The organism is Bartonella sp. MU70NMGDW, from assembly GCF_042194085.1.
In the GTDB taxonomy this organism is placed as follows: domain Bacteria; phylum Pseudomonadota; class Alphaproteobacteria; order Rhizobiales; family Rhizobiaceae; genus Bartonella; species Bartonella grahamii.
Window position 1 is genome coordinate 1 of the sequence record NZ_JBHIMK010000003.1, and the last position, 54,879, is coordinate 54,879.

At 38.2% G+C, this 54,879-nt stretch carries 45 protein-coding genes, 2 other RNA genes and 1 pseudogene; 32 read left to right on the forward strand and 16 right to left on the reverse strand.

Annotation, left to right across the window (positions count from 1 at the left end; genetic code table 11):
- Window positions 1–1,749: 1,749 nt before the first annotated feature.
- Window positions 1,750–1,932 (forward strand): hypothetical protein, encoded by a 183-nt coding sequence (locus ACFIKE_RS00505; protein ID WP_015856659.1) that lies wholly within the window; start codon window positions 1,750–1,752, stop codon window positions 1,930–1,932.
- Here the strand turns inward: ACFIKE_RS00505 and ACFIKE_RS00510 are convergent.
- Window positions 1,856–2,170, reverse strand: a complete 315-nt coding sequence (locus ACFIKE_RS00510; protein WP_007347852.1) for a helix-turn-helix domain-containing protein — start codon at window positions 2,168–2,170, stop codon at window positions 1,856–1,858. The genes ACFIKE_RS00505 and ACFIKE_RS00510 overlap by 77 nt on opposite strands.
- 611 nt (window positions 2,171–2,781) lie before the next feature.
- Between ACFIKE_RS00510 and ACFIKE_RS00515 the strand changes: the two genes are divergently transcribed.
- From ACFIKE_RS00515 to ACFIKE_RS00530, 4 genes are all read left to right on the forward strand, one after another.
- Window positions 2,782–2,907: a hypothetical protein gene (locus tag ACFIKE_RS00515; protein WP_375626164.1), complete on the forward strand. Its 126-nt coding sequence runs from the start codon at window positions 2,782–2,784 to the stop codon at window positions 2,905–2,907.
- Window positions 2,908–2,928: 21 nt separating this feature from the next.
- Window positions 2,929–3,177: a hypothetical protein gene (locus tag ACFIKE_RS00520; RefSeq protein ID WP_375648143.1), complete on the forward strand. Its 249-nt coding sequence runs from the start codon at window positions 2,929–2,931 to the stop codon at window positions 3,175–3,177.
- 308 nt (window positions 3,178–3,485) lie between these two features.
- Window positions 3,486–3,797 carry a hypothetical protein gene (locus tag ACFIKE_RS00525; RefSeq protein WP_375626160.1) on the forward strand — a complete coding sequence of 104 codons (312 nt, stop codon included), beginning with the start codon at window positions 3,486–3,488 and terminating at the stop codon, window positions 3,795–3,797.
- A 52-nt stretch (window positions 3,798–3,849) separates the two neighbouring features.
- Window positions 3,850–4,032, forward strand: coding sequence for a hypothetical protein (locus ACFIKE_RS00530; RefSeq protein ID WP_375626159.1), 183 nt, complete (start codon window positions 3,850–3,852; stop codon window positions 4,030–4,032).
- Between the two features lie 507 nt (window positions 4,033–4,539).
- Here the strand turns inward: ACFIKE_RS00530 and ACFIKE_RS00535 are convergent.
- Both ACFIKE_RS00535 and ACFIKE_RS00540 read right to left on the reverse strand, forming a co-directional pair.
- Window positions 4,540–4,719 (reverse strand): YegP family protein, encoded by a 180-nt coding sequence (locus tag ACFIKE_RS00535; protein ID WP_375626157.1) that lies wholly within the window; start codon window positions 4,717–4,719, stop codon window positions 4,540–4,542.
- A gap of 390 nt (window positions 4,720–5,109) precedes the next feature.
- Complete coding sequence (locus ACFIKE_RS00540) at window positions 5,110–5,649, reverse strand: helix-turn-helix domain-containing protein (protein WP_375626155.1); 540 nt, start codon at window positions 5,647–5,649, stop codon at window positions 5,110–5,112.
- Window positions 5,650–5,995: 346 nt separating this feature from the next.
- On the opposite strand from ACFIKE_RS00540, the gene ACFIKE_RS00545 reads away from it, so the two are divergent.
- Window positions 5,996–7,048, forward strand: coding sequence for a DUF475 domain-containing protein (locus tag ACFIKE_RS00545; protein ID WP_375627044.1), 1,053 nt, complete (start codon window positions 5,996–5,998; stop codon window positions 7,046–7,048).
- Window positions 7,049–7,503: 455 nt separating this feature from the next.
- Here the strand turns inward: ACFIKE_RS00545 and pncA are convergent, their stop codons facing one another.
- Both pncA and ACFIKE_RS00555 read right to left on the reverse strand, forming a co-directional pair.
- Window positions 7,504–8,112, reverse strand: coding sequence for a bifunctional nicotinamidase/pyrazinamidase (gene pncA, locus ACFIKE_RS00550; protein ID WP_375627046.1), 609 nt, complete (start codon window positions 8,110–8,112; stop codon window positions 7,504–7,506).
- A 46-nt stretch (window positions 8,113–8,158) separates the two neighbouring features.
- Window positions 8,159–8,695, reverse strand: coding sequence for a hypothetical protein (locus ACFIKE_RS00555; protein WP_375648144.1), 537 nt, complete (start codon window positions 8,693–8,695; stop codon window positions 8,159–8,161).
- A 171-nt stretch (window positions 8,696–8,866) separates the two neighbouring features.
- On the opposite strand from ACFIKE_RS00555, the gene ettA reads away from it, so the two are divergent.
- From ettA to ligA, 24 genes are all read left to right on the forward strand, one after another.
- On the forward strand, window positions 8,867–10,516 hold the full coding sequence (gene ettA, locus ACFIKE_RS00560) for an energy-dependent translational throttle protein EttA (protein ID WP_375627050.1): 1,650 nt from the start codon (window positions 8,867–8,869) through the stop codon (window positions 10,514–10,516).
- Between the two features lie 672 nt (window positions 10,517–11,188).
- A complete protein-coding gene (locus tag ACFIKE_RS00565) occupies window positions 11,189–12,127 on the forward strand; it encodes an ArsR/SmtB family transcription factor (RefSeq protein ID WP_375627052.1) in 939 nt (312 codons plus the stop codon).
- 1,963 nt (window positions 12,128–14,090) lie between these two features.
- Window positions 14,091–14,468, forward strand: coding sequence for a hypothetical protein (locus ACFIKE_RS00570; protein WP_375627054.1), 378 nt, complete (start codon window positions 14,091–14,093; stop codon window positions 14,466–14,468).
- 1,319 nt (window positions 14,469–15,787) lie between these two features.
- The gene (locus tag ACFIKE_RS00575) at window positions 15,788–16,297 is read left to right on the forward strand and encodes a lytic transglycosylase domain-containing protein (RefSeq protein WP_375648145.1); all 510 of its coding nucleotides are present in this window, start codon (window positions 15,788–15,790) and stop codon (window positions 16,295–16,297) included.
- 83 nt (window positions 16,298–16,380) lie between these two features.
- Window positions 16,381–16,771: RNase P RNA component class A (gene rnpB / locus ACFIKE_RS00580), an RNA gene on the forward strand.
- Between the two features lie 264 nt (window positions 16,772–17,035).
- Window positions 17,036–18,034: a 16S rRNA (cytosine(1402)-N(4))-methyltransferase RsmH gene (gene rsmH, locus ACFIKE_RS00585; RefSeq protein WP_375648146.1), complete on the forward strand. Its 999-nt coding sequence runs from the start codon at window positions 17,036–17,038 to the stop codon at window positions 18,032–18,034.
- A complete protein-coding gene (locus tag ACFIKE_RS00590; RefSeq protein WP_375626139.1) occupies window positions 18,031–18,435 on the forward strand; it encodes a hypothetical protein in 405 nt (134 codons plus the stop codon). The genes rsmH and ACFIKE_RS00590 overlap by 4 nt, the downstream gene beginning before the upstream one ends.
- Window positions 18,435–20,177 carry a peptidoglycan D,D-transpeptidase FtsI family protein gene (locus ACFIKE_RS00595; RefSeq protein WP_375626137.1) on the forward strand — a complete coding sequence of 581 codons (1,743 nt, stop codon included), beginning with the start codon at window positions 18,435–18,437 and terminating at the stop codon, window positions 20,175–20,177. The genes ACFIKE_RS00590 and ACFIKE_RS00595 overlap by 1 nt, the downstream gene beginning before the upstream one ends.
- 23 nt (window positions 20,178–20,200) lie before the next feature.
- Window positions 20,201–21,652 carry a UDP-N-acetylmuramoyl-L-alanyl-D-glutamate--2,6-diaminopimelate ligase gene (locus ACFIKE_RS00600; RefSeq protein ID WP_375648147.1) on the forward strand — a complete coding sequence of 484 codons (1,452 nt, stop codon included), beginning with the start codon at window positions 20,201–20,203 and terminating at the stop codon, window positions 21,650–21,652.
- Window positions 21,649–23,070 (forward strand): UDP-N-acetylmuramoyl-tripeptide--D-alanyl-D-alanine ligase, encoded by a 1,422-nt coding sequence (gene murF, locus ACFIKE_RS00605; RefSeq protein WP_375648148.1) that lies wholly within the window; start codon window positions 21,649–21,651, stop codon window positions 23,068–23,070. The genes ACFIKE_RS00600 and murF overlap by 4 nt, the downstream gene beginning before the upstream one ends.
- 21 nt (window positions 23,071–23,091) lie before the next feature.
- Window positions 23,092–24,162 carry a phospho-N-acetylmuramoyl-pentapeptide-transferase gene (mraY, locus tag ACFIKE_RS00610; RefSeq protein ID WP_375626132.1) on the forward strand — a complete coding sequence of 357 codons (1,071 nt, stop codon included), beginning with the start codon at window positions 23,092–23,094 and terminating at the stop codon, window positions 24,160–24,162.
- 4 nt (window positions 24,163–24,166) lie between these two features.
- Window positions 24,167–25,561 (forward strand): UDP-N-acetylmuramoyl-L-alanine--D-glutamate ligase, encoded by a 1,395-nt coding sequence (murD, locus tag ACFIKE_RS00615; protein WP_375648149.1) that lies wholly within the window; start codon window positions 24,167–24,169, stop codon window positions 25,559–25,561.
- 143 nt (window positions 25,562–25,704) lie between these two features.
- Window positions 25,705–26,859, forward strand: coding sequence for an FtsW/RodA/SpoVE family cell cycle protein (locus tag ACFIKE_RS00620; RefSeq protein WP_375626128.1), 1,155 nt, complete (start codon window positions 25,705–25,707; stop codon window positions 26,857–26,859).
- Complete coding sequence (locus tag ACFIKE_RS00625; RefSeq protein ID WP_375648150.1) at window positions 26,852–27,988, forward strand: UDP-N-acetylglucosamine--N-acetylmuramyl-(pentapeptide) pyrophosphoryl-undecaprenol N-acetylglucosamine transferase; 1,137 nt, start codon at window positions 26,852–26,854, stop codon at window positions 27,986–27,988. Before ACFIKE_RS00620 ends, ACFIKE_RS00625 begins: the two co-directional genes overlap by 8 nt.
- A complete protein-coding gene (gene murC / locus ACFIKE_RS00630; protein ID WP_375648151.1) occupies window positions 27,972–29,399 on the forward strand; it encodes a UDP-N-acetylmuramate--L-alanine ligase in 1,428 nt (475 codons plus the stop codon). Before ACFIKE_RS00625 ends, murC begins: the two co-directional genes overlap by 17 nt.
- Complete coding sequence (gene murB / locus ACFIKE_RS00635; protein WP_375627073.1) at window positions 29,377–30,354, forward strand: UDP-N-acetylmuramate dehydrogenase; 978 nt, start codon at window positions 29,377–29,379, stop codon at window positions 30,352–30,354. The genes murC and murB overlap by 23 nt, the downstream gene beginning before the upstream one ends.
- A gap of 238 nt (window positions 30,355–30,592) precedes the next feature.
- A complete protein-coding gene (locus tag ACFIKE_RS00640) occupies window positions 30,593–31,513 on the forward strand; it encodes a D-alanine--D-alanine ligase (protein ID WP_375648152.1) in 921 nt (306 codons plus the stop codon).
- Window positions 31,501–32,412, forward strand: coding sequence for a cell division protein FtsQ/DivIB (locus ACFIKE_RS00645; protein ID WP_375648153.1), 912 nt, complete (start codon window positions 31,501–31,503; stop codon window positions 32,410–32,412). Before ACFIKE_RS00640 ends, ACFIKE_RS00645 begins: the two co-directional genes overlap by 13 nt.
- A complete protein-coding gene (gene ftsA, locus ACFIKE_RS00650; RefSeq protein WP_375648154.1) occupies window positions 32,409–33,710 on the forward strand; it encodes a cell division protein FtsA in 1,302 nt (433 codons plus the stop codon). Before ACFIKE_RS00645 ends, ftsA begins: the two co-directional genes overlap by 4 nt.
- A gap of 63 nt (window positions 33,711–33,773) precedes the next feature.
- On the forward strand, window positions 33,774–35,546 hold the full coding sequence (gene ftsZ, locus ACFIKE_RS00655) for a cell division protein FtsZ (protein ID WP_375627080.1): 1,773 nt from the start codon (window positions 33,774–33,776) through the stop codon (window positions 35,544–35,546).
- 213 nt (window positions 35,547–35,759) lie between these two features.
- Window positions 35,760–36,644 carry a UDP-3-O-acyl-N-acetylglucosamine deacetylase gene (lpxC, locus tag ACFIKE_RS00660; RefSeq protein WP_375648155.1) on the forward strand — a complete coding sequence of 295 codons (885 nt, stop codon included), beginning with the start codon at window positions 35,760–35,762 and terminating at the stop codon, window positions 36,642–36,644.
- A 158-nt stretch (window positions 36,645–36,802) separates the two neighbouring features.
- Window positions 36,803–37,696 (forward strand): outer membrane protein assembly factor BamD, encoded by an 894-nt coding sequence (locus tag ACFIKE_RS00665; protein ID WP_375619631.1) that lies wholly within the window; start codon window positions 36,803–36,805, stop codon window positions 37,694–37,696.
- A 6-nt stretch (window positions 37,697–37,702) separates the two neighbouring features.
- Window positions 37,703–39,364 carry a DNA repair protein RecN gene (recN, locus tag ACFIKE_RS00670; protein WP_375648156.1) on the forward strand — a complete coding sequence of 554 codons (1,662 nt, stop codon included), beginning with the start codon at window positions 37,703–37,705 and terminating at the stop codon, window positions 39,362–39,364.
- A gap of 113 nt (window positions 39,365–39,477) precedes the next feature.
- Window positions 39,478–41,637 carry an NAD-dependent DNA ligase LigA gene (gene ligA / locus ACFIKE_RS00675; RefSeq protein ID WP_375648157.1) on the forward strand — a complete coding sequence of 720 codons (2,160 nt, stop codon included), beginning with the start codon at window positions 39,478–39,480 and terminating at the stop codon, window positions 41,635–41,637.
- A gap of 604 nt (window positions 41,638–42,241) precedes the next feature.
- Here the strand turns inward: ligA and ACFIKE_RS00680 are convergent.
- The 3 genes from ACFIKE_RS00680 to ACFIKE_RS00690 are packed head-to-tail and all read right to left on the reverse strand — an operon-like array spanning window position 42,242 to window position 45,569.
- Window positions 42,242–44,068 carry an aminopeptidase P family protein gene (locus ACFIKE_RS00680; RefSeq protein WP_375648158.1) on the reverse strand — a complete coding sequence of 609 codons (1,827 nt, stop codon included), beginning with the start codon at window positions 44,066–44,068 and terminating at the stop codon, window positions 42,242–42,244.
- Window positions 44,069–44,090: 22 nt separating this feature from the next.
- Window positions 44,091–44,960: a 50S ribosomal protein L11 methyltransferase gene (locus ACFIKE_RS00685; RefSeq protein WP_375648159.1), complete on the reverse strand. Its 870-nt coding sequence runs from the start codon at window positions 44,958–44,960 to the stop codon at window positions 44,091–44,093.
- Between the two features lie 27 nt (window positions 44,961–44,987).
- Window positions 44,988–45,569, reverse strand: coding sequence for an SCO family protein (locus ACFIKE_RS00690; protein ID WP_375648160.1), 582 nt, complete (start codon window positions 45,567–45,569; stop codon window positions 44,988–44,990).
- 136 nt (window positions 45,570–45,705) lie between these two features.
- Here ACFIKE_RS00690 and ACFIKE_RS00695 point away from each other — a divergent pair, with 136 nt between their 5' ends.
- On the forward strand, window positions 45,706–46,296 hold the full coding sequence (locus tag ACFIKE_RS00695) for a DapH/DapD/GlmU-related protein (protein WP_375648161.1): 591 nt from the start codon (window positions 45,706–45,708) through the stop codon (window positions 46,294–46,296).
- A gap of 94 nt (window positions 46,297–46,390) precedes the next feature.
- Here the strand turns inward: ACFIKE_RS00695 and ACFIKE_RS00700 are convergent, their stop codons facing one another.
- The 5 genes from ACFIKE_RS00700 to ssrA all read right to left on the reverse strand — a co-directional run bounded on the left by ACFIKE_RS00700 (window position 46,391) and on the right by ssrA (window position 50,387).
- Window positions 46,391–48,730: an ATP-dependent helicase gene (locus ACFIKE_RS00700; protein WP_375648162.1), complete on the reverse strand. Its 2,340-nt coding sequence runs from the start codon at window positions 48,728–48,730 to the stop codon at window positions 46,391–46,393.
- 120 nt (window positions 48,731–48,850) lie between these two features.
- Entirely contained in the window at window positions 48,851–49,102 is a 252-nt protein-coding gene (locus tag ACFIKE_RS00705) for a ribbon-helix-helix domain-containing protein (protein WP_273788067.1), read from the reverse strand.
- Between the two features lie 10 nt (window positions 49,103–49,112).
- The gene (locus ACFIKE_RS00710; RefSeq protein WP_375648163.1) at window positions 49,113–49,295 is read right to left on the reverse strand and encodes a DUF4169 family protein; all 183 of its coding nucleotides are present in this window, start codon (window positions 49,293–49,295) and stop codon (window positions 49,113–49,115) included.
- An 8-nt stretch (window positions 49,296–49,303) separates the two neighbouring features.
- Window positions 49,304–49,849: an SspB family protein gene (locus tag ACFIKE_RS00715; RefSeq protein ID WP_375648164.1), complete on the reverse strand. Its 546-nt coding sequence runs from the start codon at window positions 49,847–49,849 to the stop codon at window positions 49,304–49,306.
- A gap of 181 nt (window positions 49,850–50,030) precedes the next feature.
- Window positions 50,031–50,387, reverse strand: a transfer-messenger RNA (tmRNA) gene (gene ssrA, locus ACFIKE_RS00720).
- 97 nt (window positions 50,388–50,484) lie between these two features.
- Between ssrA and ACFIKE_RS00725 the strand changes: the two genes are divergently transcribed.
- Window positions 50,485–50,790, forward strand: coding sequence for a DUF2853 family protein (locus ACFIKE_RS00725; RefSeq protein ID WP_375627097.1), 306 nt, complete (start codon window positions 50,485–50,487; stop codon window positions 50,788–50,790).
- A 67-nt stretch (window positions 50,791–50,857) separates the two neighbouring features.
- Here the strand turns inward: ACFIKE_RS00725 and ACFIKE_RS00730 are convergent, their stop codons facing one another.
- From ACFIKE_RS00730 to ACFIKE_RS00740, 3 genes and pseudogenes are all read right to left on the reverse strand, one after another.
- On the reverse strand, window positions 50,858–52,165 hold the full coding sequence (locus ACFIKE_RS00730; protein ID WP_273790760.1) for an MFS transporter: 1,308 nt from the start codon (window positions 52,163–52,165) through the stop codon (window positions 50,858–50,860).
- A gap of 649 nt (window positions 52,166–52,814) precedes the next feature.
- On the reverse strand, window positions 52,815–54,125 hold the full coding sequence (locus ACFIKE_RS00735; RefSeq protein ID WP_375626092.1) for an MFS family transporter: 1,311 nt from the start codon (window positions 54,123–54,125) through the stop codon (window positions 52,815–52,817).
- A 607-nt stretch (window positions 54,126–54,732) separates the two neighbouring features.
- Window positions 54,733–54,879, reverse strand: a pseudogene (locus ACFIKE_RS00740) (alpha-ketoglutarate permease); the annotation flags it as partial.

Genomic DNA, 54,879 nt, shown 5'->3' on the forward strand with positions numbered 1-54,879 from the left:
GTAGCTCAATTGGTTAGAGCCAGCGGCTCATAACCGCTTGGTTGGGGGTTCGAGTCCCTCCGGGCCCACCAATAGGGGAATGTCCAATAGAAAAATGGATAGCTATAAAAATTTTGGGATTCTACCTTTTTCGTTTTTTATTTATTTTTCTGTTTGTTCTAAAATCATTTGTCATTGTTTGTTGCTGTTTTTTCTATCAGTCGCTTTAATATAAAGTGACGGTATGTTTTTTAGTCTCATTAAAGAAGTGCTCTCATTTGAAACATTGTAGCATTTGGATTAACTGATATGTGGCGCTATTTATTTTTTAATTCATATACTGTTTTGTACTTTTTCTGTATAATGTTCTTCATAAAATAGAAGGCTAAAAGCTTCATTGAATAAGTTTATTTATGCTTGTTCTGCAAATAAACAGATCCCAATAAGACTAATTTTAAAGATTGTACCTTTTTAGAACAAATGGCTCAAAAAACATGTAGTGTAAATTTACTTTTTTTGAGTGATGTTAATGTCTTTTAGACGTTCGAATAGCGTTATCGTGATGAAAGGTTGTATATAAGAGAATGTGATCCATAGGTGTTCACATATATCATGGGGGCAACGATGATAGCATTTGTTGATATTTTCTTTTTCCCAAGAGAGGCGTTCTATTTGATTTTTGAGAAATATTATTCATAATGACGGTGGCGTGTTCTCTGAAAAGAATTTCATCAATCGTTCTTTGAAAAGTCAATTGAGCGATTGTTTCTATCGCTTTGCATTATCTAGATTTTATTGTAATAGGAATTTTATTATTCTGTAAGAAATGTTTTCTATGATATTGGAAAATTCGTTAAAATGCCATTTCCTGTTTTTGTGTATTTTTCGCTTAATGCTCAAATTATAGAGTTTTCATGTAATCCAAATTATTATTGAAGAGCAGAAGTCTTTTTTGATTTTACTCTCATAAGGGATTGGCAATATTTCGGTAAAGCTAGCACTTTTTGGTATTGCTAATATTTTTCTCGTATTGATTGTGTAGAGAGTTTTCTCTCTTATGAAAAATTATTGGCAGAGAGGGTAATTTTTTTTGGAAAAGTATACTTTTCTTCAAAATCATACTTTGAAAATATAATTCTTCATTTACATAAGGGAATTTCTCTCTTGTGGTAAATCTGCGATACAATTTACGTACAAAGATTATGCGTGGTGATTCGTTTTATTTTTTAATAGTATCATTTTTGCTTATGATAGAGACTTATATTAGTATTTACAAGGTGCGTTTAGAGGGGAGGTTACCTATAAATGTGTTACAGAGTTTTAGGTAGTGTGGCTCTGTTTATAAGAATTTATTCCTATAACATTGTTATATTCTTGCTTTGCAATATTGTTTAAAAAACATAGATGGTGCTATGTAGAATAAAATTGTGATATATTTTTTTCAAAAAAGCTTTTTCGTGTTCTCTTATATAGAGTTCAGGAGTGTCTTCAGGGATATTTTCACATTAGTTTGTTATTGGTCCGAATCACAAGATATGCGTAACATTATTCGCATTTTTGATAGATCATACCAATTTTCATAAGAAGATCTGGATCGTGTGATGCTTTCTGTTTCACCATGGTACATGACTAATAGAACTTCATCTGATTTTGTAAAATAAGTTTGTACACAATTGCTTCCATACTGCCTATTGCAAATATTTTTTTCTAAGGTATGAGAGATATTTAAACGCTTTAGCGTTATATAGTTTGACTACATGGAGTATGACTATGAAGAATGATAAAAAATTTGAAACAACTTTATCTGATATTATTGTGAAATGGGAGTCTTTATCGACGTCTCAAAAGCAAGCGATATTGGATAGAGTAGAAAATTCTACAGATTCTGCTCATTCAACAGAACATTTAAGGCTTCAATCTTCTTTTTATCTCCAGACGAAATCAAAGTTATGAGTTTTAAGTCTTCATCGGAGATGTTGAAACCAGTTATTACATATATGGCACTAGCATTTCCCAGTGTGTTCAAAATAGCCATGAGTTTATCTACTGAAGGCCTCTTTCCTCCATTTATCATTTGTTGGACGTAATTTTGTCCACAGCCTGCAGCTCTGCTTATTTCAATCATTGTTCGTCCGTCACTTTTAATCAATTCAACTAAGCGTTGGAACCAATCTTTTTCAGTCTTTGTCATTTTTAGACCTTTACATATTTACGCTATAGCGTTAATATTGCGCTGCGAATCCAGAATATATGATACAAGGAGCGTGAAAATATCCATGTGTAGCTCTTCGCTAATGAAGCATATAGAGTTGTTTTTAACTAATAACAAAATGTCCCCATACACTTTCAGATTCGAATCAATAAAAAATGGTTGCTTAGTTCCACGGTTGTGAAGAAGTAAATGTGTATACCGGAAACGGCGATACACACTCGTATGTTTATGAGATTTCACTGTGATAGTATACGTAGCAGCATTATAAATCAAGATATACCCCAACATCAGAATTTGTAAAAAAAATTCTGCGTTGAGGTGGTGTGTGAGTATAACGAAGCTTTAGAGCCTTAAGATATAGGATAATGGCTGTAGAAAAAATGTAAATTCATAGGCAAAGAATACTGATTTCTCCTCTATTGTAATAAATTAGATCACTATCAGATGGTATATCGTATATATGCGTTAAAAAAATTGGGAAATATCAAAAAAGTGATCTTGGATATTTTATTAAACAGGAAGGTAATCTGAGTCACAAAAGTGGTTGTTTGGGAGGGGGGTACATTCGATTAATGCCCTTATGGGGGTGAGTGTGTTTTTATGATGCTGCGGTTTATAATGAAGTCTGTGTTTACAATGATATTGTTATTGATAACAATGCATTAACATATGGTTGTGTAGTCGTTCGTAAGAGTTTGCATGTTTATGAAAGATAAGAACTTTATAGTTATTCGAATATGAGTGGAGATGCATATGTTTACGTTAATACGGTCTTTTTTGATCAAGTTTTGAATGCTCAATGTATTGAATTTTATGGTGATACTCGTGATTATAGAAAGGCTCGAGTTTATAGTGATGCTTTAATTTATGGTGATGTAAAGATTTTTGGGAAGGCAAAATTTTACAGAAATGCTGTGCTTTGTGACATTGATGATTTTTGTAATAATGAAGAACTTTCATATATAGCCGCATTCCCCATGGCGTAAAAAGGAAGATAGGAACGATTTGGGCAAGGCTTGTACGATTGCGTTGCGTCGTTAGTTTTATTTGACGTTCCTTATTTTTTGTTTTTTGTGTCAATAAATGTGTCGCAAATAATTGGTGTAAGCGTGTAGATTTAGCCGCTTTCAGGGATTTTTTTGCGTCATTTATCAATGGCTTTAATGGAGAAAATAAGAATGCCGAGAGTGATTGTTCACACTTGGAACATGCGGTTTATTGCATTCTTTTTTTGATTGAGGATGAAACAAATTGGTCAAGATGATCACTTGAGCGACAATTAAGGGAGATCCAAATGAGTGTAAACGAAATTTTATTGGGAGCAATGGTTGTTGTTTTGTTGTGCAGTGGGGTTATATTTCGGTTTTCTTTATATTATCGCAGTCAAGTGAAAATTTTAAAAGAGGAATCTAGAAGAATAAAGCATGAGTTTTTAAGAGATTCTATGAAGATGACTGAAGAACGAGATAGAGCTATTAGAGAGCAAAGTATGGTGATTAAAAGACGTGACCAAGCAATTGAAAAACTGAAAAAACAAATTAAACAATATGAAAAAAATGAAAAGAAATATCAAAAAATGCTTAAATCTGAAGATGATAAAGAGTGATTGTATTTATATTTTGCATTAAAGGGCTTGGAAATGTGTTAGGAAGATTGGAATGACGAGAGAGATAAACTTTAATGAAGCCAATTATGATGCTGATGGAGGGATTGTATTGAAAGAGAATATTCAAGTTTACTCTGATTTTATGAAAACATTTAAGTTTATAAGACAGAGCGTCTTTGATTATAAAATAAGAGTTTATGATGATAAACCAGTTTATAGGTATGCTGGTTATTAAAAAGCGCGTCTATACAATCCATTATGCTTGAAACAATTTTGCACGTTCCTTTTAGATATAAGATATAAATGCGACGATAGTTTCAGCTAATATGTCTAAAAAATTGCATGATAATAGAAAGAAAGAGATATTTGCTTTTTATGAAGATGAAATGGGTAAGTCAGTTATGATTATCAGATACAGAAGAGGAATATAAAGGTAAAAGACATTAATATCTAGTAGGGTAATTATATTTCATCATTGATGATTTATCTTCTTTTCATGTGCGTTTATTTTTATGAAAGATAAAAGACTTAAAAGAGTTTCTTTTTAATAAATGCTATAGAGAGTTGAGTATGATTGAAAACAAACATAGTAATATGCAAGAATTTGACTGTTATTTGTGATTGTTAGAAATAACACAAAAGATTCATCCCACTGAGGGAAAAAAAATCACTTTTTATTTGTCACAAAAGTAACTCACATACCATTATATAAAATAAACGCTTGTTCTAATGGTAAAGAACGTTAGAACTGTAGTTCTCTAATAAGAGCCTTATGTGTAATTTCTTTGATTTGTTCAATATTGATTAGGATATCTTGTTTTGTTGGATAACCTTTACTAGAAAAAGCAATTTTTTGTGCATCTCCTGAGATTAAACGCCAGTACCATTGATTGTGAACTCCTTGAAACACCTCAAAATACATGCTTCCCACCTCATAAAACAGCTGATAATTTTCAGGATAAATATTTAACTAATCCGTCTTTGAACATTAATGTATGTCTCTATAGGAACTCGTCAATATATTTCCCTTAAATTTTCTGACCTTAAAAAATAATTTCTATGAGAGCTATTATTCTTTTAACAAGAAAAAATTTCTTGTCAATAAGATATGAATGAAAATTTTATACTAAAAATTATTTTTTTAATTTAAAGACATTATACTTTTATTTACAATGGAAATATTTTTATTGTCGTTATAGAAACAAATTTTATAAATTATACAAAATCTTACCAGCATGGATAAAGTGAAAAATATTTTTCTCCATACTGGTAGAGCTTAATCATTTCTTGTTTTTTCTTTTAAAATAGATGTTTATTGATTAGCGATAACCTCTTTTTGGGATACGCTTCGAATGAGTAAATCAATGAATAAGCTAAGAGTATAAGAATTGGCCATTTTAGCTTTCATGTCGATCAGAGAGGTTGTAGTTTTAGGGTTAAGGCCATTAGATAAACCTTGTCTTGACAAATATTGCTGCAATTTTTCATAAGAGCTGTCGATTTTCTCTTTATTTAGTTTTTCGTTACGCTCACCATTGGCAAGTGTTTCTTCCAGTCCTTCGATTTTTTTAATAAAATAATTCCAGTCAAAATCACCTTTTGTATATTCGGTGTCAAACATTTTTCCTTGTCCAGTTAAGAGCCAATTAATATTGACACCATATAACGTGCGGTATGTTTGTAAAACACTAAGATTGGGTTCTCTCTCCCCACGCTCATAAAAAGCAATAGAATTTTTTGTCATGCTAAAATTTTTAGCTAAGGTTTCACGTGATGGATCGCCTAAAGCAAGACGTACATAACGCAAACGTTTTCCAAATATGGTTTTTGATTCAGTTTCAGGACGTGCCACGAATTATCTCCCTCAGTAAATCATCATGGTATAAATCATTAAATAATAAAAGCACACTATGTATTAATATTCTATGATATAATGTCAATATTTATAGCTTTAATTTCTTTTTATTTTTTTATTTTTCGTGGATAGAAAGAAATATTTCGCTTACTGTATTGACAATTGATATTCATTTCAAAACAAAATTCTCTGTTTGCTACATTTGTCTCTTGCTTTTTTTGAGAGAATTTTCATGTAACTTTACCATATATATTCTATACACCTCTGCATTAATAGATGCAAACTTTGGATTTGTCCTGGGTGTGCTTTAGATGAATTAGAAAATAAACTTTGAGGAATGATCATGGCCCTATTACGCTATTTTGGGTTTGCTTTTTTTTTCACGATTATTGGTGTCTTTTTAGGAGGGGTTATTGGTTGGTTTGAAACGGAAAGTATTACTGGTTTTCTTAAATATTTTTTTATTTGCTTTGTTTTAGGAGTTTTGGAAATTTCTTTATCGTTTGATAATTCTATTATCAATGCGCGTGTTCTTAGTAGAATGGATCCGTTGTGGCGTCGTCGTTTTCTTATATGGGGCATTTTGATAGCTGTATTTGGGATGCGAATTGTTTTTCCATTATTGGTGGTTGTCGTTGCTGTTGGGATTAATCCAATTGCGGCAGTAAAATTAGCGATATGGGAACCACATCGATATGCTGAAGTTTTAATCGATGCGCATATGGGGATTGCTGCTTTTGGAGGCACTTTCCTTATGATGGTTGGCTTAAAATATTTTTTTGATTCTGAAAAAGAGGTACATTGGCTTAATGTTATAGAGAGACCTGCTCAAAAGTTTGGGGCGCTTGTTGGGATTGATATTGCAATTGTTTTGATTTTGATCTTGTTTGTTTCAGGGCAGATTGACACAGAAGATAAAATGACTTTTTTATTGGCAGCCCTTTATGGACTTTTGACCTTTATCGGTGTTGAAGTTGTCGGTCATCTCTTGGATACCCCTCAAAAGACTTTAACAACAGTAACTCACGGGGGAGTAGGGGCGTTTCTTTATTTAGAAGTTCTTGATGCTAGTTTTTCTTTCGATGGCGTGGTTGGTGCTTTTGCCTTTTCACATAACCTTTTTATTATTGCGATAGGTCTTGGTATCGGTGCATTTTACGTTCGTTCTATGACAATTATGTTGGTTGAATCAGGAACATTATTGCATTATCGTTATTTAGAGCATGGTGCTTTTTATGCAATTTTAGTTCTTGCAGTGATTATGTATCTGCAAACGATTATATCGGTTCCTGAAGTTTTAACAGGACTTGTGGGAGTCTGTATTATTGGAATGGCATTATATTCTTCGATTCGTTTTAAGCATCGTCAATTGGATAAACATGTTGTGTCTAAGTAATGGAGATTTCTTCTTTTCTCAGGCTTTTGTTTATCACATATCTTTGAATAGAAAGAGGTCTTTTATGCAAAATAAAATACTATTTTATTGCTTATTTGTGTTTTTATTTTAAAGTTGAGTCCATTGCATGATACTACTCATGAAGGGAATAGTGTAAAATCTTTAGGGTACTTTTTGACCTAAATATAAGACAGAAAGCTGATGCTATACTTTTTACCAGCTTTCAATATTATGATAAGTTCTTGCATTTAATGGTTCATAAGAAGCATTTTTACTGTTTTTTTGAATGATTTTTATTCATACATTGATTCTCTTTATAACGTGTAAGAGAATGGTTTTGAAACAGGTTTGAAATCAGAGAATTTACGATATTCTAGACTTTCACTTAAATATGTGAAAAATAATTTATCCTTTATAAATCAGTATATTATAATAGTAGATTAGAGAAGAATATTTTAAGAGACCATTAAAAGTTCTATACCAGCTTCGTTCATAGTTTTAAGCATAGTGTTTAGTGATCCGTTTACATCAATACCAGCACAGGCATTTAATGAAACACTGACTTTAAAACCGCATTGTATAGCGTGAAGAGCAGAAAATCCGACACAAAAATCAGTTGCTAAGCCACACATAATGAGCTTGGTAAAACCATGTTCTTTGAGATAAACTTGTAAACCTGTTGGTGTTTTTTGATCATTTTCAAGAAAAGCAGAATAGCTATCCATTTTTTGATTATAGCCTTTTCTAAGGATAAGTTGTGCCTTTTCCACTCTAAGAGATGGATGAAATTCTGCTCCTTGTGTTCCTTGTATGCAATGATCAGGCCAAAGTATTTGAGGACCGTAGTCAAGAATGATGGTATCATAGGGCTTTTTTTCAGGATAGCAGGAAGCAAAGCTGCAATGGTTTTTGGGATGCCAGTCTTGGGTTAAGATAACGTGGTCAAAATGATTTATGAGATTATTGATGGCGGGTAAAATAGCATCACCTTGTGGTACGGCAAGTGCTCCACCTAGTAAGAAGTCATTTTGAACATCAATGACGATTAAGGCTTTTTTTTCCATAAATATATTCCTATACGAGATGAGCTTTTATCGTATTTTTAAAAAGCTATATGTCGTCTTGAAGTTTTGAAATGATGTGTTGGATATTGATATTATTTTTATAATTATCAAGCCAAAAGAGGGGGATGGATAAGTTTTTACAATTGGTTTTATAGTTTTTTACGAATTGTAACCACGTACCAATGGGAAGTGCACTGTATTCATTTTTTGCTACGTGTTGATGCAAAGCTTTCATGATCATTGGGCTTGGGACGTCAGATCCCATAAGGCGGCGGTCGTTTTGTAAACGTAATTTAAGCCATATCAAGGCAAGGGGTGAAGTCCATTGCTTCCCGTAGCAAAAAATCGATGAAAAAAGAGAAGGATTTTTTACTGCGTAATATAAAGCCCATAAAGCGAAAAAAGAAGGCGCATAGAGAATTGCTTTTCTTTGTGGTACCATATTACATTGATAAGTTGGTTTAATACGATAAAAATGCAATGTTATATCTGGTATGGAAAAGAGAGGTAATGTTTGATAACAGGTTTCAGGTACAGCTAAAAAGATTTGCTTTTTGCTTTTTGGGGGGATGTTTTTTTGCATTCAGGACCATACTGGGGCTTGTGAGATTAGAAAAAATGTACCAATATAAAGCGAAAAGCTTTTGATACGATGTAAGTGCTATTTACTGTACAGTTTCAAAAAGCAAAATCAGTTTTTTTCAAAATCCTAATCTTTAATATCGCACAATATGCACAATATAAAGAGAAATTTATGGCACGTCAATTTATCTATCATATGGCTGGGCTTAACAAGTCTTACGGCAATAAAAAAGTTCTAGAAAATATTCATTTGTCTTTTTATCCAGATGCGAAGATCGGTATTTTAGGGCCGAATGGTGCAGGGAAGTCAACTATTTTACGTATTATGGCTGGGCTAGATAAGGAATATACGGGAGAAGCATGGATTTCTGAAGGAGCACGCTGTGGCTATCTACCACAAGAACCTTTGCTTGATGCGAGCAAAGATGTGCGTGGCAATGTGATGGAAGGTGTTGCAGATAAACAAGAAATTCTTGAGCGTTATAACGAATTGATGATGAATTATAGCGAGGAAACGGCTGATGAAAGTGCACGGCTTCAGGACATTATTGACAGTCAGAATCTTTGGGATTTAGAAAGTCAAGTGGAAATGGCTATGGCTGCTCTTGGTTGTCCGCCAGCCGATGGGGATGTAACAAAACTTTCGGGTGGTGAGAAGCGGCGTGTTGCACTTTGTAAATTGCTTTTGTCAAAACCTGATTTGTTACTTTTGGATGAACCGACAAACCATTTAGATGCTGAAACGACGGCTTGGCTTGAAAGGCATCTACGTGAATATCCTGGGGCTGTGCTTTTGATAACCCATGATCGTTATTTTCTCGACAATGTAACGGGTTGGATTTTAGAGTTAGATCGTGGGAGAGGTATTCCTTATGAGGGGAACTATTCTGCTTATTTGGGGGCTAAAGCTAAGCGTTTGGCTCAAGAAGGCCGTGAAGAGGCAGCGCGTCAACGTGCTTTATCACGTGAGCAAGAATGGATCGCTTCTAGTCCAAAGGGGCGACAAGCAAAGTCAAAAGCTCGGATTAAGGCTTATGATGAGTTGGTTCAAGCAGCACGTGAGCGCCGTCCTGGAGAGGCGCAAATCATTATTCCTATTGGAGAAAGATTAGGACAGGTTGTTATTGAGGTTGATAATCTCTCTAAGGCTTATGGTGAACGTGTATTGATTGATTCTCTTTCTTTTAAACTTCCTGCTGGTGGCATTGTCGGCGTTATTGGGGCCAATGGTATGGGAAAGTCGACCTTGTTTAAAATGTTGACGGGACAGGAACAGCCCGATTCAGGTCAAATACGTATCGGTGAAACAGTTCACATGAGTTATGTGGATCAGAGTCGCGATTCCTTGGTGGGGGATAAAACTGTTTGGGAGGAAATTTCTGGTGGAAATGACATTATTAAATTAGGTAAATATGAGATGAATAGCCGCGCTTATTGCGGGGCTTTTAATTTCAAGGGGGCAGATCAGCAGCAGAAGGTGGCAAATTTATCAGGAGGGCAGCGCAATCGCGTACATTTGGCGAAACTTCTAAAAGAGGGGGGGAATGTGCTTCTTCTTGATGAACCGACAAATGATCTTGATACTGAAACATTGGGTGCATTGGAAGATGCATTGGAAAATTTTGCTGGTTGTGCAGTTATCATATCGCATGATCGTATGTTTCTTGATCGATTGGCAACACATATTTTAGCCTTTGAAGGTGATGGTCATGTAGAATGGTTTGAAGGTAATTTTGCTGAATATGAGGCTGATAAAGTTCGTCGTCTTGGGGCGGAATCTCTTAATCCTAAGCATGCAAATTATAAACCTCTTACACGCTAGAATTTTTTATCTTATCTCAACTTTGTTGGAATAATAGTGTGTTTTATTGCGTTTTTTATTTCATAAATAAAGTGCGTGTGTACTCTGTGTAAGTTTTTATTCATTGAAAAGAGTAAGAGACACTTTATGAAATTATGACCTAAATAGGGTTATTCTACTCATGATATATAACCGGTTATTGCTTGTAAAATTGCAATGAAAAGGAGTGGATGAAGAGTATAGTACTATTTCTACAAATGCTCTGGTCATTGAGCATTGTCATCTTTACTTAATAAAAATGCAAGCTGGCACCATCATGTTATTTATTTTTTCTCAATGGTACGCAGTTCTTGTTTTGAGATGACTATAAAAAGTATTTTTATCCATATGTCTCCTCTGTTTATGAGCTGTAAGAGAATAATTTGGATTGATTTATCATGAATCGATTTGAAATGAGGAAAATTTACGGTATTCCGATGTTTTATTCAAGTTGAAAATGATTAATTGTTATTATAAATCAATGCATTATCATTATAACGAGAAGCAGAGAGATGAGATCTGTTCGTTTTTTACAGTAGCCTATTTTTTTATAGTATAATAAAATAGAGAGAACAAAATAGATGAGAATATGCGTTTTATGCTTGACTTTTTTTTCTGTAAACAAATGTTTATAAGAATGTTTAAGGGATAATTATGAAAAAAAGTGCAAGTTTAGATGCAATGATTGTGCTGCTAAAAGCGGTCGCAGAAATAAACCATTTACGTGTTCTTACGCTCTTGCGTCATGAAGATTTAACAATTCCTGATTTTATTTTTATTCTTGATCAGTCGCAAGCGTGTATATCACGATATTTACGTTTGTTGTACGAAGCACGATTGATTGAGCGTTATCAGAAGGGAGATAGCCTTTATTTTAAGCTTTGTCATGATTTTTTGGGTAAAGACATTGTGATGGGTGTTCTTTCGGCTTTACCAAAGCATGATATGTTGTTAGCGCATGATTTAGAACGTTTGAAGGATGTTAAAAAGCAGCGTCAAAAAACGAGGAAGAAGCATTTTTTACAAAATACGTTGCAATGGGATGTATTACGGTCATCCTATATGGCAGATCATGGTGTGGAAAACGCTTTACTTGAAATCATTGGCGATAAACCATTTCAAACGATGCTGAATATTGGAATAGGTGGAGACTCTGTCTTAAAATTGTTTTCTAATCTTTATACGCATGCGGTTGAAGTTGTGCTTGATAGCAATGTTTTTCACTTGTCTGTTGGAGATACAACTTTTGATTTAGTTATTCTTCATTGGGTTTTACATTTTCTTGAAAATCCTGAAATGTTTCTTCATGAGATATCAAGTGTTTTGCGTCCTCATGGACGTTTATTGATTGTGGATTTTGGTTATCATAAAATTGAGTCTTCATATTCTGATCAAGCACATACGCGTTTTGGATTTTCGGCTTTACAAATAGAACAATGGCTTAAAAATACAGGACTTGTTCTAGAACAAACGGTTTGTCTTACTCCTATACAAAATGAAAACAGTGAGAAGGGTATGGTTACGCTTTGGCTTGCTCGTGATCCGCGTTTATTAGTTGACGATATCAAAGATAAACAAGTCGATTTTGCATAAATCGCGTTTGTTGACCTGCTTTATTCTCTGATTTTTCTTAAGGAATAGCGTAGAGATAAAACTTTATTCAATCATTGATAATCTATTGTTTTTTACATTTGTATTATGTTTTTATATGAGAGTATTGGTGTTTTACAGGGGCTTGGTGGCTGTGTACTGTGTAATGAAAGCACCTTCTATAGAGATAAGCCTATGAGGATCGTTATTTAAGGTGTCTTGATATCATATTTGTTTTATTAGCCAATATATTGATTTTTTAGATTTCAATGAGAGGCTCGAATATAGGAATATTTTTTCATTTCAAATTTCTTGTTTCAGAATCCAAAAGAGTCTGTTTGTTTGTTACAAGAGAAGATATTTATCTAAATAATACCGTTTGTAAAAGGAAATACATATTTCTAAATATGAGAGCGGCGGCGATATGATGTAATAGCGCATAATATAATATAGTGATGGCTCATACCTTCATAAATGTCAAAAATGGTGGTACCCAATAGATCTTACGATGTTTCTTTAAAACAGGTGCTTAGATAAGAAGTACCTTGGAATTTTTAGTGAGGGGTGCAAAAAGATGCTCTAAAAAGACGAAGGGGTAAAAGGGTAAGACAATGCATGATTTTCATTATTTAAAACACAGCGTTATGAGCATGTTTGAAATTCGTAAAGGCAAATGAAAGGGATGGTAAAGACGGCAATAGGTTTTTATTTTTGGGCCTTTATGTTTTTTATCCATATGCTTTTTCTTGTTTGTGATGTGCCGTAGTATGGCTATTCATTGATTCAATAGACGAAGATTTAAAATAAGGGAATCTTACGTTCTTGAGATCTCTCATGTAAGTTGTAAAATGATGCGTTATGATTGTAAATCAATGCATTATTTACGTTAGAAGAACAGACTATAACAATTTTTGAGTGTAGAAACTACTGTGTGTATTATTTTACGGAATCATTTAAATGATAGAGATTAAGAGAAACTGTCTGCATTGATCTCGGTTTGTTATGTTAAAATGCGTTAGAGCCTGTTGGTTATTGTAAAATAGTTTATCGTTATTTGGAATGATTATAGAACGTGATTCGAAACAAATATCTTCAGAGTTCTCATTTTTTCATAAAAATTAAGCTGTTTAAATTCTTCATTGATTGTTACATGAGAGATGCGACAATATTTTAATAATCATTTACAGATTTTTTTATGAAGATAGATAAGATTTTATTTCTCTAATTTATTGTTTTCTTGCAAGAAGATGTTTTTCATTTTTTACGGTTATTTGTGTAAGATTTTAAAAATCTACATTTTTATTTTTGTGGTGATTGCTGTTGGAAAAGTGATTCTACTTTTACATAGTTTGATTTTTATAGGGTGGGTACGTAGAAATTACGGTTTTTTTAATTATGATCATCAGAGTTATGAAAGAAACTATTTAAAAGTTATAATGATTGTAGATTCTAATTGATGTTCCTTGAAATAAAATTGCTTCAAATTGGGTCATTTTAAACTTTTTTTGCCTAAATTTAAACATTTTTAAACAATTTATAACTCTTTTATGTTTTTTTGCGTAGAAGATGATAAGAATTTCTTGTTGTTTAAAGAATTTTATTCCATAGCAAGAATATTGCATCGGCTATCTTAGTGGTTGATGTGAGAGGACGATCGGGGAACCTCCTCCCCCCCCCCCGCGTGGATCCCCTAGATTGTCTGGCCTGACTGAGGATTTCCTCAGTCAGGCTTTTTATAATTGTTTTGGGGTATGTTGTAGCGTGTTATTAGGGGGAAGTGTAAGATCTGTTATTGTTTCGCCTATACTACCTGAATACATAGAGGGGCAGGTCTTGTTGGGCGGAGAGTGTTAGCGTATTCATTTTCAATAATTTGATTTTTCTTTATTGAGGCATCGTTGAATGCTATAAGGAGAATCATAAAAGGAATCTATGTTTGTGTTCTGTGATCTTTAGGTAAGAGATAATGGAATCTTTTTCGCGTCGTATTGTTTTTATTTTATTTATGTTTTTTATTTTTGGCGCTGTCTTTTTTGCTTCTCAAAGTAGTGCTGTTTATCAGTTTTTTTCCGGCCGCTCTTCTTTTTCTTCTCAGAAGCTTGATGTAACAGAGGAGGAGTTGTTAGAGAGATTGTCTGTATCTTTTCCAGATATTATCAAGCATCTTTCTAAGATGAGTCCTCAACAGCAAGAGGTGTTTATTGCGCAGCTGCGTCGTGATGTAATTGCGCTTGCTTTTAAAAGTGGTCAGAGTCTTGAGCAGGCTCACAAATCTGGTGAAACTGTTGCTATGGCTCTTTCAAAAGCGATTTCTCGTCCTTCCATTGCTAATGCTTATTTTTAGCTGTTTTTTTAATCGCGCTTTTGGGTTTTATTTTAAGCAGCAAGAGCTTTTCATGAATTTTTGAAAAGTGCGAGGAGATAATCAATTTGTAGGATAATTAGCAAAATTTATCTTACTCAAAAGGTAAGCAATCAAAGTATAACGATAATGATGCAATCATTACAGGAGTGAAAGAAAGTCTGTCAAGGGTATTGGTCGAGTTAATTGTATTATCAATCGCGACAATAACAAAAGTAAAAGCAGTATTGGCTATAATAAAGCACGTTAATCGTATTTTATATGCCAGTTATTTTTTTATTTGATATAGGCAAATAAAAAAATTTTTAAAGGGTTTAAGCTTCCTTTGTTCTACGGACTTTAGGATATTTATTCATTTGTATGATTTGTGAAAATGAGGTGCAAGGCTGATAAGATGGTAGTCTGTGACAAAGAAAAAAATATTTGAATGAAGATGAGAGGTCTATTTTTATTTAAAAAGGCTTTGAGGGTATTGAGTTTCCTAACATTTTTCAAAAAAACAGACAAAAGTAATTGTTGAGCTTTGTTGTAGGGACAAAGACGGATATGGCTTTTTTAGCATATTGTTTTATAATGATAATTTGTCATTTTCATATTGAGTAAGAATCTTAAGAATTGTAAAATTCTCTCGTTTTAAATTTATTCATGGTGAAAAAATAAAAATTAGTTTCTTGTGCACTACAAGTGAGAGGCTTGTGTGGATAAAAGCTCTTTCAAAAGAAGAAGTAAAAAGCTTCTTTGAGGCATCTTAAGAGCTAAAAGTCTGTTGCAATATTTTGAATTGGTAAAGAGTATGATAGTTTTAGTATATTTATGAATTTTTTATGCGCAATGATGGGAGCGGGGACTTGTTTTATGATTTGTTGGGGTTTTATCGGACATAAAGAGTGCTGTGGGTGTGTATTAACCAGAGAGAAGTGTTGATAACAGTTTATATTTTTTGTGAAACTTTTTTGATATTGAGAATCTTCGGTAAAAAGATGTTCTTGTCTCTCTTTAAGATGCTATTTTTTTAATATAAAAATTAAGTGATACAATAGTGATAGTAGAAATTTGTATATTATATCATTTTATTTAATACGCTATAAGATTAATAATAGTCTCTTTATTTTTTTTATTTTATGATATAGATAAATCTATAATTTGTGCATAAAGATATTTTCTTTTGTTGCAGAATTTTATCTTGAAATTGTCTTACTCTTTCCTTTTTCAAGCCGTTCTTTTGCTTTCTTTTTTTGTACAATACGTTTGCAAATTATTTGCAGCTAGAATTTGAGAATGTTTGAGTGAAGAGAAAGAAAATGCAATTTTTGAAAATCTTGTTAAATACAGCGTGTGCTGTATTTTTTGTATTTGATGTAAGTTGGACTCATAGTGTCTTAAATGTTGCGGAATCAGGAGAAGCCTCAGTGATTGTTGCTTCTAAGATTCCTGATCGTCCTTATGAGTTTCTTATTCAGAAACTTGCGAATAAATATAATGTTCCCGTTAATTTAGCACATGCTGTTGTAAAAGTCGAAAGTAATTATAAGGCAGGTATAAAGGGGGCTGCTGGCGAAATAGGTTTGATGCAAATTAAACCCTCTACGGCACGAGGGTTGGGCTTTAGTGGTTCTGTACAGGATTTGTACGATCCTGCGACCAATCTTGAATATGGTATGCGTTATTTGGCACGGGCGTATAAACTCAGTGGTGGAAGTACGTGTGGTACAATCCTTAAATATAACGCAGGTCATGCTGCAAAAAAAATGAATTCCATTTCGGCGAAATATTGCGCAAAAGTGAAAACTTATCTGGCTTCATTAAAATAAAAACATCTTTTTAGACAGGTTTGCTATAAAATATTTTAAGATGCTATTTTCACGGAGCAGAAAATGTTTTATAAATTAATGCGTCAGTCGGCTGGGCAGCCGCGCTTGTCTAATGCTGAAATGCGGCAAGTGAGGAAAGTCCGGGCTCCATGGAAAGACGGTGCCGGGTAACACCCGGCGGGGGTGACCCTAGGGAAAGTGCCACAGAAAGTAAACCGCCTATTTTTATAGGTAAGGGTGAAAGGGTGGAGTAAGAGCCCACCGCGCATTCAGTAATGAATGTGGCAAGGTAAACCCCACCGGGAGCAAGACCAAATAGAAATGACGTGCAAAATTTAATTTGCAGCCGATTTCCGGGCGAGTCATTCGGGTAGGTTGCACGAGGCGGATGGTAACATCCGTCCCAGATGAATGGTTGCCATGTAAAGTGTAAGCTTTACTCTACAGAACCCGGCTTATAGGCCGACTGATATTTCATGATGATACGCGATATTTTATAAGATCAATTATATATGGTCTTTTATGGATTCTATGTGTTTGAAATGGACACTTGAGCAAAGAGTATTTTAAAAAATTATAACATTTCTTTAAGTATAATGCGTTAGGATCTGTCTTGGGATAACTTTAGTTTTTTCGTTCATTGTGATTAATATGAAAGTTGAAGGCTAGGTTACTCTAAAATCAGTTGCTATGAGAGAGCTGTTGATTTGAGACAGCATAACTTCAAGACGGATTATTTTGATAAAGCAGGATCAAAGAGCTGAACGCCATATCCCAGTGTTGTTGCAGCCAGTTTTGGCTGGGCTTATGCCATTGGTTGGAGCAAAAGTGATTGATGGCACCTTTGGTGCTGGTGGTTACACGCGCGCTTTGTTAAAGGCAGGGGCGGAGGTGATCGCTCTTGATCGTGATCCTCATGCTATTAGTGCGGGACAATCGCTTGTTGAAGAATTTTTTCCACGACTTCGTTTGGTGCAAATGGAATTTTCACAGTTGGATCGCGTTGTTGAAGAGAAGGTAGACGCCGTTATTTTGGATATTGGTGTCTCTTCAATGCAGCTTGATGAAGCTGAAAGGGGATTTTCTTTTCAAAAAGATGGTCCATTAGATATGCGAATGGCTCAGACTGGTTTTACTGCTGGCGATGTTGTAAATCACTTAAAAGCAAGGGATTTGGCACGTATCTTTAAGATATTAGGAGAAGAGCGCTATGCGGGGCGAATTGCACGGATGATTGAAAAGCGTCGTGTTGTTCAGCCTTTTTTGCGTACAGGTGATTTGGCGTATGCTATCGAAGCGTTGATAGGACGTAAGCCAGGAGATCGCATTCATCCTGCAACACGTGTATTTCAGGCTCTTCGCATTTATGTTAATGATGAAATTGATGAACTTGCACGTGGCTTATTTGCTGCTGAACGCATTTTGAAACCGGGTGGTCGTTTGGGGGTTGTCAGTTTTCATTCTCTTGAAGATCGTATGGTCAAAAGATTTTTTTCTTTTCGTTCAGGAGAGTGTATGAGATCACGCTATCTTCCTGAAATAAAAACGCCTCCAGCAACATTTTTTCCTTTGTTTAAAGGGGGGATAACTGCAAGTGAAGAGGAGTTACAGCAAAATCCTCGTTCACGTTCTGCGCGGTTGCGTGTTGGTGTACGAACTAAAGCAGAGGCTCTTGCAGCAGATATGAAATTATTTGGTTTAGCAGAGATTGCCAGTTTTGAAGGCGGCAAGAAATGACAGTTTTTCGTACATTTGATATGATCTTAGTGATGATTATGATTTGTATGGCAGGTCTTACTTATAAAGTAAAATATGATGTTCAAAAACGAATGAACGAAGTTCGTCATCTTGAGCATGAAATTGCTGCAGCAAAAAATACGGTAAGTTTGCTTCGTGCTGAGTGGGCTGTGATGATAAGGCCTTCACGCATGCAAAAACTTGCAAAACGTTATCAAAAAGAACTTGAGTTAGAGGTTATACAGCCGCGTCAAATCGTGGCGTTTAAAGATATTCCGGTACGGGTACATGATCAAATTGAAGAAGTGATTAAACAAAATATCTTGGAAGATAATCAGGATATTTTGACAAATAATCGGGCTTCTCAGATAAATGATGTTGTCCAAAAAGGCGCGCAGTAATGAAATCGACTTTTTTATTCTCACAGAAGAAAAAGCGCTTAAAGAATTCGTTGAATAATCATAATGTTTCTGTTCGTCGTCCCTATTCTAGTCGTCCACGTTTGCTTTTTTCGTTGTTCTGCTTTTTAATTTTATATGGCATCATGGGGGCTTGCCTTATTTCTTATGGGTTGGAAGGTGGACAGATTGAAGAAGCAAAGGGGCCAGGAGTTCTTCAATTGATGGCACGGCCTGATATTGTTGATCGTAATGGTCGTTTATTGGCAACAGATATTAAAACTTACTCACTTTTTGCTGAGCCACGACGTATTATTGATGTGGATGAAACAATTGAATTGCTCTCAACAGTTTTGCCTGATCTTAATTGGCAGGAAACCTATAAGCGCTTAAAAAGAAAATCTGGTTTTTCTTGGATACAGCGTGGGTTAACACCAATGCAGAAGACGAAAATTATGGCTCTTGGTATACCAGGAATTGGTTTTCGGACTGAAATTCGTCGTTTTTATCCTGATGGACCTGTAACTTCCCATATTCTCGGTATGGTGAATGTTGATAATCAGGGCATTGCAGGTATGGAAAAATATATTGATGATGCGGGGTTGAGTGCTTTGCGTGCCGCTGGTCTTGCTATGGAAGAATCATTAAAACAAGTTCAGCTTTCGATTGATGTGCGTGTTCAGGCAATTGTTCATGATGAACTTATTCAGGCTATGAAGCGTTATAGGGCAATTGCTGCAGGAGCTATTATTTTAAATATACATACGGGGGAAGTTTTGGCTTTGGCATCACTACCAGATTTTGATCCTGGAAATCCTATTGAAGCTTTAAAAAGTGATCGTCTCAATCGGATGACGGCAGGAGCTTTTGAAATGGGATCAATCATTAAAAGTTTTACAACTGCCATGGCTCTTGATTCCGATATTTTTCATTTAAACAGTATTATTGATGCTTCAAAGCCAATAAAAGCAAGTAGTGGGTATACTATTCATGATTTTCATGGGAAAAATCGTCCCTTAACGTTATGGGAGGTTTTTATTTATTCCTCTAATATTGGTTCTGCTAAGGAGGCATTGGCGGTGGGGATTGATGGACATCGTAATTTTTTGAAACGACTTGGTTTACTGGATCGATTGACAACAGAATTGCCTGAAGTTGCCCATCCTATTGTGCCACATCATTGGAAGGATATTCATTCGATGACCATTGCTTTTGGGCATGGTATGGCAACAACACCTTTGCAAACGGCTGTCGGGGCTGCTGCTTTAATGAATGGTGGTTGGTTAATTGCTCCGACATTTTTAAAACGTACAAAAGGACAAACTTTGCACTACGCAAAACGGGTTTTGCAGGCTAAAACAAGTCAAAATATGCGTTACCTTTATAAATTAAATAGTGATATTGGTTCTGGACGTAATGCAAAAGTTGAAGGTTATCGTGTAGGTGGTAAGACAGGAACAGCTGAAAAAGTTGAAAATGGAAAATATTCTAAAACAAAAAATTTCAATAGTTTTCTTGCTGCTTTTCCTATTGATGATCCTGTTTATGTTGTTTTAACAATTATTGATGAACCAAAGCCTGCAGAGGGACAGCGTTCAGCAACAGCGGGGATGAATGCTGGACCAATGCTTGCTAATATTGTTCGTCGCACAGCTAGTTTTCTTGGTGTAAAATCCGATTTTAAAAAAGAATATGAGCCTCTTTTAAGTAAAAAGAGTAATTCAAGTTTCGTTAAACAACGGTAAAATGAATACAAAGGTGCAGCGTTATGTTGTTTGGAACAGTTTTTACAGAATGTCTTGAAGATCAGAATCTTTCTTCAATGGAAATAACAGGAATCAGTGCAGATTCTCGACAAGTCTTGCCAGGCTATGTTTTTGTCGCTGTTCAAGGAAAAAAAAGTGATGGAAGGCACTATATAGATGATGCGATAAAGCGTGGCGCACGAGCAATTGTTACAGATTGTCATGCTGTTCTTGAGGATTTATCTGTTCCCATTTTACGTGTTTCTAATGTTCGTCATAGTTTAGCGTTGGCAGCTGCACGTTTTTACGGTTCTCAGCCTGAAACGGTCGTTGCTGTGACTGGTACAAGTGGTAAAACATCTGTTGTTTCTTTTATTCGGCAAATTTGGACTCATGTTGGATTTTGTGCTGCGAGTATAGGAACGGTTGGTGTTGTTTCTCCTAAACGGAATGTTTATGGTTCTCTCACAACACCTGATCCGGTTGCCTTGCACCGTCTTCTTTGTGAAATTTCTCATGAAGGTGTGACGCATGCAGCCCTTGAAGCATCTTCGCATGGGCTTGATCAAGGACGACTTGATGGAGTTCGTTTAACGGCTGGTGCCTTTACCAATTTAGGGCGAGATCACATGGATTATCACACGGGGGTAGAGGATTATTTGCGGGCTAAAATGAAGTTATTTGATACACTTTTGCCTGTATCTGCTCCTGCTTTGATTTTTGCTGATGATGTTTATTCACAAAAGGTTATTGATGTTGTTACACAAGCGCGCCGCCGTGTCTTGACAATTGGTCGTAAGGGGCAATTTATCACGATTAATCGTGTTGAACATCAACGCTCAAAACAGTGTATTGAGTGTCGTGTGGAAAATAATATTTATACATTTGATTTGCCTTTGGCTGGAGATTTTCAGGTAGCCAATGCGCTTATGGCAGCGGGGTTAGCAATTGTAACGGGTGTTTCACCTCGTAAGGTTTTTTCTGCGCTTGAAACTTTGCAGGGGGCGCCTGGGCGGTTAGAATTTGTCGGAAAGACAGAAAATAATGCGCCTGTTTATATTGATTATGCTCATAAACCAGAAGCTTTGGAGCAGGTTTTGCTTTCTGTTCGTCCCTTTACGCAAGGGCGTTTGATTGTTGTTTTTGGTTGTGGAGGAGATCGTGATCAAGGAAAAAGACCTTTGATGGGAAAAATTGCGGCGGATAAAGCGGATATTGTTATTGTAACGGATGATAATCCTCGCACAGAAATGCCAGAAAAAATACGCAAGGATATTTTACAGGCAGTGCCAACAGCAATAGAGATAGCAGATCGTGGTGAGGCTATTTCTTATGCGGTGGAGCTTTTGAAAGCTGGTGATACACTCATCATTGCTGGAAAAGGTCATGAGGATGGCCAAATTATAGGGCAGACAACGTATCCTTTTTCAGATCGTTTGAAAGCGATAGAAGCTTTAGAGGACCGAAAGAAATGACAGCTTTATGGGATAAGCAAGCACTTGTTGCTGCAATTAATGGTGTTGTAATGGGAAGCATGCCAGAAACTTTTTCTGGGGTTTCCATTGATAGTCGTACTCTTGCGGAAGGTGATATTTTTTTCTGCATTAAAGGGCATCATCTTGATGGTCATGATTTTGCTGCGCAAGCTTATGAACGAGGTGCAGGCGTTCTTATCGTTGCGGAACACCGTTTGAGGGATATGAAAAAGATATCGGCCCCGCTTATTGTTGTTCCTGATGTTTTGCAAGCCTTAGAAAAACTTGCACAAGCTGCACGCAAACGTTCAAGAGCTAAGATTATCGCGATAACAGGATCGGTGGGAAAAACAACGACAAAAGAAGCCTTGAAACAAGCACTTGCAACGACTGGGAATGTTCATGCGAATTTCGCTTCTTTAAACAATTGCTGGGGGGTTCCACTCACTTTAGCGCGGATGCCTATGGAGAGTGATTATGGTATCTTTGAAATTGGCATGAATCATAGAGATGAAATTCGCCCTCTGGTCAAACTGGTTTGTCCGCATGTTGCTCTCATTACGCATATTTGTGCAGGACATATGGGTTTTTTCAAAAATCTTGAAGAAATAGCAAAGGCAAAAGCTGAAATTTTTGAAGGATTAGATGAGAAAGGCATTGCCATTTTAAATGCGGATAGTGATTTTTTTTCTTATCTCGTTCAAGAAGCAAAGAAATGCGGTGTAAAGAATATCTTAAGCTTTGGTGAGAGCAAAAATGCTGATTATCAAGCACGAGATATACGTCTTCTAACTGATCGTTCTTCTATGATTGTACGTATTAGGGAGCGGGATAGGGAGGTTCAAATTGGTGCTCCCGGACGCCATATTGTGCAAAATAGTTTAGGGGTTATTGCTGCTTGTGATGCTATGGGAGTTGAGTTAGAGCCTGTTCTTCTTTCTTTTCGCCATTTTTCTTCTCAAAAGGGGCGAGGTGTTCGTTATCGACTGTCTTTATCAAATGGGGGTGAATTTTATCTCATTGATGAAAGCTATAATGCAAATCCTGCTTCTATGCGTGCTGCGCTTGAGCTTCTTGCTACAGGACCAGTCGGGGAAGAGGGGCGGCGAATTGCTATTTTAGGAGATATGCTAGAGTTAGGGGAGTATAGTGAAAAGCTTCATCGTGATTTAATAAAGCCAATACGTCTTTCCGGTGCTAATCCGGTTTTTCTATTTGGTGAGGCGATGAAATCTTTAGTCAGTGATTTGTCTGCTGGTGTTAAGGTTCATTATGCTGAAAATATTGAGAAAATTTTATCTCTCCTTTTAGCAGAAATTTCTTCTGGGGATCTGCTTATGGTTAAATCATCCAATAGCCTTTGTTCATCAAATATTGTGACTGCATTGCTTGACCGCTATAAAGCGGTTTCTTCATAGTTTTAAGAGGTTTTTTGTACCATGATGCTGTTTTTTTCTTCGTTTAGTGATTGGCTTCCAGGTGTGAATGTATTTCGTTACATTACTTTTCGCACGATAGCGGCTATGCTTACTTCGGGGCTCATCGTCTTTTTGTTTGGACCCAGCATCATTGCTTCTCTTAAATTGCGGCAGGGTAAGGGGCAACCGATTCGTGCGGATGGTCCTCAAACACATTTTAAAAAGGCTGGAACACCTACAATGGGTGGATTGATGATTTTAACTGGCATTGTGGTATCGGCATTTTTGTGGTGTAATTTATCGAATATTTATTTTTGGGTATCGCTATTGGTTATGCTTTCTTTTGGGGCAATTGGATTTTATGACGATTATCTTAAGGTCACAAAACAAACAGACAAAGGATTTTCTGGGAAAGCACGGTTAAGTTTGGAGTTTTGTGTTGCCGCAATTGCTGCTTTTGTCATCCTGAAAATTGGCTCATCTGGATTCGCTTTGCCTTTTTTGAAAGATTATCTTATCAATTTGGGCTGGTTTTTTATTCCTTTTTCTGCTTTTGTTATTGTCGCGACGGGTAATGCGGTTAATTTGACGGATGGACTTGATGGCCTTGCTATTGTTCCTGTGATGGTTGCAGCCTTATCTTTTGCTCTGATTGCTTATCTTTCTGGTAATATGAATTTTGCTGATTATCTCCAAATCCATTATGTATCGGGAGCAGGTGAATTGGCTGTTTTATTGGGAGCTGTTGTTGGGGCAGGGCTTGGTTTTTTATGGTTTAATGCACCACCTGCAGCTATTTTTATGGGAGATACTGGTTCGTTGGCTCTTGGAGGATTATTAGGGACTGTTGCAGTCGCTACGAAGCACGAAATTGTTTTGGCTCTTATTGGTGGGCTTTTTGTTGTGGAAGCTTTTTCGGTCGTTATTCAGGTTGGTTATTTCAAATTAACGAGAAAACGCGTGTTTCTTATGGCACCGATACATCATCATTTTGAGAAAAAAGGCTGGACTGAAAGCCAAGTCGTGATACGCTTTTGGATTATTTCAATTGTTCTTGCTCTTATTGGTCTTTCAACACTTAAATTGCGGTGAGATTTTGATTTCTGTTGCGTGTTATAAAGGACAAAAAGTTGCTTTATTTGGATTGGGGAAGTCTGGACTAGCAACGGCACAAGCATTGATGCGTGGCGGTGCAGAAGTGGTGGCGTGGGATGATAGTCCTTCAAGCGTGCAAATGGCTTTTCGGCACAATATTCCAACGCGAGATCTCCGTTATGAAGATTGGTCAGAATTTGTTGCATTGATTGTAGCTCCTGGAGTTCCTTTAAATTGTCCTCAACCCCATTGGGTTGTTGAAAAAGCACGAAAAAAAAATATAGAAATTATCGGTGATATTGAATTATTTGTTCGTGCGCGCCAGCATTTTTTACAGCATTATGGTTTTTGTGACCAAGATGTTCCTTTCATTGCGATTACGGGGACGAATGGGAAGTCAACTACAACGGCTTTACTTGCCCATTTGTTGGAAAAAATGGGCTATGATGTGCAGATGGGGGGAAATATTGGAAAGGCAATATTGACGCTTAAGCCATTTGTTAAAAAACGTATCTATGTGATTGAATGTTCATCATTTCAAATTGATCTTACTCCCTCTCTTCAGCCGACCATTGGACTTTTATTGAATTTGACACCTGATCATATTGATCGACATGGGAGTTTTGCCTGTTATGTGCAAACCAAAAGGCATCTGATTGCTCAGGCTTCTCAGGCTTTTATTTCAGTTGATGATGCAGCTTGTCGGGTTTTATATCAACAGTTGCTTCATGAGGGGAAGAAAATTTGGGCAATTTCCAAGGATCATTTTGTTGAAAATGGTTTTTATGCAGATGGGACTAAGCTCTTTTCTGTTTGTCAAGGACAGCGTCATATGCTTGCAGATCTGGCGTCTATGACTGCTTTGCGCGGATGTCATAATGCGCAAAATGCCCTTATGGCATTAGCAACGTTGCAGGCTTTAAAAATAACCGATCCACATATAGAGAACTGTTTAGCAAGCTATAAAGGGCTGGATCATCGTATGCAGCAGGTGCGTAAAATGGGGGCGGTTTTGTTTATCAATGACAGCAAGGCGACTAATGCAGATGCAACAGCTCCTGCGCTTTCCACCTTTAATGATATTTTTTGGATTGTTGGGGGAGAGGCAAAACAGGGAGGAATAGAGTCTCTTAGAGAATTTTTTCCTAAAATTCGTAAAGCCTATTTGATTGGGAGCGCGGCGGAAGAATTTGCCCGCACCATTGGATCTGCTTTTCCCTTTTCTATGAGCTTAACTTTGAAAAATGCGGTGCATGAAGCAGCTGTTGACGCAATGGGTTGTAAGGAAAAAGAGGTGACGGTTCTTTTGTCACCTGCTTGTGCAAGTTATGACCAATTTAAAAATTATGAAATGCGAGGTGAAGCATTTGTCTCTTTTGTGATGCAGTTACAATAAAAAAGCATCAGTTATAAAAAAATATTTTTGCGTTAAGACTCCAGAATCTTTTTTTGTGTAATTTAGTTTTTAAAGTGTTTGTTAAATAGGCTGGGGAACCATATCACTTTAAGATAATTTATAAAATGGATAAGGTGGATACCATGGTTACGCGCGCAGATAGAGATCCAATTGCTAATTGGTGGTGGACGATTGATCGCTCTATCTTTGCAGCTTGTTTAATTTTAATGGGTATTGGCATTATGCTATCTTTTGCTGCCAGCCCTATTATTGCAAAAAAAATCGGAATTGCTGATAGTTTTTATTTTGTTCGGTGGCATATCATTTTTAGCATTTCAGCATTTTTTACGATGGTTACCATTTCTTTTTTTTCGCTTTCTAATATTCGTCGTTTATGTGCTCTTTTGCTCATTGTAACGCTTGCTCTTATGGTTGCAACCTTATTTTTTGGTCCAGAATTAAAGGGAGCACGGAGGTGGATTCAGCTATTTGGTTTTTCTGTACAGGCTTCAGAGTTTATGAAGCCAGCTTTTGTGGTTATGTCTGCTTGGCTTTTTTCAGAACAGATACGCAGGAGGGGAATTCTGGGTTATACGTTAGCGATTCTACTTTATGCCATTTGTTGTGTGCTTCTGGTTTTGCAGCCTGATATTGGACAAACAGTTTTAATAAGTGCAACATGGGGGGGGCTGTTTTTTATTGCTGGTGTACCTCTTACCATTATTTTTCTCTTTCTCATTTTAGGCGTTGTAGGAATTATTTTAGCTTATCTTTTTCTGCATCATGTGCGCGAGCGTATCAATGGTTTTTTGACAGGTGAAGGGGATACGTTTCAAGTGGATGTAGGACGTGAGGCTATTTTGAATGGTGGTTGGTTTGGGCAAGGTCCTGGGGAGGGAACAGTAAAACGTATCATTCCTGATAGCCATACAGATTTTGTGTTTTCCGTCGCTGCTGAAGAATATGGTATTATCCTTTGTTTATTAATTATGATGCTTTTTGGCTTTATCGTTATGCGTTCATTGTATATAGCCATGAATACACGTGATTCCTTTATACGTCTTGGTATTACTGGCATAGCAATGATGATTGGCTTTCAATCAGCGATTAATATGGCCGTTAATCTTCACTTAATTCCTCCAAAAGGCATGACATTGCCTTTTATTTCTTATGGTGGTTCTTCGATGGTGGCGATTGCGTTTTCAATGGGCATTTTGCTCAGTTTAACACGTCGTTGGCCAGAAGCACGCCTTTCAGCTTTTTCTTCCTCTTCTGTCTTGGATACCCCTTATGAATGATAAAAAAGTTATTGTTTTGGTGGCTGGTGGTACAGGTGGACATCTTTTTCCTGCTGAAGCCCTTTCTGTTGAATTAAGGCAGCGTGGATATGATGTTCATTTAATAACAGATGAAAGAGCACGACCTTTTGTTCGGTGCTTTGATGAAGAGCATATTCATATCGTTTCATCGGCAACATTTACACGACGCCATCCTTTTGCTCTGATAAAGACGTTTTGGTCTTTGCTAAGGGGTATGGGGCAATCGTTGGCGTTGTTTTATAAATTACGTCCTGTTCTTGTTGGAGGATTTGGGGGGTATCCGAGCTTTCCTCCTCTTTTTATTGCGGCCTTAACGAGGCGTGTAACATTTATTCATGAACAAAATGCTGTTATGGGGCGTGCCAATCGGATGTTGGCAATTTTTGTGCGTGCAATCGCTGGTGGTTTGTTGTCGCCAAATGGCGCTTATGCTCATAAAATACTTTTCACGGGGAATCCTGTCCGTGAGGCTGTGTTGAAGGCGGGCAAAATTCCTTATCATCCCTCAACTGGTGAAGAGCCATTTCATTTTTTGATTTTTGGAGGTAGCCAAGGGGCTTCTGCTTTTTCACATATTGTTCCAGAAGCTATTGCTTTATTCGATGATAAAAACCGTAAACGTTTACGAATTGTGCAGCAAGTTCGAGGTGAGGCAGAAGGGTTGATCAAAATCTATCGTGATATGGGTGTACAAGCAGAGGTAGCTCCTTTTTTTGATGATATGGCTGAACGTATGGCACATGCCCATTTTATTTTGTCGCGCGCTGGGGCTTCATCTGTTTGTGAGATAGCGGTGATTGGTAGACCTGCTTTGCTTGTTCCCTATCCCCATGCTTTAGATCATGATCAGGCTGCCAATGCAGCTCTGCTTGCTCGTGTAGGTGGTGCGCAAATTGTATCAGAAAAAGATTTAAATGCACAAAAGCTTTCTTCTCTTTTAATGCACGCTTGTTGTGCGCCCCATTTATTAGAAAAACAAGCGCTTGCTGCAAAAAAAGTTGGGCAACCTCATGCAACCAGTTGCCTTGCTGATATGGCTGAATCCTTAATTGCAGGGCGATTGTTGTCAGATATAAAAGAGGAGCTTTTTAATGAAAATGCCACTTGATATAGGTGTTATCCATTTTATCGGAATTGGGGGGATCGGTATGAGTGGAATTGCGGAGGTTTTTTATAATCTTGGCTATAAAGTTCAAGGGTCAGATCAAGTTGAGAGTGCAAATGTTGAACGTTTGCGGAGAAAAGGAATTAACGTTCATATAGGTCATTGTGCTGAAAATTTAGGGAATGCAGAGGTTGTTGTTTTTTCTACTGCCGTTAAAAAAACAAATCCTGAGTATATTGCTGCAAAGGAAAGACATTTACCGCTTGTCAGACGTGCAGAAATGCTGGCGGAGCTGATGCGGTTTCGGCGTGCAATTGCGGTGGGTGGTACACATGGTAAAACAACCACCACATCAATGGTCGCAGCTCTTCTTGATGCTGGTCATTTTGATCCAGTGGTGATTAATGGCGGTATTATTAATGCTTATGGTACGAATTCTCGTACAGGAGATGGCGATTGGATGATTGTTGAAGCTGATGAAAGTGATGGTACATTTTTAAAGCTGCCTGCTGATATTGCTGTTATTACTAATATTGACGCTGAGCATTTAGATCATTATGGAAGTTTTGATGCTGTGCGTGAGGCTTTTCGGCAATTCGTAGAAAATGTTCCTTTTTATGGTTTTGCTGTTTTGTGCCTTGATCATCCAGAGGTTCAGTCATTGGCGGGCCGTATTGATGATCGTTGGGTGATTACTTATGGTGCAAATCCACAAGCGGATGTTCGTTTTCTTAATCTTTCGATGGATGGTCAAAAAACGCATTTTGATGTTCTTGTTCGCTCACGCAAAACAGGAAGAAAGATTGAGTTGAAAAATTTGCTTTTGCCCATGGCAGGACAGCATAATGTTGCTAATGCAACGGCGGCTATTGCTATTGCGCATGAACTTGGCATTTCAAATGAAGCTATAAAAAGGGGCTTAGCAGAATTTGGCGGAGTAAAACGGCGTTTTACGCGAACAGGAAGCTGGCGGGGTATTGAAATATTTGATGATTATGGACATCATCCTGTTGAAATAAAGGCTGTTTTGCGTGCAGCACGTGAGAGTGCAAAAGGACGTGTTATTGCGATTGCACAACCCCATCGGTATTCACGTTTGTATCATTTATTTGATGATTTTTCTACTTGTTTTAATGATGCAGATACAGTGTTGATTACGCCTGTTTATGCGGCTGGTGAAGAGCCTATTGTAGGATTTGGTTCTCAAGAATTGGTAGAGCATATTAAAATGGCGGGTCATCGTGATGTGCGCTTGATACATAGTCTGGAAGATGTCGTGTCTCTTGTCTCAAAACTTGCTCAGGCAGAGGATTATGTTGTTTTTCTTGGTGCTGGCAATATCACACAATGGGCTTGTGCGTTGCCTCATCAGTTAGCGGTATTGGATGGTCATGATAAATTTTCAGCACATTGATGGTGAGGCGCTATTGGCGCAATTGCAACCGCTGTTGGGTGGCGTGAGAGGCAAACTTACACCTAATGTTGAAATGCGTAAGGTAACGTGGTTTCGCACGGGCGGGTTGGCAGAGCTTTTTTATCAGCCTGTTGATGAGGCAGATTTAGCAGTTTTTCTGCAAAATCTTCCTGAATCTATCCCTGTAACAATTGTGGGAATTGGTTCTAATCTTCTGGTGCGTGATGGGGGCGTTCCTGGTGTTGTGATTCGTCTTTCGCCAAAAAATTTTGGGCAAGTGCAGCAAGTTTCTCCAAAAGGCTTTTTAGTTGGTGCTGGTACGGCGGATAAACATTTAGCTGCTGCCGCTTTAAAGGCAGAAGTTGCAGGTTTTCATTTTTATCATGGTATTCCTGGTGCTCTTGGAGGAGCTCTCAAAATGAACGCTGGGGCGAATGGTGTTGAAACCGCAGCGCGTGTTGTCGAGGTCTATGCGCTGGATCGTAAAGGACAACGTCATATCTTGAGTTTGAAAGATATGCATTATTCCTATCGCCATTGTGATATTCCTAAAGATTTTATTTTTACAGCTGCTTTATTGGAAGGAAAACTTGGTAATAAAGATGATATTCGTGCTGCTATGGATGAAGTTTCCCTCCACAGAGAAACTGTACAACCTATTCGTGAAAAGACAGGAGGATCAACTTTCAAAAATCCTGAGAATGGATCTGCGTGGCGCGTGATTGATGAAGCAGGGTGTCGTGGTTTACGGATTGGTGGCGCTCAAATGAGTGAAATGCACTGTAATTTTATGATTAATACAGGGCAAGCAACAGGATATGATCTTGAAGCATTGGGAGAAACAGTGCGTGCGCGTGTTTTTGCAAATTCAGCCCACCTTTTACAGTGGGAAATAGAGCGTATCGGTCAATTTGAGCGTGGTCGAAGTGTTTCTCCTTTTGATCCATTTCATTGATTTATTGTTCACTAAAAAAGTGCAAATAAAAAATTGAGTCATTTCAAAGAGATAATAAAAAATTTCTATTAAGAATCAATAAATTAACAAAGAATCTCTTGCATCAGGCTTTTGAGTCTGATTCATTATGCAAAATGCTAGGTTATTGATTCGCAAGGATAAACCTTGTTTTTTCTGTATGTGGTGCTGATGTATTTTATATAGACTACATATAGTATGCGAAAGAGGGTGATTTATTATGAGAGATAAACATATAGCTGTGTTAATGGGAGGTTTTTCTTCTGAACGGTCTGTAAGTTTATCTTCAGGGGCGGCTTGTGCTGATGTTCTAGAGCTGCAGGGGTATCGCGTGAGCCGCGTGGATGTTGACGCTCATATTGCTTCTGTTCTTGAAAAGTTGCAGCCCGATATTGTCTTCAATGCATTGCATGGTCCATTTGGTGAAGATGGTCGGATTCAGGGGATTCTTGAATATTTAAAAATTCCTTATACCCATTCTGGTGTGATGGCATCCGCTTTGGCAATGGATAAGGGACGTGCAAAAATTATCGTTGAAAATGTTGGGGTTTGTGTTGCTCCTTCTCGTATCATGAGCCGCTTTGCTTTGGGACAAACACACCCCATGGAGCCTCCTTATGTAATTAAACCTGTGTGTGAAGGATCAAGTTTTGGTGTTGTCATTGTTCAGGGGGATGAAGCTGCGCCGCCGCATAATATTGGGGGAGCTGAGTGGGGATATGCCGATGAGGTGATGATTGAAAAATATATTCCTGGTCGTGAATTGACTTGTGCTGTTTTGGGGAATGAAGTGCTGGATGTGTGTGAAATTCTTCCCGATAAACACTTTCCATTCTACGATTATGACTCGAAATATAAAATGGGTGGTTCTCTTCATATTTGTCCTGCACAACTTTCACTAAATATTTACCAAAGTGTGCAAAGAATGTCTTTAGCAGCCCATCAGGCGATAGGGTGTCGAGGTGTTAGCCGTTCTGATTTTCGTTTTGATGAGAAAACGGGAGAATTGGTTTGGCTTGAAATTAATACGCAACCCGGTATGACATCGACGTCTCTTCTTCCTGATATTGCAAAAGCGAGCGGCCGTACTTACGGCGATATTGTTCAATGGATGGTGGAGGACGCATCATGTATGCGTTGAATGTTAATAAAACAAATGTTCCGATGGAGGTGCTTTCAGTGCCGGCTTTGCCACGTCTTTATCGTCGTTTTCTTCGGTTTATGTCTGAGTTTGTTTTTGTCAATATTCATATTCCACGCCATTTCGGCTCTTTTGCTGTTGTATGGTTTTTCTTGGTTACGGCTTTTTATGGACTTTCATCGAGTGGTCAGATGGCTGTGATCGTAAATACGATCATATTGGATAGTAGTTTTGTGGTCACTCATGTCGATATAAGCGGTAATAAGCGCTTAACAAAGCAGGATATTTTTAAAATTTTAAAACTTGATGTTGCGCCTTCTATATTCACTTTTGATGTTGAAAGAGCACGTTCTCTTTTGGAAAAACAGGCTTGGGTGCAATCGGCTAATGTTCAGAAAATTTATCCCAATAGAATGCGCATTTCCATCGTGGAGCGTGAACCCTATGCCATTTGGCAACATGATAGCATAATGGATATTGTTGATAATACGGGGCGCGTCATTGTACCCTTTAAAGGAGAAATTTCTCGGGATTTGCCTCTTGTGGTGGGGCAGGGTGCGCAAAATGCTGCTAAAGGATTTATTCAAGCGCTGTCAGTTTATCCAGAAGTATATGATCGTATTCGTGCTTTTGTGCGGGTAGGTAATCGACGTTGGGATCTTGTTTTGGATAATGGAATGCGCGTTATGTTGCCTGAAAATGGTGCACTTGAAAGGCTTTCCTCTCTTATTTCGTCCGGTACAATGCAGGATCTTTTATCGCGCGATATTCTCAGTGTTGATTTACGTCTTGCTGATCGAATTACTGTTTCTTTGTCAGATGAAACGTTGGAGCGTTATAACGCTACTGTAGCAGAAGAAGAACGTATTTTAAAGGCACGAAAGGCAGGAAACCCATGATGTTGCTTAGATCACATCATCTGGGAGGGCGTAAAACACGTTTTTTAACGGTGCTTGATGTCGGTTCAAGTAAGATTGTTTGTCTTATTGCTTGTTTGCGTCCTTTGAAGCATGCGCACTATTTACATGGTCGTACACATTCTACGGAAATTCTAGGCTTTGGAGTGCAGCGTTCACGCGGTATTAAATCTGGTGTTGTCATGGATATGTTTGCAGCAGAACAATCAATAAGATTGGCTGTTGATGCGGCAGAAAAAATGGCTGGCTTGGTGGTGGATTCAGTGATTGTGAATTTTTCCTCAAGTCGATTACAAAGTGCTTTGATTAATGGAAAGGTCCATTTGAATGGTCGTGAAGTCACCAAGCGTGATATGCGTATGGCCTTTTCAGATGTTTCGCGTAAGGCTTTTGATGCTGAACGTCATGTTATGCACTCAGTTCCAGTTTCTTATGTATTGGATGGAGATAAAGGAATTTCTGATCCTATTGGTATGGCGGGGGAAACATTTGGTGTCGACGTGCATGTGGTAACAGCAGAAACAGCTTCTTTGCGTAATTTAGAAACTTGTATTAATCGTGCACATTTGAGTGTTGAAGCAATGGTTGCTACTCCCTTTGCAAGTGGTCTTGCTGTCTTGATGAATGATGAGGCGCATTTAGGGGCTGCATGTATTGATTTTGGTGGTGGAACAACAACATTTTCAGTGTTTTTTGAGGGAAAATTTATTCATGCGGATGCTCTTGCTGTTGGGGGGCATCATGTCACTCTTGATGTTGCGCGCGGATTTTCTATGTCTTTAACAGAGGCGGAACGTTTAAAAGTTGTTTATGGTTCAGCACTTCTAACAAGCGCTGATGAGCGGCAAATGATTAATGTAGCAGAAATTGGGAATGAACAGCGTGAAACTCAATATCCTCGCGCGGTTCTTGGGCGTATCATTCGTGCGCGTGTTGAAGAAATTTTAGAAATGGTCCGTGATTGTTTAAATCGTTCTGGTTTTGGTCACATCATTGGTAAACGTGTTATTTTGACTGGGGGAGCAAGCCAGTTAACAGGATTGCCAGAAATGGCACGTACTATATTAGGAAGAAATGTTCGTATCGGGCGGCCTTTAGGTATTTCGAGGCTTCCTTCTCTTGCAAAAGGGGCGGCGTTTACATCTGCTGTTGGGTTGTTAATTTATCCGCAATTGGTGGGTTTTGAAGAAAAAACAATGCAGGCGGCAGGAAATCATTTATCGATGGGCACGCGTGGGTATTTTCAGCGTGTTGGTCAGTGGTTGCGTGAGAGTTTTTAGTTAAGTCTAGTTGGATAAATTTCATCGCTTTGGCTTGCGGTGTCTTATGAGAAGGAAAAGAAAATGACGATTAATCTGCATCGGCCAGATATCGCGGAATTGAAGCCACGCATTACCGTTTTTGGTGTTGGAGGTGGTGGCGGGAATGCCGTGAATAATATGATAAATGCTGGTCTTCAGGGAGTTGATTTTGTTGTTGCAAATACGGATGCACAGGCTTTGGCTATGTCAAAGGCTGAACGTGTTATCCAACTTGGAGCAGCTGTGACAGAGGGTTTGGGTGCTGGTGCTTTACCGGAAGTTGGACAAGCGGCGGCAGAGGAATGTATTGATGAAATTATTGATCATCTTGCAGACTCTCATATGGTTTTCATTACTGCTGGTATGGGGGGAGGAACTGGAACAGGGGCTGCTCCTGTTGTTGCTCGCGCAGCACGTGAAAAAGGTATTTTGACTGTTGGTGTTGTGACAAAGCCGTTTCAGTTTGAAGGCGCACGTCGTATGAAAACGGCAGAGGCTGGTATTGAAGAATTACAAAAGTCTGTCGATACATTGATTGTTATTCCCAATCAAAATCTTTTCCGTATTGCAAATGATAAGACAACGTTTGCTGATGCTTTTGCTATGGCTGACCAAGTGCTTTATTCTGGTGTTGCTTCCATTACGGATTTGATGATTAAAGAGGGTTTGATTAACCTTGATTTCGCTGATGTTCGCTCTGTTATGCACGAAATGGGTCGAGCTATGATGGGAACGGGTGAGGCATCTGGTGAAGGACGTGCTTTGGCTGCAGCTGAAGCTGCTATTGCAAACCCATTGTTGGATGATACCTCTATGCGTGGGGCGCGTGGTTTACTGATTTCTATTACGGGTGGTCGTGATATGACTCTTTTTGAGGTTGATGAAGCTGCTAATCGTATTCGTGAAGAAGTGGATGCTGATGCGAATGTGATTTTTGGTGCTATTGATGATGAGTCATTGGAAGGTGTTATTCGTGTTTCTGTGGTTGCCACCGGTATTGATCGTGAAGTTAGTGATGTGGTTCAGTCGTCTCATCCTCAGCTTCAAAGGCCTGCTTCTTCAATGCGCAAGAGCGATCCTGGAACGTCACACAGTTCTTTTCATGTTCAGTCATCGCCTCTGCGTTCTGAGTCAATGGTAGAAGTGATCGAATCACTTGAAATAGAGAAGGGTAAACCAACCGGAGAACAGTTCCGTCCAAAAAGTCAAATTTTTGCACATCCTGCAGAAGCAATGACGACACGAAGTGCGACGAATGCTGTTGCGTATGGTTCAAATGCTGTTCAGGAACAGAGATCAAATGTGCCTCGTATGCAAGTAGGTCGTGGTTCTCAACCGGCTATGACAGCTCCCGTGAGTATGGAGGCAACAGCGCATGTTCTTGATGAGATGACAGGGGTTGTGAAGCAAAAAGAAAAGCTAGTGCAACCAAAACAAATGCAACAAATGCAAGCACGCGCTCCAATGCGTATGCCTGAGTTAAAGGATTTTCCTCCTGTTGCTCATGGACAAAGTCAAAGAACATCTGTGACTGATCAAGGTCCTCGTAATCTTTGGCAGCGTTTGAAACAGAGTTTGACGAATCGTGAAGAAGCCGAGCCAGAAGCGAGGCTGGAGCCTGCTGTCAGATCGTCTCAGCAGGAAGAGTCTCGTGTTTACAATAAAAATTCTCAGGCGCTTTCTCAAGATGCTTCTGTTTATGTTCCACGTCGTTCTGGTGAGCTGCACCCTCAGGTACCACAAGATCAGCGTACTTTTATAAGTGAAGAAGATCAGTTGGAAATACCAGCATTTTTACGTCGTCAGGCAAATTAATTGATGAAAAATGAGGCAAAGTCAGAAAAATTATTACCTCTTTGATGATCAGTCAAAAATTATACAGTAAAATATATTGCTGTTTTTTGGATAAAATACTTTGTTTTTAAAAAACCGCTTATTATAAGCGGTTTTTTTTATTATTTACTATGAATATTTTTTATAGTTTTATAAATTTTGTTAAAAGATGTAAAAGTAATTTAATAAAACAATATGATGAATTTGGTGCCAAAATATCAGTCGACTCTTAAAAAAGCAGTAACATTTAAGGGGATTGGCGTTCACAGTGGTTGTTTGTCAGTGGTAAAGGTTTGTCCAGCGGATGTTGGGTGTGGTATTATTTTTAAGCGTTGTGGATTAGACGGAACAGAGAAAATATTTCAAGCCCATGCATCGCAAACAGGAGAAACTGAATTATCAACGGTACTTGGAGATGGAGATATAAGGGTTGAAACAATTGAACATTTGATGGCAGCAATTACTGCTTATAATTTGGATAATCTTATTATTGAAGTGTCACATAATGAGATTCCTATTTTGGATGGTTCAGCGTGGCTATATTGCCAAGCTTTTGAAGATGTCGGCATTGTACAGCAAAATGCGTTACGTTCTTATTTCATTATAAAAAAACCGTTGCGGGTTGAAGGAGCTCATGGTGTTGCAGAGCTTTTGCCATTCGATGGACGTCGTTTTGATATAACGATCTCTTTTCCTTCTTCTGCTATTGGTAAGCAACATTTCAGTTTTGACCTTACCACACGAGGGTTTAGAGATGATTTGTCACGTGCGCGCACTTTTGGTTTTATCAAAGACGTGGAAAAATTAAGGCTTTCTGGAAAGGCGAGAGGCGCTTCTTTGGAAAATTCTCTTGTTATTGACCTTAATGATAAAATTTTAAATCCGGATGGTCCTTATTGGGAGAATGAATGTGTTCGGCACAAGATGCTTGATGCGATTGGTGATACTGCTTTGCTTGGGGCGCCTTTTATTGGATTATTTCGTTCTTATTGTAGTGGACATAGAATTAATGCGCAATTGGTGAAGGCTGTTTTGGCAGACGAATCCCATTACGAAAAAAGCTTTTTAGAGAAAGAGTAAAAAAATTGACAAGATTTTTTTATCGTTTATTTGATTTTTAAGGGGATGATTGACCTAAACTGCTAAATTGGTTATGTGGATTTTAAAGTGATATGGTATAAGACCTTTTATAACTTGTTTTTGCTACAAGGTGATATTCTGTGGAGGCCGGGAAAACTATGAAAAAATCTCATGTGTGCATTGGAAATATGACATATAGAAAATCTAACATTGTACGCAAGATATTGGGGGTGGTGCTTTTGGGAAGCACCTGTATGTTGGCGGGATGCCTCTTTAAAGAGAAAAATACTCTTGATCCATCTGCTTATGTTTTGAAAATAGAGCCACCAGATGTTTTATATAATCAGGCTCTTGCTAGCCTTGAGAGTGGGAAGCTCGGGGATGCATCGAAGAAGTTTTTGAAGATTGAAAAGCAGTATGCTTATACAGACTGGGGGCGTAAATCTTTGGTCATGGGGGCTTTTACTAATTATCGACTCGGAAAGTATGATGATTCAATTAGTATGGCTCAACGCTATATTACTCTTTATCCAGGGTCGACTGACTCGGCTTATGCGTACTATATTATTGGTCTTTCTTCTTTCCGTCGGATTCCTGATGTTACGCGTGATCAACGTGATACGAAACGCGCTATTGCTGCTATGCAGCTCCTTATAGAGCGTTATCCTAATTCTGAATATGTCAAGGATGCTAAGGATAAAATACGTTTTGGGCGCGAGCAGCTGGCTGGCAAAGAAATGCAGATTGGTCGTTATTATGAAGAGGGGCGGCGCTACCTTGCGGCAAGTAGACGGTTTCGTACCGTGGTTGAAGAGTATTCCGATACAAATCAAATTGAAGAAGCGCTTTTCCGCTTGACTGAGGTTAATCTTGCTCTCGGCTTAACGGCGGAAGCACAGACGGCAGCAGCTATTTTAGGACGTAATTATCCCAAAAGTGAGTGGTATAAATTTTCTTATAATCTCTTGCAGAAGAATAAAATATCGCCACGCGAGCATAAATCTTCTTGGATCTCAAATGCTTTAGGTGGTGATAAGAAGAGGGTACGTTGATTCTCTATGCTGGTACAGCTTTCGATTCATAATATTGTTTTGATCGAAACGCTCGATATTCATTTTACGGCGGGGTTGACTGTTTTAACTGGAGAAACAGGTGCGGGGAAGTCCATTCTCCTTGATGCTTTATCACTTGCTCTAGGGGGGCGGGGTGATGCTTCGCTTGTGCGTCATGGTGCTGAGCGCGGGCAGGTCACAGCTGTTTTTGATGTGTCTGTTTCACATCCTGCACGTCAACTTATTCGTGAGAATGGTCTTGATGATGAGGGTGATATTATTTTACGACGTGTGCAATCAAGTGATGGACGCAGCCGTGTTTTTATTAATGATCAGGTGTCTAGTGTTGCATTGATGCGGAGTGTTGGCCGTTTGCTGGTTGAAATTCATGGACAACATGATGATCGTGCGCTTGTTGATGTTGCTACACATCGCCAATTATTAGATGCCTTTGGTGGTCTTGAGGATGAAGTGGAAAATTTGCGTCAGTGTTATTACACATGGCGTGAATTTGAGGAGCGTTTGCAACGGCAGCGTCTTAAAGTAGAGAGCGCTGTACGTGAGGTTGATTATCTTCGTGCGTGTATAGAAGAGCTTGAAAAGCTTGATTTTAAAGTTGGTGAAGAGGAGGTTCTTTCTCTTCGTCGTGCTGATATGCTTAAATTAGAAAAAATAGCGACGGATATTAAAGAAGCGGATGATCTTTTAACGGGTCAAAAATCACCAATCCCAGTGCTTTCTAATTTGGTGAGGCGTTTGGAGCGGAAAATTCCTGAAGCACAAGAGCTTATTGCACCAGTGGTGAAATCTATTGATGAGGCATTGCATGCACTTGCAACAGCACAAGAAGGTATTGAGACGGCAATACGAGCATTAGATTTTGAACCTGATGAATTAGAACGGATAGAAGAGCGTCTTTTTTCTCTTCGGGGTTTTGCTCGTAAATATCAAGTTTCTGCGGATGAATTGGTTCAGTTACGCGATAAGATGGATGCTGAATTAGCTGATTTTGAAGAGGCTCAGATTATATTGACACGTTTTGAAAATGAGGCAAAACAAGCACAAAAAAATTATGATATGTTAGCACAAGCGTTGTCAGTAAAACGTCAAGAGGTTGCAAAGCGCTTGTCTGAAAGCGTGATGACTGAGTTACCGGCATTGAAATTAGAGAGGGCTGAGTTTATTGTTGAAATGCAAAGTGATATCGAAAAGCGGAGTGCAGAGGGATGTGATCGCATTGAATATTGGGTGCGAACAAATCCTGGAACACGTGCTGGACCGATGCTTAGTGTGGCTTCTGGCGGTGAATTGTCTCGTTTTTTGTTGGCATTAAAAGTTGTTTTATCTGATCGAGGATCAGCACCGACGCTGATCTTTGATGAAATTGATACAGGCGTTGGGGGTGCTGTTGCAGCTGCTATTGGGCAACGGTTGCAACGCTTATCAGAACATGTCCAGGTTTTCGCTATTACGCATGCTCCACAGGTTGCATCGAAAGCGCATGGTCATTTTCTTATTTCAAAAATTGAGAGTCATGATAAAGGACGCTTTGTTACTGCTATTCATAAAATGGAAGAGCATGAACGTGCAGAAGAAATTGCTCGTATGTTGGCAGGAGAACAGATTACTGAAGAAGCGCGTGCAGCGGCTCAAAAGCTTCTAGCATGAAGGTAATTAGTCAGCGATAAAAATACTGGAAAGCTTGTATTTACTGAGATTCACTTTATGAGGAGGCGCGGAGATCATCCTTGTGGCGGTGCTCGTAATTTGGAATAGATTTTATGAACAAAGATGCAGATAAAAATCTCACAGCTGTTGAAGCAGAAAGTGAATTAGAGTGGTTGGCAAAAGAGATTGCACGTCATGATGTGCTTTATAATCGTGATGATCAGCCTGAAATTTCTGATGCAGAATATGATGCTTTGCGCCGCCGTAATGCAGAAATTGAAGCTCTTTTTCCAGAGCTTATTCGTGTTGATTCTCCTTCACATAAAATTGGGGCACCAATTTCTGAAAAGTTTGAAAAATCTGTTCATGCACAGCCAATGCTTTCACTGGATAATGCGTTTAGCTTTGAAGATGTTACTGAATTTGTTGAGCGTATTCGTCGTTTTTTACGGCTTCCAGAAACACAGGTGTTGGAAGTAACAGCGGAGCCAAAAATTGATGGTTTATCTTTGTCTTTACGCTATGAAAAGGGGCGGCTTGTGGGGGCGGCAACGCGTGGGGATGGAACTGTCGGTGAAAATGTGACGGCAAATGCCCGAACCATTGCTGATATTCCACAAGTTTTGCAAGGTGATTTTCCTAATATAATTGAGGTGCGTGGTGAAGTTTATATGGGGCGGGAAGATTTCCAAGCATTAAATATCAGCCAACAAGAGAAGGGCAAGTTAACCTTTGCCAATCCTCGAAATGCGGCAGCTGGTTCACTCCGTCAGCTTGATTCACGGATAACCGCTAGCAGAAAGCTTCAGTTTTTTGCTTATGCTTGTGGTGAGGTGAGTGAAATATTGGCAGAAAGTCAAATGGAGATGATGAAAAAGCTAAAAGAATATGGCTTTGTTATCAATCCATTAACAAAAGCCTTTAAAACGTTAGAAGAAATTATTTCTTATTATCACGATATCGAAGAATGCCGTCATTCTTTAAGCTATGATATTGATGGTATTGTTTATAAGGTTAATGATTTGATGCTCCAAAAGCGCTTGGGGTTTGTTTCTCGTTCGCCGCGTTGGGCAATCGCGCATAAATTTCCAGCAGAAAAAGCGATAGCGCTTTTGAAAGATATTGACATTCAAGTTGGTCGCACGGGAGCTTTGACACCTGTTGCACGTCTTACGCCTATTACTGTTGGTGGAGTGGTGGTGACCAATGCTAGTTTGCATAATGAGGATTATATTAAGGGAATTGGTCATAAAGGAGAGCCTATTCGTGAAGGACGTGACATCCGTGTAGGCGATAGCGTGATTGTACAACGTGCTGGTGATGTGATTCCTCAAGTTATTGATGTTATCATTGAAAAACGCCCGAAAGATGCTGCTGTCTTTATTTTTCCTCATTTGTGTCCAGCTTGTGGGAGTCATGCTGTTCGTGAAGTGGGAGAAGCTGTGCGTCGCTGTACAGGGGGGCTTATTTGTCCTGCACAGGCGATTGAGCGTATTCGTCATTTTGTTGCGCGCAATGCTTTTGATATTGAGGGCTTGGGTAAAAAACAGGTAGAGTTTTTTTTCTATGCTCAAGATGAAGCGCTTTGTATTCATACACCAGCTGATATTTTTACTTTAGAACGTCGCCAAGAAAAATCTTTGATACGTTTAGAAAATATAGAAGGTTTTGGGACTGTTTCAGTTCGCAAATTGTATGATGCCATTAATGCACGCCGAGAAATTCCTTTAAGTCGTTTTTTGTTTGCATTGGGAATTCGCCATGTTGGAGAGGTTAATGCACGGCGTCTTGCGCGTACTTATAAAAATTATACAGCTTTTGAAACTGCGGCTATGGGAGCACTTATGCCATGTGATGAGATTAATACAGAAGGAAATGAGGCTTGGATAGAGCTTACCAATATCGAAGGAATTGGACCACAGGTAGGGAGCGCAATTGTTGATTTTTATCAAGAAGCGCATAATCGTGAGGTTTTGTCTGTTTTACTTGAAGAAGTAACCCCTCTTGATGAGGAGCCTATCATGACAGCTTCTTCCCCAATAGCAGAGAAGACAATTGTTTTTACAGGAACTTTGGCGCATATGTCACGCGATGAAGCAAAAGCATTGGCAGAGCGATTAGGGGCCAAAACATCTGGTTCACTTTCTAAAAAAACAGATCTTCTTGTTGCAGGACCTGGAGCGGGCTCCAAATTGGCTAAAGCTGAAGAATTAGGTGTTGAGGTTATTGATGAAGAGATTTGGCTACAGTTGATTGAGGAACATAATGTTTAGAGGGCGTTTTCTAGAAGATGCGTATGCTGTTTGTATGGTTAGCTCTCTTACATTTTTGGGGGCTGGAATCAAAAAGGGGATAATAGGGGTTGTTTTTTTGCAAAAATAGAGCGCCATATATTTTGATATTTATTAAGTGATTAAAAAAACGTTGAATTTAAATATTAAACTTAAACTCTTATGATTAAGAATATACAAGGTTATTATTAGTAAAAGATATACGTTATCACTGTGAAGCAAGGTAAAAATTGTAACTAAATATGCAGAACTTTTGAATTTAAACGGCGTAATAAGCTGGTTATAATAGGCATTTTAGAAATGAGACGCGGAGGATTACAAAATATAATGAAAATTTCTATATAGCAGAATAAGGCTATAACTCATGTGAAGATGGTGGAGGATAGTTGATAAGCATTATCTGTTACAAGTGTATTCCGTTCTGTTTCAGTTTGGGAAGAGCTTTTATCCTATCGGCAAAAAAACTTGAAGTATTTTATAGAAGCATTTTTTGTAATTGCTGATGGTAAATACGCACTTCTCTCTTTAAAAGAGAAGGGTGTGGTGTTTTTATAAGAAGCGTTAGAAGATATTTGTGTTGCCTCATTTAAAGGGGTAGTGTTGCCTCTTTTGCCCATTTTTTATCTTCTTCATTTAAGTAAGGTGCATTCATCTGATAAACGCGCGCATGGTAATCATTGAGCCATTGCCGTTCTTCTTGTGTCAAAAGCTCTGGGAGAATGAGTTTTCGATCAATAGGGCAAAGTGTAAGCGTCTCAAACGAAAGCATTTCTATATCCCCGCCATCAATTTTTTGTGCTGGATTTACAATTATCAAATTTTCAAGACGAATACCAAAAGCACCTTCGCGATAATATCCTGGTTCGTTTGAAAGAATCATACCGGAGATGAGTTCTTGGCATCCTTTGCGGGAAATATTTTGTGGTCCTTCATGAACAGAAAGATAAGACCCAACACCATGACCGGTGCCATGAGCATAATCAAAACCAGCCTTCCACAATGCAATGCGCGCTAGAATATCAATGTCTTGTCCGCGGGTTCCTTTTGGAAAGTAAGCCGTTGAAAGAGCAATCATACCTTTGAGGACAAGCGTGAAACAGCGCTTTTCTTCTTCTCCAATATTCCCAATTGCTACTGTACGTGTGATATCTGTCGTTCCATCACGATATTGTCCGCCTGAATCAACAAGATAAAGTTCACCCGCATTGAGTTGTTTATTTGTTTGTGTCGTTACACGATAATGAATAATGGCGCCATTTTCTCCTGTTGCTGAAATTGTATCAAAAGAAAGGTCTTTAAGTTCTTCTCCCATTTCTTTTGCTGTATTTATGCGAAATTCTTCTAATTTTTGCGCAGCAGAAATTTCACTTATTGACCCTGGTGTTTGTTTATCTAACCAGGAAAAAAAACGGGTTAGGGCAACACCATCGCGTAGATGCGCTTTGCGTGCGCCATTGAGTTCTGTGTCATTTTTAATGGCACGTGGTAGAGCGGTAGGATCGGTAAGTGTGATGAAAGAGCTATTTTTTTCTTCAATAACAGTTCGTAATTTTTCGCATGTTAGCTGTGGATCTAAGGCAAACACTGTCCCTTTTTGAACATACTCTTTGACCTTTGGAATAAGCTGTTCTGGTTCATATAATTTTGCATAACGTTCCAGATATTGTTTCTGTTCTACACCAAGTTTTTTGCTGCTAATGAATAAGGCTGGTGTTTCGTTAAGTGGAATGAGAGCAAAACACAAGATAAAAGGTGTATTGGAAACATCACTGCCCCGTATATTGAATATCCATGCAATAGAGGAGGGATCTGTAAAAATAAAGGCATTTGCATGAGTTTTCTGTATATCTTTGTAAATCAAAGCGAGTTTTTCATCCGTATCGCACCCAGCATATTTGAGAGGGTGAATTGATAAGGCAGATTGTGGAAATGGTGGCTGATCATGCCAGAGCAGGTCAATGGGATTATGTTGAACTGCTACAAGTTTTCCACCGGCTTCTATCTCTAAAGATTTTTTCAACGTTGCTGTAGCGGCAATCGTGTGGAGCCATGGATCAAAACCAATAGAAAGTTTTTGACCATTTTTTTCAAGCCATTGTGAGGGAGGGCAAGTTATGAGATCTTCATAATCAAAAATATCAGGATCAGTTTGTTGGCGAACTTGGAGCTTATATCGCCCGTCTGTAAATATGATGGCTTTGTTTTTTAAAATCACTGCAATCCCAGCTGATCCAGTAAAGCCGGTGAGCCAGCTAAGGCGTTGAGCATGGGGAGGGACATACTCTCCCTGATGTTCATCGCACCGCGGAACAAGAAAACCATCGAGACCAAGGCGGTCTAGTTCTTTACGAAGAGAGGCAATGCGTTCTAGAGCATGGGCTGGATTTGTTGTCGCCTCAAAAGATTGATACATAACGACGTCCTTTTCTTTTACTTTATTTCAGATGTATCGTAACCCATCCTTGACGGTGGTATGTTTCAATGTGTTTCAGCCCTTGTTTTACATAAGCCTTTAAAACATCTGCATGTTGTTCTTCAAGAATTCCAGAGAGTATCAGTGATCCACCTTTTTGGAGTGCCTTTACCATTTCTTGTGCAAGTGCGATAAGAGGATTGGCAAGGATATTGGCAACAATAAGATCAAAGGGCGCCCGTGAAGCAATTTCATCATGGGTAAAATCTGTTGCTGTGACAGCTGTGATATATTTTTTTACGCCATTGAGCTGGATATTGTGTTGTGCAACTTGAACAGCAATTGGGTCAATATCGGATGCAAGAACAGTAATTGGTTTGAGCATTGCTATGCCAATGGCTAGTACACCGCTCCCAGTACCGAGATCAAGTGCATTTTGGGGATTTTCGTGTTTCATCACTTTGGCAATCATTTCTAAACAACCAGCTGTTGTTCCATGATGTCCTGTACCGAAGGCTTGATTTGCTTCAATTTCAATAGGCAAAACATTGGATGGAATGTCGCCTCTATTATGGCTTCCATGAAGAAAAAAAGGTCCAGCATGCACAGGTTTTAGTCCTTCAAGGCTTTTTTGTACCCAATCAATGTTGGGTAAAACTTCCATATTAATTTTATCAGGATCTATAGAAAAGATTTGGGCAAAACGTTTCGAAATATGCTCGTAGTTTTCTTGGTCTACATAGAGTGAAAGTTCATATACAGCATTTTGTTCATCTATCTCTGTAAGAGCAAGAGGATAACTTTCTTCGTCAAAGGCTGTGTCTATAAGGGTATAGAACCGTTCTGCTTCATTTTTAGAAGCAGTATAATAGAGGCGAATTTGTTGCGACATACTGTTCTTTCTTTTGATCGGCTTTTTTTAGTTTAAGATGAGTTTTTTTAACCGTTCAATGGCGATTTCATCTTTTAATTCGCTATCGCTTTCTTTCGTGTCATAACGGATAACGCCAGCTAATTTCCCACCTTTTTTGAGTAAAAAAATTGCTGCTGTATGGTTATATGTATAGTTTTCATCTGTTCCTGGGACTTTTTCAGCAACGATGTTAAAGGAATTGACCATTTTATGAACTTTATCAGGATCTCCACTGATACCAATGATTTTATTGTTAAAATTACTGAGATATTCATGGAGTACTTCTGGTGTATCACGTTCAGGGTCAACAGTAACAAACCATATGCCTAATTTATTGGCATTGGGTCCAAGGGCTGTAAGCCATCGATCAAGATTCATCAATGTCGTAGGGCAGATTTCAGGACACATAGTGAAGCCGAAAAAAACTATTGAAGGCTTGCTTCGAATATCAGCCTCAGTGATATTTTTTCCATTAGAATCAGTGAGTGTAAAATTATCACCTAAAGGCTTATTTGTCAGTGTATCATAAATAAAAATACCTGCAAGAAATATGATTGTCAGCCCCAAGATGCGTATTACATTTTTCATAGTTTGACTCTCTTAGATAGATCACGAAATTGTAACATCGGCAGGTTTGTTTTGCAATCTCTGTTTCATGGTTGATTTTATTGGCTTGATTGGTATGTCTTTCCATATCTATTGATGAAACATTGGTGAGGGATGCATGAATATTGAGAACGATCTTCGATTTCATGAAAGTGAGCCTCGTATTCATACGACAGCGCGGCTGCATGGTTGTAAATTAGGGCGCTATGTGGAAGTTAATGAGCGGGTGATTTTACGGGATGTAACCGTTGGAGATTTTTCTTATTTAGAGCGTAATAGTGAGGCTATTTATAGCGATATTGGGCGGTTTTGTTCTATTGCATCTCATGTACGGATGAATGCGTTGGAGCATCCTATGGAACGCGTTTCAACGCATAAAATAACCTATCGTCCTAATGAATATTTTCGTTATATGGCACTTGATCGTTCTTTTCGCGAAAGGCGTTGTGCAAAACGTGTTATTATCGGGCATGATGTGTGGATTGGACATGGCGCGGTTATTATGCCTGGGGTGAAAGTTGGACATGGAGCAATTATTGGTGCTAACGCTGTTATAACGAAAGATGTTATGCCTTATGCGGTTGTCGCTGGTGTTCCTGCTAAACGCTTGCGGATGCGTTTTCCCGATCATGTGATTGAGTGCCTTTTAGAGATGGCTTGGTGGGATTGGTCGCTTGATAAAATTTACGACGCATTGCCTGATATGTAAAATTTACCCATTGAAGTCTTTGTTCGCAAATGGAAATGATAATCAGAATAAAACAAAATGGTCTCTTGAAAAAACTGATGTAGTTTGCTTTTAGTCAAGCTTTGTTTACAAAATTATCCAGTACACGCTTTTCTCCGGCTTTTTCAAACATTATTGTCAATTTATGATCGTCTATTGCTGTAATATGACCATAACCAAATTTTATGTGAAAAATCCGATCATTGATAGAAAAATCTGATGATTCATGAGAGATTGATTGAGTGATAATTTTCCCTTCAACCGTTTTGTTTTTTTGTGCACGCTTTTGTCTTGCTGTTGCATAGTCAGTATAACAGAAATCGTGATGTTGAAAGGAAGATTTTCCATAACCACCATAGGATGTTTCCATTTCTACAACTTCTATATGTTTTGCTGGTAATTCATCTAGAAAACGGGAGGGGAGAGCAGGTTGCCAAAGTCCATGAATTCTACGATTAGATACAAACCATATATGCAGGTGTTTTTTTGCTCTTGTAAGTCCAACATAAGCAAGACGCCGTTCTTCTTCTAATCCTGAACGTCCACCTTCATCTAATGAGCGCTGATGGGGAAAAAGTCCTTCTTCCCAGCCAGGAAGAAAAACTGTTTCAAATTCAAGCCCTTTGGCTGAATGAAGTGTCATGATGTTGACCGCATCGGTATTTTCATTGTTTTCAGCATCCATAACCAGTGCAACATGTTCCAAAAAACTTTGAAGATTTTCAAATTGTTCCATGGAACGGATCATTTCTTTAAGATTTTCTAGACGTGTAGGAGCCTCTGGTGAGCGATCTTCTAACCACATGGTTGTATAACCAGAATCATCAAGGATAATCTCGGCAAGTTCTTTATGAGGAGTGTCTTGAAGCATATTTTGCCAGCGGCGGAAGTTTTCAATAAGGCTTCGTAACGCACTGCGTGCCTTAGGCTTTAACTCATCTGTTTCAATGATGTCAGCGGCCGCGGAAAAGAGAGGAACAGCACGTGCTCGCGCACTCTCATAAAGAATGCGCAGGGTTGCATCGCCTATGCCGCGTTTCGGTGTATTAATAACACGCTCAAAAGCTAAATCATCAGCAGGTTGGACAACAACGCGTAAATAAGCCATAGCATCACGTATTTCCATTCGTTCATAAAAACGAGGACCACCAATGACGCGGTAGTTAAGACCAAGCGTTACAAAGCGATCTTCAAATTCACGCATTTGGAATGATGCACGCACCAATATAGCCATATGATTTAATGCATGACCTGTTTGTTGTGCTTGTTCAATTTCTTCTCCGATGGCTCGGGCCTCTTCTTGCGAATCCCATGCTGAATGAACTTTTACTTTTTCTTCCTCATTCTTTATTTGTGCAGAAAAAAGGACTTTGCCCAGTCTTTCTTCATTATGAGCAATGAGATAGGAGGCGGTTTTAAGAATATGGGATGTTGAGCGATAATTGCGTTCTAGACGAATAATTTTGGCAGAAGGAAAATCTTTTTCAAAACGTAATATATTCTCTACTTTTGCACCACGCCATCCATAAATGGATTGATCATCATCGCCAACACAACAAAGATTAACATGTTGACCTTGGGGATGTTGTGCCAAAAGGCGAAGCCAAAGATATTGTGCTGTATTTGTATCTTGATATTCATCGACAAGAATATAGCGAAATTGAGAATGATATTCGCGAAGAATATCTGGATTATGTTGGAAGATAGAGATAGAATGAAGCAGAAGATCGCCAAAATCACAAGCATTAAGATCTTTTAATCGATTTTGATAACTGTGATAAAGTTCGCGTCCCATGCCGTTGCCAAAGGAATGAGCATCACTTTTTGAGATATGTTCTGGTGAAAGTCCTTGATTTTTCCAAGAATCAATCATCGTGGCAAGGTTTCGTGCGGGCCAACGCTTATCGTCTAGTCCCTCAGCTTGAATAAGCTGTTTTAAAAGTCGAAGAACATCATCGCTATCAAGAATTGTAAAGTTTCTTTTTAAACCAACAAGCTCTGCGTGACGGCGTAAAATTTTAGCGCCAGTGGAGTGAAAAGTTCCAAGCCAAGGCATACCTTCAACAATTTCTCCAATAAGTTCACCAATACGTATTTTCATTTCACGTGCTGCTTTGTTGGTGAAAGTGACAGCAAGTATTTGCTGAGGAGAGGCAAGTCCAGAGCGTAAAATGTGAGAAATACGGGTTGTTAAAACGCGCGTTTTTCCTGTACCAGCACCTGCAAGAACTAAAAGAGGCCCCTCAGTATTCATAACAGCTTGTTGCTGTTCTGGATTGAGTTGTTCTAAATAGTCTGTGTTATACGATTTTTGTTCTTTTAGAGTATGGGAGAAAAAACCAGAGCTCTTCTTATCATGGTCTGGAGGGGAATCTTCTTCAAAGAAAGGCATGTTGTGATCAGAAAAATTACTCATTGTATCTCTTTTGTAGTCTTTTTTTCATTGAAGTTCTAGATTAAAAAAACTTCTCTTAAAAAAGTCACAACAGCTCCAGTTGAATAAACAAAAAGAGAACGTAAAAAATAAGCATAAACATTAAAGGCGTTGGGTGAGAACGCTTTGAAGGGCATAAACGCGTAAGGAAGCCGAAAGATTGACTTGTTGTGGTCTTTTGCTATCAATATCAGTGATAATAAAGGCTAAAGATTGTCCTTTTTTGCGGGCTATATCTTTTAGAATATCTAAAAATGGTGGTTCTAAAGAGACGCTTGTTGCGTGTCCATCAACGCGAACAGATATCTTTCGTGGAATGACTTTTGACCAATCGATAGAATTATTTTCGTGCATTTTTCCACCTTTATTCGTCGTTTCGTAAACGATTTTGATCAAGAAATTTTTGCGTTTTTAAAGATTTTTGTTGCTCAAAAAATTTTTCAGTTTTTGTTCGTCCAAAACGATAACGATTTTGCTCAGCACGAAGAGATTTTTCTGTACGTTTTTTTTGTTTTCGAAATTGGCGAAGATTAATCAATTTAGTCATGAAAAAATTTACTTTTTCCGAAAAGAGTCTAAAGAGACAACATCAGCACTTTGTTTTGTATCGTTATTTGAAGATTCTTTATTTGTACTGAAATTTTGTTCTTTTGTAAGCGTATTTTCTTTTTTTTGTGTGTTTGATAAGGTAATGGGCGTAGTTGAGGTATTTTCTGAATTTTCACTTTCTCCAGAGGCAGGATTTGAGGGCAGATCAAATGCTGCTTCAAATGCTGCTATAGGATCATAAAAGACCTGAATGGAAGTAAAAGGAATCACGAGCTTTTCGTTTATTTCCCTGAAGGAGAGGGTTACTTCGAAAGCTGTTTCTGAAACACTGAGATCTCTAAACTGATGTTGTAAAACGATTGTCATTTGCTCGGGATAGCGATTTTTTAGCCGAGGAGAAATTTTAACGCCTGGGGCATTCGTCAAAAAAGTTATAAAAAAATGATGATTTCCCGGAAGACCTGCTTTGCTAACTTCCGATAAAACTTTACGGATAACTCCACGAAGCGCATCCTGAACGAGAATATCGTAACGGATTTGATCTTTAACCATCGAAGTTTATTCCTTTTATTTCACGTAGCAGAACGGGGCGTATTGATATTGTGTGATAGAATACGTTTTAAAATTAGCAATATTTTGTCTACGATGCACCTCAATAAATCGAATAAATACGAAACTCTATGGTAAATAATGTCTGATAATGTCTGAAAGATCAATCAATAACATTTAAAAAAGTGAAGGCTTCTGTTGCCAGGTGCCTCCGAACCCCGCTTAAACCTGCGATGGTTTAAGACTTAAATTGAAACATTCGCACTGCATTAAGCAGCGAGACGTGCTTCCGCATAGTTGTCATTTGCAACTACTCATTTAGTCCGATAACGGTGGTACTATGCCGAGTAAAAGAGCAATCTTTACGCCCTTGTCGATCCTATTTCGCCCCCACCAAAATATAATTTTGGCCTCTTATATTTTGGTGGAGGCGCCGGGTACCGCCCCCGGGTCCAATGAGTTTATTTCATTGTCCATTTATTACCATAGCTGGTAAACCAGCTCTTTAAATATAGATGAAGAACAGTCTTAGGAAAAGGGGGGGTTGTTAATATTTTTAATGCTCTAATTATTTATGGAGCTATATGACGCGGCTGTAAAGTATAGTCCGCTGATTTTTGGAGAGGAGATGATGCAAAATGACAAATAATCTAGCAGATATTAAACTATATGATTCAAATCCCGATGAAGCAGCAATAGAACGACTTAGCCGTCGTTTAGCTTTAGTGATGAAAAAACAAGATGCATCACTTGTTGCTACATCGGATCCAAAAGAGTTAGAGCAGGTTGAAAAATGGGTTCAAGATGTTTTAGAAGCTGATGAGAAGAGTGCTAAAATGGCTGTCTCAAAAGTGGCTGAAATGATGTCTGGAGAGCGTAGAAAAAGTCGTATGACTTTTTATTATCTAGTTGCTAAGCACCTTAATGCACTTCATAAAATTTAAACAATATTAAATTTGTGATAATGATAAAAAAGCCCAATTTCTTGGGCTTTTTCGTTGATAAAAAGGTTTAATGTTTTTCATCCTCTTGGAGGTATCCCCCTTTACGCATACTCGGGACAAAGAGAAGAGCAATGAATGCCATGATCATCACAACGGTTATATAAAAATAAAAGAGTGATTCATGACCATACTTTTTTAATCCAAGCGCAACGTATTCAGCAGAACCACCAAATAAGGCGTTGCCAATGGCATGAGAGATGCTAACGCCTAATGCGCGTATTGAAGAGGGAAACATTGCTGATTTTACGACACCAGAGATGGATGTATACATGCTCATAATGAAGAGCAAGCCAATAATGACGGAAAAGGCAACCCATATACTATGCGTATTACCGATTATCCAGAGTCCAGGAAATGTAAAGATGACAGAGAGTATACTCCAAATGATAAGTAAAGTTTTTGTTCCAATTTTATCGGCTATGATACCAGCTATGGGTTGGAATAGGATAAAAATAAATAGTACAGCTGTCATAATCGTTGTTGCGGTATGTTTATCAAAGCCGGTGGTTGTGATCAGATATTTTTGCATATAAGTTGTAAAGGTGTAAAATGTGAGTGATCCTCCTGATGCAAAGCATGCAATTACGACAACGGCTTTTGTATGCTTGGTGAGAAGTTCCTTAAGACTGCCAGAGTGTTTGTGAGAGCGGCTTTCTTTCGTGGTTGTTTCGTGGAGAGAACGACGCAGATAAATCGCAATCACTGCCCCGAAACCACCAATCACAAAAGGAATGCGCCATCCCCATGCTTTTAACTGATCTTCAGAGAGATAAGATGCTAGAATAAATATAATGAAGCTAGCAAGAAGTTGACCTGTAATAAGGGTGGCAGATTGGAAAGAAGCAAAAAGCCCACGATGTTTTTTGAGGGCAACTTCGCTCATATAAGTGGCTGCTGTACCATATTCACCACCCGCTGAAAGTCCTTGCATCATCCGAGCTAAAAGTAAAAGGATTGCTGATGTTATTCCTAAGGTTTCATAGGTGGGAAGTATGGCGATGAAAAAAGAGCCACCACACATCATAAAAATGGATATAAGCATCGAGCGTTTACGTCCATAACGATCGGCGACAAATCCTAAAAACCAAGCTCCAATAGGGCGCATAAGAAAGCCAATAAAAAAAACACCCGCGGTTTTTAACAGTGGCGTAATCGTATCACCATCGGAGGGAAAGAATTGTGATGCAAAATAAATCGATGCAAATGAGTAAACGTAAAAATCATACCATTCTACGAGATTTCCTGATGCGCTTGCTATAATAGCAAAAACGCGTTTTCTTGCATCCTGTGATGCTGAAGTTGTTTCATTTTTCATGAATTGTTCCCCTTTTGTATTTATAGTTTATATTTTCTAAACCTAATTGTTTATGATTTCCAGAAAAATTCAATTGTATTATAATAATTCTTAGGGAAACTCTTTAAGATGATTTATTAGAGTCAGGTTGTCATTCGTTTTAAGATTTTTACTTGTGTTATAGAATAAAAAGTTATCACGTTGCATTTAAAGGGAGAGAACATTGAAAAGTAGATCAAGATACCTTTAAACTTTATGAGAAGAATGCAATTATTGGCATACGGGAAGATCATAGAAGAGATGGTCTTTATGAGCAGAAAGCCTAAAAACTGAAGACATTGTATAAAGCTTAAATAATGTAAAAGGGCATTTTTGTGTCCTTACTTATCTTGTTGTATCATAACACATCATCATTTAGGAGGGTGAGGTAAGGCTCAGATAAGGTTTTCCGTATAAGGTGTTTTTTAGATATCGTGATAAATATTTAGGATAGGGCTTGCATAGAATCTTATCAAGTAAATTACATAAAGAAGGCAGTAACTATAGACAATTTAAGAGAAACTGTGTTGTTTATAAGACGAATGCGGGGCGGACTTTTCGTTCTTTATTAGGGTGGAGAGGAGATCAAAAAAAGCCCAATTTCTTGGGCTTTTTTATCCAGAAAATAAGTTTAATGAAGTTTATTGTCTTTATCGAGATATCCTCCTTTATCTATATCGGGCATAAGGAGAATAGAGATGAGTGCAATGACCATCATACCAACTATGTAAAAAAAGAAAACAGATTCGTATCCCATATTTTTTAATCCAAGCGCTACATATTCAGCAGAACCGCCAAATAGTGCATTCCCAATGGCAAAAGCAAATCCAACACCAATTGCGCGGATTGAGGCTGGGAACAATTCTGCTTTTATGATACCAGCAATGGACGTATAAAAACTCATAACACAGAGTATTCCAATGATGATTAAGAGTGCTGCCCATGCATTATGGGCATTCCCAATCATTTTAAGTACAGGAATGGTGCAGATAATGGATAAAGTACTCCAACTAATGAGTGAAGCTCTTGCTCCAATTTTATCGGCTATGGAACCAAAAAGGGGTTGGAGTAGCACAAAAATAAAGAGGGCGGCAGTCATTATCGTTGTTGCGGTTTGTTTATCAAAGCCCGTGGTTGTGATCAGATATTTTTGCATATAAGTGGTGTATGTATAAAATGTGAGTGATCCACCAGCTGTAAAGCCAACAACCAAAAAGAAAGCTTTTTTGTGATTGCGAAAAAGTTCTCTAAGACTACCAGCATTTTGTTCAGAGCGGCTTTTGTGGGTTGTTGTTTCATGGAGCAAACTACGCAGATAAATTGCAACAATTGCTCCAAAGCCACCAATGACAAAAGGAATACGCCAGCCCCACGCTTTTAACTGATCTTCCGTAAGGTAAAGGGATAAAATAAATATTATAAAACTTGCGAGAAGTTGACCTGTGATCGTTGTTGCATATTGAAAAGATGCAAAGAGCCCACGACGATTTTTGGGTGCAACTTCGCTCATATAAGTTGCTGCTGTACCATATTCACCGCCAACGGAAAGTCCTTGAAACATGCGGACTAAAAGGAGGAGGAATGCTGCTGTTATTCCCAAGGTTTTATAAGTGGGAAGTATGGCAATGAGAAAAGAGCCACCACACATCATAAAAACAGAAATAAGCATTGAGCGTTTACGTCCATAACGATCCGCAATGAATCCAAAGAGCCATGCTCCAATTGGACGCATAAGAAAGCCAATAAAAAAGATTCCTGCAGTTTTTAAAAGTTGTGTAACGATATCTTCATCTTCAGGAAAAAATTGTGATGCAAAATAAACCGATGCAAAGGAGTAAGCATAAAAGTCGTACCATTCTACCAGATTTCCTGATGCACTGGATATGATAGCAAAAATACGTTTCCTTGTATCATGTGGATCTAAAGTTGTTTGATTATTCATGAAGTATTCCCCTTTTAGATCTATAACTTTTCTTCTCTTTAAAGTTGTTTACAGTTTAAGCCATAAAAATTCAATTGTATTGCGATGTTTCTTAAAAGATGTTTCTTAAAAAAAGAGGGGGTGGAAGCGGCTTATTTTCATGATGTTTCCAGTTTTTATTTTTGTCATAGAACAAAAACAGTGCTCATATTTATAGGAGGATATGTTTAGATTTTTATTGTATCTTTAACGGTGTCATCGATCATTCAGATCAGAAAGGGGTGTTGAGAGAGGATTGATTGGTGATAATAGATGCGCTTTAATGTCCATTATTAGACAAATAAGGAAACGATGTTTTGCTTATTTTTGATAAAGAAAAGAGGATATTAATTAAAGCAGATTTGATGTTTTAAAGCTAAGTGTACTGGATTTATTGGTATCATGAAAAATATAGGGTCATGGCATGAGGTACTTTATTCATCATGGTTTATATCAAAGAAGAGGATATCTCTCCTTTATGACACGAGAGATGTTTATGATATGAAAGGCATGTCTATAAATTGATTTTACAGTATTATCATAATCAAGAAGCCCGAAAAATCGGGATTCTTGATTTAGTTTAGAAAATTTAATGGATACTATCACCTTGAAGATAACCCTCTTTCCGGGCATCTGGCATTAAGAGAACAGAAATGAATGCAATAATCATCATGCCGGTTATATAAAAATAGAAGACAGATTCATATCCAAGATCTTTTAATCCAAGCGCGACATA

Coding starts and splice junctions, on each gene's coding strand:
- ettA (WP_375627050.1), top strand. CDS start 8,867: ATGGCACGTCAATTTATCTATCATATGGCTGGGCTTAACAAGTCTTAC.
- ACFIKE_RS00595 (WP_375626137.1), top strand. CDS start 18,435: ATGAAATCGACTTTTTTATTCTCACAGAAGAAAAAGCGCTTAAAGAAT.
- mraY (WP_375626132.1), top strand. CDS start 23,092: ATGATGCTGTTTTTTTCTTCGTTTAGTGATTGGCTTCCAGGTGTGAAT.
- ACFIKE_RS00565 (WP_375627052.1), top strand. CDS start 11,189: ATGAAAAAAAGTGCAAGTTTAGATGCAATGATTGTGCTGCTAAAAGCG.
- ACFIKE_RS00570 (WP_375627054.1), top strand. CDS start 14,091: ATGGAATCTTTTTCGCGTCGTATTGTTTTTATTTTATTTATGTTTTTT.
- ftsZ (WP_375627080.1), top strand. CDS start 33,774: ATGACGATTAATCTGCATCGGCCAGATATCGCGGAATTGAAGCCACGC.
- ACFIKE_RS00510 (WP_007347852.1), bottom strand. CDS start 2,170: ATGACAAAGACTGAAAAAGATTGGTTCCAACGCTTAGTTGAATTGATT.
- ACFIKE_RS00685 (WP_375648159.1), bottom strand. CDS start 44,960: ATGTCGCAACAAATTCGCCTCTATTATACTGCTTCTAAAAATGAAGCA.
- ACFIKE_RS00690 (WP_375648160.1), bottom strand. CDS start 45,569: ATGAAAAATGTAATACGCATCTTGGGGCTGACAATCATATTTCTTGCA.
- murF (WP_375648148.1), top strand. CDS start 21,649: ATGACAGCTTTATGGGATAAGCAAGCACTTGTTGCTGCAATTAATGGT.
- ACFIKE_RS00735 (WP_375626092.1), bottom strand. CDS start 54,125: ATGAATAATCAAACAACTTTAGATCCACATGATACAAGGAAACGTATT.
- murC (WP_375648151.1), top strand. CDS start 27,972: ATGAAAATGCCACTTGATATAGGTGTTATCCATTTTATCGGAATTGGG.
- ACFIKE_RS00555 (WP_375648144.1), bottom strand. CDS start 8,695: ATGCAAAAAAACATCCCCCCAAAAAGCAAAAAGCAAATCTTTTTAGCT.
- ACFIKE_RS00620 (WP_375626128.1), top strand. CDS start 25,705: ATGGTTACGCGCGCAGATAGAGATCCAATTGCTAATTGGTGGTGGACG.
- ACFIKE_RS00505 (WP_015856659.1), top strand. CDS start 1,750: ATGAAGAATGATAAAAAATTTGAAACAACTTTATCTGATATTATTGTG.
- ACFIKE_RS00725 (WP_375627097.1), top strand. CDS start 50,485: ATGACAAATAATCTAGCAGATATTAAACTATATGATTCAAATCCCGAT.
- ACFIKE_RS00575 (WP_375648145.1), top strand. CDS start 15,788: ATGCAATTTTTGAAAATCTTGTTAAATACAGCGTGTGCTGTATTTTTT.
- ACFIKE_RS00715 (WP_375648164.1), bottom strand. CDS start 49,849: ATGGTTAAAGATCAAATCCGTTACGATATTCTCGTTCAGGATGCGCTT.
- ACFIKE_RS00590 (WP_375626139.1), top strand. CDS start 18,031: ATGACAGTTTTTCGTACATTTGATATGATCTTAGTGATGATTATGATT.
- ACFIKE_RS00695 (WP_375648161.1), top strand. CDS start 45,706: ATGAATATTGAGAACGATCTTCGATTTCATGAAAGTGAGCCTCGTATT.
- ACFIKE_RS00625 (WP_375648150.1), top strand. CDS start 26,852: ATGAATGATAAAAAAGTTATTGTTTTGGTGGCTGGTGGTACAGGTGGA.
- ACFIKE_RS00520 (WP_375648143.1), top strand. CDS start 2,929: ATGAGTGGAGATGCATATGTTTACGTTAATACGGTCTTTTTTGATCAA.
- lpxC (WP_375648155.1), top strand. CDS start 35,760: ATGATGAATTTGGTGCCAAAATATCAGTCGACTCTTAAAAAAGCAGTA.
- ACFIKE_RS00665 (WP_375619631.1), top strand. CDS start 36,803: ATGAAAAAATCTCATGTGTGCATTGGAAATATGACATATAGAAAATCT.
- ligA (WP_375648157.1), top strand. CDS start 39,478: ATGAACAAAGATGCAGATAAAAATCTCACAGCTGTTGAAGCAGAAAGT.
- ACFIKE_RS00680 (WP_375648158.1), bottom strand. CDS start 44,068: ATGTATCAATCTTTTGAGGCGACAACAAATCCAGCCCATGCTCTAGAA.
- ACFIKE_RS00645 (WP_375648153.1), top strand. CDS start 31,501: ATGTATGCGTTGAATGTTAATAAAACAAATGTTCCGATGGAGGTGCTT.
- ACFIKE_RS00530 (WP_375626159.1), top strand. CDS start 3,850: ATGACGAGAGAGATAAACTTTAATGAAGCCAATTATGATGCTGATGGA.
- murB (WP_375627073.1), top strand. CDS start 29,377: ATGATAAATTTTCAGCACATTGATGGTGAGGCGCTATTGGCGCAATTG.
- ACFIKE_RS00705 (WP_273788067.1), bottom strand. CDS start 49,102: ATGCACGAAAATAATTCTATCGATTGGTCAAAAGTCATTCCACGAAAG.
- ftsA (WP_375648154.1), top strand. CDS start 32,409: ATGATGTTGCTTAGATCACATCATCTGGGAGGGCGTAAAACACGTTTT.
- ACFIKE_RS00535 (WP_375626157.1), bottom strand. CDS start 4,719: ATGTATTTTGAGGTGTTTCAAGGAGTTCACAATCAATGGTACTGGCGT.
- ACFIKE_RS00700 (WP_375648162.1), bottom strand. CDS start 48,730: ATGAGTAATTTTTCTGATCACAACATGCCTTTCTTTGAAGAAGATTCC.
- ACFIKE_RS00710 (WP_375648163.1), bottom strand. CDS start 49,295: ATGACTAAATTGATTAATCTTCGCCAATTTCGAAAACAAAAAAAACGT.
- pncA (WP_375627046.1), bottom strand. CDS start 8,112: ATGGAAAAAAAAGCCTTAATCGTCATTGATGTTCAAAATGACTTCTTA.
- recN (WP_375648156.1), top strand. CDS start 37,703: ATGCTGGTACAGCTTTCGATTCATAATATTGTTTTGATCGAAACGCTC.
- ACFIKE_RS00730 (WP_273790760.1), bottom strand. CDS start 52,165: ATGAAAAATGAAACAACTTCAGCATCACAGGATGCAAGAAAACGCGTT.
- ACFIKE_RS00525 (WP_375626160.1), top strand. CDS start 3,486: ATGAGTGTAAACGAAATTTTATTGGGAGCAATGGTTGTTGTTTTGTTG.
- ACFIKE_RS00545 (WP_375627044.1), top strand. CDS start 5,996: ATGGCCCTATTACGCTATTTTGGGTTTGCTTTTTTTTTCACGATTATT.
- ACFIKE_RS00600 (WP_375648147.1), top strand. CDS start 20,201: ATGTTGTTTGGAACAGTTTTTACAGAATGTCTTGAAGATCAGAATCTT.
- ACFIKE_RS00640 (WP_375648152.1), top strand. CDS start 30,593: ATGAGAGATAAACATATAGCTGTGTTAATGGGAGGTTTTTCTTCTGAA.